The sequence below is a fragment of the Streptomyces sp. NPDC006140 genome (assembly GCF_040628815.1).
In the GTDB taxonomy this organism is placed as follows: domain Bacteria; phylum Actinomycetota; class Actinomycetes; order Streptomycetales; family Streptomycetaceae; genus Streptomyces.
Map to the genome: position 1 here is coordinate 1 of NZ_JBEXTS010000024.1, position 56740 is coordinate 56740.

Consider the following 56740-nt stretch of genomic DNA (forward strand, 5'->3'; position numbering starts at 1 on the left):
CCCCGGGGGGGCGGCCCCCACGCCGGGGCCGGTCGCCCGGCCGCGGATCCGGCCGGGCGACCGCGCTAACGGCGGACCACGGGCGCCTCGCTGCGCGAGACGGGGGGCTCGCTTCCGTCCGCAGCCCCGTCGGACGCGGCTGCGGGCGAGTCACCCGGGGTCCCTTCCGTCAGCTCGAGCCTGGGAAGAGAACGGTCGAGCCAGGCGGGCATCCACCAGTTGTAGTGCCCCAGCAGGCGCATCAGCGCCGGCACCAGGACGACGCGGACGAGGGTGGCGTCGAGGAGCACCGCGACGGCGAGAGCGAAGCCCATCTGCTTCACTTCGGAGACCTTCGTCAGCATGAACGCGGCGAAGATCACGACCATGATGGCCGCGGCAGCGGTGATCACCTTGGCGGTGTGCGCCACCCCTTCGATGACGGCTCTGCTGTTGTCCTGGGTGCGGCCCCACTCCTCCTTCATCCGTGAGATGAGGAACACCTCGTAGTCCATGGACAGGCCGAAGAGGATGACGAAGGTGAGCAGGGGCAGGTACGCCTGGATGAAGCCGGTGCTGCTCACGTCGAACAGTGAGCCTCCGATTCCCTCCTGGAACACCAGGGTCAGCAGCCCGAACGCGGCACCCACCGACAAGAGGTTCATCACGATGGCGCTGAGCGGAAGCAGGACGCTGCGGAAGGCCAGCAGCAGCAGGACGAAGGACAGACCGAGAACGACGAGCAGGACGAGCGGCGTCGAGCGTTCCACCTCCTCGGAGATGTCCACCGTCTGCCCGCTCAGCCCGCCCACGTAGGCGGAGAGGCCCGGCGCTGCACCGATCGTCTCCGGCACGGCAGTCTGCCTGATCCAGTGCACGAGCGAGACGGACTCCTCGCTGTCGGCAGCGGAGCGGGACATCACCAGCATGGCTGTCGTCCGCGTGTCGGGACTCACCAGCCGTTCCAGCGCGCCGTCGGAGTCGGCTGCCACGGCCGCTCGCAGCGTGGCGGCGTCCGCGGTGCCGCCCTGGTCGCGAAGCACATCGCTCAGCGAGACGACGTCGGAGACCTCAGGATGGTTCCGGAGCCGTTCGGAGAACCGCTCCAGGGCGTCGAGTTCACGGTCGCCCAGCCGGCCTTCCGGCGTATGGACGACGATCTGCAGCGGAGTGGCGGCACCGGGGACGAACTTGTCGTCGACGAGTTCATAGCCCTTGCCGGCCGGAGCGTCGGAGACGGCTGACGCCCCCACGTCGAACCCGAGCTTCAGCTGGGAGACCGGGACGATCGCGAGTACCAGCACCACACTGGTCAGGCCACCGATGAGGACGGGACGCCGCATGACCACGCCCGTCCAGCGCGCCCACATCGAGCGGCTGGTGTCCGTCCGCTCCAGCGCCCGCTTCAGGCCCGGGACCGCGAACCGGTTGATGCGTGTGCCCAGCAGGCCGAGCACGGCGGGCAGCAGGGTGACGGCGACGACGAGCATCACCGCCACAGCGATCATCACGCCGAGGGCCATGGTCCGGAACACCGGTGCGCGCACGACCATGAGGCCCGCCACCGAGATGACGACCGTGCACCCGGAGAAGAGCACCGCCTTGCCCGCGGTGGCCATGGTCGCGCCCACCGATGCCGGGACATCGCCGTTCCGGGCCGCCAGTTCCTCACGTTGCCGGGTCACGGCGAACAGGCAGTAGTCGATGCCGAGCGCCAGACCCAGCATGGTCACGACCGCCTGGACGAACACGTCGAAGCCGACCAGACCGCTGAGGGCACCCAGCACACCGAACGTGGTGAGCAGCGCGACCACGCCCAGCACGAGGGGCAGGCCGGCCGCCAGCACGGTGCCGAAGGCGAGGAGCAGCACCACCAGGGCGATGGGCAGGCCGATGGACTCCGCCTGCGCGATGTCCTTGTCCTGTTGCTCGACCACCGCCGCGTTGAGCGCGCTGGGTCCGGTGAGGTAGGCGCGTACCGGGGCGTCGGCGGTCAGGTCGTCGAGCGTGTCCTGCAGCACGGGGACCGTGTCCTGCCGGTCCCGCTCGTCGCCGCCGAGTCCGATGGGGGCCGCCACCGTCCGGCGGTCGGACGAGTACAGGGCGGGGTTCTCGGCCGTGTAGGGGTTTTCCACCTCCACGACGCCGTCCTGCCTCTGTAACGCGCCGAGGGTCTCGGTGACCGCCTGCCGGTACGCCCCGGAGTCCGCTCGCAGCGTCGACGAGTCGAAGACGACGAGGGCGTCCTCGGTGACGGGTGTGTCGAACTGTTCGGTCAGGAGAGCCTCGACCCTGGCAGAGTCCGACCCTTCCACCTTGAGAGACGAACCGGTGAGGCTGTCGGTGAACCGCGGCAGCAACAACCCGGCTCCCACGAGGACGATCACCCAGGCCACGACGACTTTCCACGCGTGGCGCGCACACCACGCGCCCCAGCGGTAAAGCACTGGCCGGTCGACGCCCGGGGCTCCTTCCGATGCCATGAGAACTCCCTAGACTGACTGGTCGGTCGAGTCAGCATAACCATCGACCGACCAACCGGTCTAGAGTTGACCGCGAGCACGCAGGCACCACGGGACGAGCCGAGGAGATCACCATGGGCACGGCACAGGGGCGGGAGACCCCCACCGGGAGCGAAGAGCGCAACGCCGCGCGCCTCAGCGCCAGGCGCACGCAGATCCTGGACGCCGCGACGTCCGTCTTCGCCGGCCTCGGCTATCACGGCTCCCGTATGGACGACATCGTCCGGGCCTCCGGCCTGAGCAAAGGCGCCATCTACTGGTACTTCAAGAGCAAGGAGGAGATCGCCGTCGAACTCGTCCGACAACTCCTCCACGGGGAAGAAGAAGCCCTGACGAGCGCAGAGCCTGCGGAACGGGATCCCGGCGCACGGCTCAGCGCCATGGCGGACGACTTCGCCCGGAGCCTGCGCGAAAACCCGGCCCGGGCTCCGCTGGCCCTCGAACTCCTCTCGCTGGGCCAGCGCATCCCCGCGATCAAGCAGCACTTCACCGACTATCACGCGACCTATGTCGGCGTACTGAGCGACCTGTTGCGCGCCGCGTCCGGAGGCAACGCCCCGGAGCGCGAGATCACGGCCGGCGCGCTCGCCCTGGCGGCGATGGTCGACGGCTGGGCGCTGCACGAGGCCCTCATCACCTCACCCCCCGCCCACCGTGAGGGCTTGGGCGAGGCGGTCGCCGTCCTCGTGAACGGCCTGCGGCGCGAGCGCTGAGTCCAGCCCCGAAACTCACCTTTGACCGACTGGTCGGTCGAGCTTAGGATGCCTTCGGCGGCAACGCCATAACGGGGTATCGGGGGACGGTGTGTGCCATCGCGTTGTCTACCGGCGGATCTTATACAGCCGGCTATCGGTTACCAGTCAGTACGCCCAAGGCTGCGCTCCACGGACACATCCGGAACAGCGAAGACGTCTGGCACCGATGGCCCCGGACAATCCGGGCGGGCCCTGCGGACATACACACCCCGTCCCGCTCGGCCGGGTGTGCTGAATGTGGTCCACACGTAGGCTCTGCATGCGGCTGAGCATCGTGGTCCTCGCCTTCATGACGGCGTGGAAGACACTGATCACACACTCGGCGATCCCTCATCCGGTCGGCGTCACGGTGTCTGCGAAAACGGCGGTTCACTCGGCAGAACCGGCAGTGACCGCGGTGGGGGATGACGAGAGGGCTCACGTGGGTGGCGATCAGCCCACCCCCACGCTTTCCATTCCCCACCACTTGGAAGACCTGCGGGTCCTTCGCAAGAATGCTCACCCTTCCGGCCGATTCAACGGCCTACCCGATACGGGCGCATCCGACAAGTGCGCCGCCTTCACTGCGACAGCGCTGAACTTCGATCCGCACGAGCCGTTCTCCGCCGGACCGCCGGCGACCGGGCCGCCGCCCTTGATCCTGTCTGCTCTGCTCCGTGCCCGCCTTCAAAGCTGGCGTATTTAGCTGCCTCGTGTCTCGCGCTCGCGCAGACCGGGGATCAGCCGATCCGAGGCCTGCCAATCGTCGAACACAACGACCGAGGGGGCAGTGCAGTATGAGGAACACCACGGGGCATCCAGAGGCAAGGCGCACCAACACGAGGCAGCAGCACGTCCGCGGCAGGAACTCGAGAAAGGCACTGTTCATCACGTGCACCGAAGCCGCTTTCTCACCGGTGACACTGACCCGCATCGGCCCGGACAGGCTCTTCGAACTCCGCAACCTTGGAAACATCGTCCCCAAGAGCGGAGCCAACATCATCTCCAGCGACGTGGCCGCCATCCAGTACGCACTCCGGGACCCCGGCCTGAGGGACGTCATCATCTGTGGCCATTCCGGGTGCACGGCCGTGTCCTTTCTCATCGACCGCCGCAATACCTCTCTCCCCTCAGCGGTCAAACGCTGGCTGACGACCGCGAATTCACGGACGGCGTGTGAAGATGCGGCAGGGACGGGTTCCCGAGGCGCCCCGAGCCGAATGCAGATCGACACCGCAGCACGCGCCCACCTCGCGGTGCAAATGGCCAACCTGCTGGAGTACCCGACCATGGCGGAACGACGGGCCACCCACGCATTACGCCTGCACGCCTGGTTCTACAACGAGGCAGGGCAGGTCGAATCGCTGCCCCCGCAGGACTACCTCAGCTCCATCGCGTAGGAAGCCGGGGTCGACACCGCCGGTGCCGTGGTCGGCCCGTGTACGGCACGGGCCGACCAGCTGTCGGACGTACCTAGCGCTTCGTCAAGTCCTTCCGGCCGCAGGCGATCCCGTCCCCGTTCCGGTCCAGGCGCAGTGGGTCGTCCCTGCCGTTGACCTTCAGGCGGCCGTAGTCGTTCGCCTTGAGCCACTCGCAGCGGGCCGCCGTCGTCTTCTTCACCTCCGCGGGGAAGTCCGTCGGCACGCAGACGTTGATCGAGCCGTAGTGGCGGTCGCAGCCGGAGATGGTCGGGCTGACCTTCTGCGACACCCGCTTCTTGCCGGGCTTGGCCACCTTGCCCGTGGGCTCGTCCGCGAAGTCGTGGACGTGGGCCGAGGCGTCCGTCGCCTTGAGGGCCTGCGGGCCCTGGAGGTGCACCCACTTGGCCACCGACGGGACCCCGTTGGCGTCGACCGCGAAGAGCATGTACCAGCCGGGCGGCGCCAGGTTGGGGTTGCTCGTGACGTTCAGGTCGACGTTGTTGCCGTCGACCGACAGCGGCAGGTCCACGAACCGCTGGTTCGGGTCGGAGGAGTGGGTGACGGCGGCCGGGCGGATCAGCTCGGCCTTGGCGATGGGCCGGTCGACGGTGATCCGCTGGGTGTCGCCGTAGGTCCACTCGGTGTCGATCAGCGAGGTGATCGTCGGGCGGGGGCCCTTGAACAGGTAGGGCGGGCTGTAGACCGACACGTCGTGGTTCCAGGAGCCGTTGCCCGGGTTGTCGCCGGTCGTCATCACACGGCCGTCGGGCAGCAGGAACGCCGAGGAGTGGTAGCCGCGGGCCTCGGGGTCGACGGCCACCGGGTCGAACGTCTCCGACTCGGGGTCGAAGATCGACGTCTCGTAGACCGGGTTGGCGCGGTTGTGCAGGGCGCCGCCCGTCTCCAGCACCTTGCCGTCGGGCAGGAGCACGGCGGAGACGTACATCTTGCCCTGGTTCCCGGTCTGCGGGACCGGGCCGTTGCCGAGGTCGACCGTGCCCTGCGGGATCGGCGGTCCGGCCACGTAGGAGGGGTTGGGCTGCTTGAGGTCGATGATGTCGGTCAGGCGGTTCGCCTCCGGGTTGGAGTCGATGTTGCCGCCGCCGAGGGTGAGGACCTTCTGGTCCTGCGCCGGGGGCAGCAGCACGCTGGCCGACTGGTCGCGCTCGTCCTTGTTCCGCAGGCCGGGCACCTGGGTGGTGGTGTTGGCGTCGTAGTCGTAGATCGCCGAACCCGTGCCGGGGATGTTGTTGCCGAAGACGTGGCTGCCCGAGTAGAAGAGGCGGCCGTCCTGCATGAGGATCATCGACGGGTACAGGCCCCAGTACGACCAGGTCTGGTTGACCTTCCACAGCGGCTGCCACTGCTGCTCGGCCTCGGAGAACAGCTCGGCGGCGACCGAGCCGGTGGAGTCCTCGCGCAGGCCGCCGAAGGAGATGACGTCGCCGTTGCCGAGGATCGTGGCCGACGGGTACCAGTGGCCGTCGTTCATGTCGTTGGTCCTGGTGTAGGTCTCGGTCTCCGGGTCGAAGATGTACGAGTCCTTGTAGCCCTGGTAGCCGATCCGGCCGTCGGCGGAGGGGTAGCCCTTGTTGCCGCTCATCACCAGCACCCGGCCGTCCTGGAGCTGGACGTGCCCGGCGCAGAACATGTCCTTCGGCGTGGGGATGACCTTGTAGGAGCCGTTCGCCGGGTCGTAGACGGCCGAGGTGAAGGTGCCCGCCTCGAACATCGACTCGTCGTTGCCGGAGCCCGCGATCAGCAGCACCTTGCCGTTGTGCAGGACGACCGAGTGCATGGAGCGGACCGGGTTCTGCGTGGGGAGGACGTCCCACTTGCCGTTGGCGCACTGCTCGGCGGTGCCCGTGCACTGCGGCGGCAGGACCGGGTCGGGGACCTGGTCCATCGTGTAGTCGTCGGTGGTGGCGGAGCCGGTGCCGTAGACCGAGACGCCCCAGGAGATGCGGTCGGTGCCGGCCGGGACCTCGGGGGTGCGGACCGTCGCCTCGGTCCAACTACCCGCCAGGTCCAGTGTCTTGAGGTCGGTCCAGTACTGCCAGCCGGCCGTGGTGTCGTGCCGGAACAGCGTGATCGCCGCGTCGGGGGTCGTCGTCTTGTACCAGAGGCCCAGGTCGTACTGCTTGCCCGGCGCCACCACCGGGGCGCAGTCGGCGGACTCGGTGATCAGCGCCTTGCGGTCGCCCTCGACGCGGCGGGTCAGCTCGACCTTCATGGCGTTGGAGCCGGTGTGCGCGTCGGCCGTGGTGGTGAAGGTGAAGTCGTTGTCGCCCCAGCCGGACTTCTCCCAGCAGTACGGCATGTCGCCGGTGCCCGCGGTCTCGAAGCCGGGGTTCTTGATGAGGTTGGCGGCGGAGGCGGACTGGGGTGCGGTCAGCAGGAGGCCGGCCGTGAGCGCGCCCACGCCGGCGAGTGCGGTTCTTCTCCGGTACTTGTTCACACGGCTCTCCTCGCGGTGCGGCCGTCGCGCACGGGCTTCTCACCGGCCCGGCGCGGCAGGTAGACCAGCGCTTCGGTCGCCACGAAGCGCAGGACGAACGTCGTCACCAGCGCGAGCGCGGTGGCGGACAGCACGCCCAGGTGCAGCTGGTGCACGAACACGGCGATCAGCGGGATGCGCAGCACCAGATCGGCGTTGGCGAGCAGCGCGAACCGCCCGGCCCGGTCCCACCAGCGCCGGTGCCGGCGCCGCTCGCGGAACAGCAGGTGCTCGATGAGCACGAAGTTCCAGGCGACGCCGAGCTGGTTGGCGAGGATCTCCGCCGGTACGTAGTGCATGCCGGCGGCGGTCAGCGCCCACAGACCGAGCAGGTTCGGGACGAAGCCGGTCAGCCCGATCAGGCCGAAGCCGATCATCCGCGCGACCGGCGAGGCGGCGCGCAGCCCGGCCAGGTGCCGCAGGAAGCGCAGGCCCTCCTGCGCGGTCGACTTGGACTCCCCCGCGAAACGGTCCTGGAAGACGAACGGCACCTCGGTGACCGTGCGCGGGCGGCTGCGCACGGCCAGTTCCAGGAGGATCTTGTAGCCGAGCGGCTGGAGCACCTCGGCGGTGACCGCGCTGCGGCGGATCGCGAAGAAGCCGCTCATCGGGTCGCTGATGCCGTGCAGCCGGCGTGGGAAGAGCGCCTTGGTCAGCCAGGTCGCCCCGCGTGAGACGGCCACGCGGTAGCTGCCCGCGAGTCCGGCCCGGCTGCCGCCCTTGATGTACCGGGAGGCGACGACCAGCCCGGCGTTGGCCCGCTCGCCGGTGGCGACCAGGTCGGGCACGAGGGACGGCGGGTGCTGGCAGTCGCCGTCCATGACGACGATCCAGTCGGAGGTGGCCGCCTTCAGGCCCTCGACGACCGCGCCGCCGAGCCCGCCCACCGGCTCCTCGCGGTGCAGCACGGTCACAGGGAACGGGCAGTCCTGCGCCGCCTTCTCGATGACCTCGGGCGTGTCGTCGGTGGAGTCGTCGACGAACAGGACCTCGCAGGGCAGCCGGGCCGGGACGGCCTCGGTGATCTGGCGCAGCAACTGCCGTACGTTCGCCGACTCGTTGAACGTCGGTACGACGATGGTGACGGCGCCCGGTTCGGGAATCTCGGCGGTCTCGACGACCTCGCCGGGGACGGTGGACTCCTGGCTCATCGCGCGCCTCCGGCGGACGTCTGTATCTGGCGGATCTCGATGCGGTCCGGGCCGGTGCCGAAGGTGGCGACCGGTTCCGAGTGCTCCATGGCGGCCTTGACGTTGGGCAGGTCGGCCGCGTCCCGCCGCACGGTCGGGGAGGCGACGACGTAGTCCAGGTCCTTCCAGCCGCGCGGCATCGTCTTCGTCACCGCCGGGTCCAGGTCGGCTTTGTAGAACCAGATGACGCCGAGTCCGGGCTCGTAGCCCTGGTGCACGAGGTCCAGCCAGAGGGCGTCGTCGACCAGCACGCGGGTGCGCTCCGGGTTCTCCACCTCCGTGGCGAGCCACTTCGAGGCGGCCTTGTAGGGGGCGTTGGCGTCGGTGGTGACGGCCGTGCGGGCGCCGTCGTACCAGTGCGGGACGACGTAGGCGCCGGCGGCCAGGGCGAGGACCGTGGCGAGCGCGTACCGGCCCACGCTGACGTACCGTTTCTCCGCCTCGGAGCGCCAGCGGCTCAGCACCGCGTGGGCGACGGAGGCGGTGCCTCCGGCGAGGACGAGGGCGAGGAACGGCAGGGCCTGGATGACGTACATCGCGGGCAGGTAGCCGTTCGGGCGCAGCGCCAGCGCGGCGAGGATCGCGACGGCCAGGGCGGGTCCGGCCAGGGCGCGGGCGGTGACCGACCAGCGCCAGGTGGCGAGCAGCAGCAGGGCGCCCGCGAGGCCGCCGAGGGGCAGGATCTTGTCGTAGTACAGCCACGACTGGAGCACGCCCCAGGAGCCGGAGCCCTGGTCCAGGATGAAGCCCGAACCGGGCCGGGTCATCTGGTACTTGACGCCGTCCCAGAGGGAGACGTGCCCGCTGCCCGGCAGCAGCTCGCCCTTGAGCAGGGCGAACAGGGGGTAGGAGAAGCCGATCAGGGCGCAGGCCGTGACGGCGCCGGTGAGGGCGAACTTGCGGGTGTCCTTGTGGCTGTGCCGCCACATGGTGAGGAACAGGGCGGGCAGGACGACGAGCATCGTCTCCTTGGTGAGGACGGCCGTCGCGGCCGCGATGCCCGCGCCGAAGTGGTGCCAGAGGTGGCGGCTCGGGGAGGCGGCCAGCGTGAAGGCCAGCAGCGTCCACATCACCGCGAGGTTGTCGAGGAAGATCTCCCGCTGGAGGACGACCGCGAGCGGCGAGAGGCCGAAGAAGACCATGCCGAGCGCGGCGGCCCAGCGGGGCAGGGCGAGACGCCGGCCCAGCACGTAGACGAGGACCGCGCTGATGCCGCTGATCACCAGCATCGCGGCGCGCATGGTGCCCACGGTCATCGACTCGGGGCTGATCAGCGCGGGGATCCAGGTCAGTACGGCGATCTGGATCCAGCCGAGCGGCGGGTGGTCGTACCAGTAGGTGTAGTGGGCCAGGCCGTTGCCCTGCTGGACCGACCAGGCCTGGGCGAGGTAGGTGCCCTCGTCGTCGCTGAGGGCCGGGTAGTCGGCGATGTTCCAGCCCTGCACGACGAGGATCGCCACGAGGAGGACACCGCACAGGAGCAGGTCGGAGCGGGAGGAGCGCAGCCGGCTGGGCGGCTCGACGCGTCGGTGCGCACCGGTGCGGGGCGCGGGCCCGCGCTGCGCGGGGATCTTCGGGGTGGTCGCCGCGGGAAGGGTGGAGGTCACGCGGGAACGTCCTCTCGGGTCTCACGGCTGGCTTCGGCCCGGGTGAGGTGCGCGCCGACGTGCGTGGTCAGCTCCCAGTCGTTGCGGCCGCGCTGCTCGCGCCAGACGGCACGGACGGCCGCCCCGGCGAGCAGGACCTGGTAGAAGGGGCCGCCCAGGATCAGCTTCAGGTAGTGCGCGAAGCGGACGCGCAGGCCGTACTGCTTGCCGAAGTCGTGCAGTCCCACGATCTCGAAGACGAAGGTGACCAGGGCGGTGACGGCCGGCAGGAAGGTGATGAAGGCGATGCCGACGGGCACGTCCAGGAAGAGCGCGATCGCCACGTTGAGCGGGATGATCAGGCCGGTGAAGGCCTGCATGAACGGCGTCATCAGGGTGTAGCGGGCGAGGAGGCGCTGCCCGAGGGTGGGCAGTTGCTTCCAGTCCTTCTTCCGGTACACCTGGAGGAACCCCTGGTTCCAGCGGGTGCGCTGCTTCAGCAGGGACATCAGCGAGCCCGGGGTCTCTTCCCGGGTCACCATGTCGGAGTCGTAGGCGACGACGACCTTCTTGCCGACGCTGGACAGGCGGACGCCCAGGTCGCAGTCCTCGGCGAGGCAGTTCGGGTCCCAGCCGCCGGCTTCCCGCAGGACGCCGGTGCGGACGAAGACGGTGTTGCCGCCCAGCGGAATGAAACCTTTCTGCGCGTGCAGGTGGAGCCGCGAGCGGAACCAGAAGAAGTACTCCAGGCAGTTGCGCAGGCTGTACCAGCTGGAGTGGAAATTGATCAGCTGCACCCCGCCCTGGACGACGTCGGCGCCGGTGGTGCGGAAGGCGTGGTCGACGTGCGCGAGCAGCTCGGGGTGGACCTGGTCCTCCGCGTCGAACACGCCGACGACGTCACCGCGGCAGTGCGGCAGGGCCGTGTTCATGGCCTTCGGCTTGTTCTTCTTCTCGTGCGTGTCGACGACGACGCGGACCCGCCGGTCACGCGCGGCGGCCACCTCGGCCACGGCGGTGGTCTCCGGGTCGTCGTGCCCGACGATCACGATGATCTCGAAGTCGGTGTGGCTCGACTCCAGCAGGCGCTGGATCGTGTGGTCCAGCACCGCCTGTTCGTGCCGGGCGGGCAGCAGCAGCGAGAAGGAGACGTGCTCGTCCCCGTCCGGACTGCTGAACCGGGTGGAGGCGAGCACTTCCGGCGTGCGCCAGGCGTGCATCTGCCACCACAGGGTGAACGCCGCCATCCAGAACAGGGCCAGTGAAACGGCAGCGATGAAGACAGACGTCAGCAAACAGATCCCCCCAGATCCAAGAACCCCCTGTCGCGACCGTCCCATCCGTCGCGGCACTGTGCAGAGATTAAGGGGGAACTGTGAAGTCTGGGGGCTGTTCCGATAAAGAGCGTGTTTCCGTTGATTCGCGACTTCAGTCGCTCAAGACCGCACGCAACCGGTCAGCTTCGGTCGTCGGGGCGTCGCATGTGAAGTTACGGCAGACGTACGCGGCCGGTTCACCGCCGACCAGCGGACGGTCCGCGAGCAGCGGGAACTCGTCGCTCTCCGGGGCGCCGACGGCGACGACCGCGCCCGGCGCCGTGCCCAGGAGCGCCGTGCGGTGCAGGACCCTCGTGCCCTCGTGACCGAGGGACGGCCCGACGATCGCGACCTCGCGCGGCCCGTCCAGCACGGCCTCGGCGACGGCGAGCCCCCAGCCGATGAAGCGGGGCACGCGCGGCCCGAGCGCCTTGACGACGCCGAGGGCCTTCTCGGCGGCCGTGCGGTGGGGCACGGAGCCGGTGTGCGCGGCGTAGCTCAGCAGGGCGCCGGCCGCCGCGGTCCAGCCCGAGGGGGCGGCGTTGTCGGTCGGGTCCTGCGGGCGGCGGATCAGCCGCTCGGCATCCGCCGCAGTGTCGAACATCACGCCCGACTCCGGGTCGGTGAAGCGGGCCAGGACGTGGTCGAGCAGGAACCCGGCGAACTCCAGCCAGACACCCTCGCCGGTGACCGAGGCGAGCGCGAGGAAGCCCTCCGCCACGTCGGCGTAGTCCTCCAGGACACCCGCGTTGGCGCCCGCGTGCCCGTCCTTGCTGGTGCGGGTGAGGCGGGCCTGCTCGTCCAGGTGCAGCCGGACCAGGAGGTCGGCGGCGGCCACGGCGGCCTCGACGAGGTCGGGCCGGTCGAAGTAGGCGCCGGTCTCGGCGAGCGCGGCGATCGCCAGGCCGTTCCAGGCGGCGACGACCTTGTCGTCCCGGCCGGGCGCGGGCCGCTCGGCCCGCTGCGCGAGCAGGCGCTCCCGGATCGAGGCGACCTTCTCGGCATCGAACAGCTCCTCCTGCTGCGGCAGTTGGAGGACGGACTGCCCGTGCTCGAAGGTGCCCTCCTCGGTCACGCCGAAGTACCGGGCGGCGAATTCGCCGTCCTGCTCGCCGAGCGCCTCGCGCAGTTGCTCCGGCGTCCACACGTAGTAGGCGCCCTCGACGTGCTTGCCGGTGCCGTCGTCGCTGTCGGCGTCGAGCGCGGAGGCGAACCCGCCCTCGTTCGTGCGCAGTTCGCGCACCATGAAGTCGGCCGTCTCCAGCGCCACCCGGCGGGCCAGTTCCGAGCCGGTGGCGCGCCAGAGGTGGGCGTAGACCCGGCACAGCAGGGCGTTGTCGTACAGCATCTTCTCGAAGTGCGGCACGATCCAGTCGCGGTCGACGGAGTAGCGGGCGAAGCCGCCGCCGAGCTGGTCGTAGATGCCGCCGCGGGCCATGCGCTCGCAGGTGTCGCCCGCCATCTGCAGGGCGCCCTCGGCGCCGGTGCGGGCGTGGTGGCGCAGCAGGAACTCCAGCACCATGGACGGCGGGAACTTCGGCGCCCCGCCGAACCCGCCGCGCTGCGGGTCGTACTCCCGGGTCAGCCCGAGCAGCGCCTGCGCGAGTTCCTGCTCGCCGGGGGTCTGCGCGTCGCCGTAGGAGATCTCGCGGCCCGCCAGGTCGCGGACGATCTTCCCGGCGACCTCGGTGACCTCCTCCCGCCGCTCCGCCCAGGCCTGGTGCACGCCCTGGAGCACCTGGCGGAAGGACGGCATGCCCTGGCGGGGGGCGGGCGGGAAGTACGTGCCGAAGTAGAAGGGTTCGCCGTCGGGGGTGAGGAAGACGGTCATGGGCCAGCCGCCCTGCCCGGTCGCCGCCTGCACGGCCTCCATGTAGACGGCGTCGACGTCGGGCCGCTCCTCGCGGTCGACCTTCACGCTCACGTAGTGCGCGTTGAGGTAGTCGGCGGTCTCCTGGTCCTCGAAGGACTCGTGGGCCATGACGTGACACCAGTGGCAGGCGCTGTAGCCCACGCTCAGGAAGACGGGGACATCGCGTCGGCGGGCTTCTTCGAACGCGTCCGCCTCCCACGGCCACCAGTCGACGGGGTTGTCCGCGTGCTGGAGGAGGTACGGGGACGTGGCTCGGGCGAGTCGATTGGGCATGCCTCCATCCTTACGCACCCGCCCGCGCCCCGCCCACGCGCCACGGGACGGCCCACGGGCTGGTTTGCCGTCCGCCGCGGGGCCGCCGTAGGTTGCTCGGTGGTCGGCATGGGCTCGAAGACGCGTCGTGATGTGGCCTCGTAATGGGTTCTGCAAACAGGGGGACGCGTGTTCGGATCAGTGAGGCGCTTCGACTTCGTCACCCACCGTGATGTTCCGGTCGCCGTACCGTGACCGTGCGTTGGTGGCTGGCTGATGTGAAGTTCGTGAACGTGCTGGCGGTCGTCACGCTGCTCGGGGGCACGGCGTGGACGCTTCCACCGCTGATCCGGCAGCGCTTCCGGGCGCCCCTGCGGCTGCACCTGTGCCTGTCGCTCCTCCTGCTGGGCACCGGGAACGTGCTGAGCCAGCTGTGGGACACGGCACTGCTGGACGGCCTGCTCTTCACCGGGGCCACGAAGCTCGCGTACAACCTGGCGTTCTTCACCGGGCTCTGCCTCATGGTCGGCTTCCTGCGCGAGCGTCCGCTGCAGCGCCGGACGCTGTGGACGAGGCCGGAGGTGGTGATGTGCCTGTCCTGCTTCACGGCGATGGTCCTCGTGACCGCGCTGATGCCGCCGCGCCTGCGCGACCACACCTTCACGCTGCCCTACCTGGACGACTGGCGGGTGCGCGCCTTCTACGACATCGGCGGTGTCTATCTGGTCTTCGGGTACGCCGCGTGCGGGGTGCTCGCCGCGTGGCACGCCCGGCGCGGCCGGCTGATGCGGCAGGTGTCCCTGAGCATCGTCTCCGTCGGCCTGCTCGCGCTCTCCCTCAGCTGCGTCCTGCGGATCCTGTGGGTCAACTGCCGTGCCTGCCGCGGGTACGGGCACCACTTCACCTATGCCAACATCTTCCTCCTCGGCCAGGTGGCCACCATCGCGGTGTGCGCCGGGCTGAGCATCCCGTGCTTCGCGAGCGCCGCCCAGTTCCTGCGGGAGCGCGCCGTCCACCGGAGCCGGTTCCGCGAGCTGGCCGAGCTGTGGCAGCGGCTCGTCGCCTTCTACCCCGAGCTGGTCCTGGACCAGCCCCGGGGCCGCCGGTGGCTGCCGCCGCTGGACTACACCTCGGCCGTGTACCGCAGATACGTGGAGTGCCGGGACGGCCTCACCCGGCTCAGCCCCTATCTGCACCTCGCCTCCGAGGAGGCGGCGTCGCGCGGGGCGGCCGGGGAGAACGCCGGGGCGGCGACCGGGCCGGACCTCGTGCGGCTGGTGGACCGGGCCCTGCGACTGCGCGGTGAGGCGGACCGTGCCGGTACCGCGGCGCCGGCGACCCCGGCGTTCCTCGCCCCGGGAGCGGGCCACGACACCGACTACGAGAGCGATCTGGCCGGCCTCATGGCGCTCTCCCGCGGGCTGCGGGAACTGCGTTCCGCTTCAGGGGCGGACGCCTCCCACGGCGTCCCCTCCTGAGCACCGCCCGCCCCGTCAGGCCGTGGGCACCGGCTCCGTCCCGCCGTCCTCGGCCGGCGTACGAGCGGCTCCGGGGCGTACCTGCGCTGGTGCGACGACCACCGCTTCGGCCGGCCCCCGGGGCGTGCGCTCGCGGGGCCGGGCCCAGCGGCGCATGACGGGACGTTCGACGCACACCATCAGCAGCCAGCCCAGCGCCAGCGTGACGAGCAGCAGGACGAGCAGTTCGAGCACGCCGCCGACCAGCCCGTAGGTCCGGTCGTGCAGCACGTAGGTGCGGCCGTAGTAGAGGACGACGTACTGGGCGAGGTAGAAGCCGAAGGACACCTCCCCCAGCCACCGCATCACGCGGCCGCTCAGCAGGGTGCGCTCGCCGCGGATGTCGGCCGTGGCCACCGCGCACACCAGCACACCGACCGGGACGATGGTGGCCACGGTGAACCCGTACAGGAACGGCACGTTCAGCGCCAGCGCGTAGCCGCCCACGGCCAGCGCGAGCGCGCCGGCGAGGGGAACGCGCGGGAACCGGCCCGCCAGGACCAGCCGGGCCAGCAGCATGCCGAGGACGAACTCGAAGAGGCGGCCCGGGGGGAAGTTGTAGCCGAGCCAGAACTGGAGCGAGGAGATGGGGAATCCCTCGGGGGTGCGCGGCTGGGCCGGCACCAGCAGGTCGACGGCGATCTCCAGGGCGACCATGCCGGCCACCATGGCAGCGGCCCACACCCACAGCCGCTCCGTCCGGATGCGCCGCACCGGCCCGATGAGGAACGGGAAGAGCAGGTAGAACAGCAGCTCGCTGCAGAGCGACCAGCTCGGTGCGTTGACGCTGATGTAGATGTCGTGCTGCGGGAACCAGGAGTGGACCAGGAACAGGTTCGGCAGCCACGCGGTGAGCGGGGTCGCCGCCCCGGCGAAGAGCAGCATCGCCAGGGCCCACATGGCGATGTGGTTGGGGAAGATCTTGAGGAGCCGGCGGCGCCAGAACCCGGTGACCGTGTCGTCCCGTCGGCTCGACCAGGTCAGGACGAAGCCGCTCAGCACGAAGAAGAAGGAGACCCCCATCCAGCCCGCCTTGCTGAACAGCCACTGGAATCCCTCGGCCAGGCCGCGGTCCGCGAAGGGGTTCGTCAGCGGCTCGAAGAAGGAGGAGTGGAAGAAGAAGACCAGGACGGCCGCGATGAAGCGCAGGCCCGTCAGCGACGGCAGGGGTGCCGGGCGTCTGACCGGGTCCTCAAGGGGGGCACGGCCGGGACGGGGGCCGGGCGGGGCGTGGAGTGGTGCGGTCACGGCAACTCATTTCTCGGCGGTGCGGACGGCGAGCGGGCGGTCGTTCGCGGGAAGGACGGCCGGGGCGCGGCGGGCCGCGCGGCGCAGGGCGAGCACGAGCAGGGCGCCCGAGGCGGTGAGCGCGGCGGCCCCGAGGGGCACGGCACGGGTGCCGAGGCCGGAGTCGGTGAGGAGACCACCGATCCACGACCCGAGTGCGGCACCCAGCCCGAAGGCGGACATGTTGGCGGTGAGCGACAGCGTCGGCGCGTCGGCCGCCTCGGCGAGCACCTTGGTCTGGAGGCCGGGGATCAGGGCGAAGGTGGCGAGCGAGAACAGCACGAGGGCGAGGGCACCGCCCGCCGCGTGGGGCGCGAGGAGCCAGCAGAGCAGGCAGGCGGCCACCAGGATCCACGAGATCCGCCCCACCGCCCGGTCGACTCCGCGGTCCGCGTACCGCCCGCCGAGCAGATTGCCCACGATGGAGCCCGCCCCGTAGGCGAGGAGCACGGCCGGGACCCAGTGCCGCGGCAGGTGGCCGACGCCGGTCAGCAGCGGCACCATGTAGGTGATCAGGGTGAACATGCCGCCGGAGCACAGGACCGTGGCTCCGACGGTGCCCCAGACGGCCGGGCGGCGGAACACCCGCGCCTCATGGGCCGCCGTGACCGTCGGGGCGGGAGTGCCGGGGACCCAGGCGAGGATCAGGACGATGGCCACCGCGGCCAGCGCCGCGACGAGGGCGAACGGGGCCCGCCAGTCGTAGTGCTGGGCGAGGAAGGAGCCCATGGGGACACCGAGCACGGTGGCGAGGTTGATCCCGAGCTGAGTGGCCGCGACGGCGGCGCCCCCCTTGCCCTCGCCGGCCATGTCACCGGCGGTCACGACACACACCGCCATGAAGGTGCCGTGCACGACCGCGGTCAGCACCCGGCCCGCCATCAGCATGCCGAAACCCGACGCCAGGGCGCAGACGACGTTGCCCAGGACGAAGGCGGTCAGCAAGCCCACCAGCAACAGCTTGCGGGGGACGCGGGTGGTGAGCGCGGTGACCAGCGGGCCACCGACCACCATCGTCAACGCGTACGCGGTCACCAGCAGGCCGGCCGAGGCCAGGCTCACGCTGAGGTCGGTGGAGAGGTCGTCCAGCATCCCGCTGGGCGAGAGCTCCGCGGTGCCGACGCAGAAGATCGCGAGGATCAGCGCGGCGAGTCGGAACGGCATGGGGGCACCTTCGAATCGTGCGGGGTGTCGGTCACCACGCCCGGGCGGCGGGCGCGGGGGGCGGGGTCACGGCATCGGGTGGTCGCCGGATCAGGCGGCCACGGCGGCGGGGGCCTTGGCCCGCGAGCGGGACCAGCGGCGGACCAGCGGCTTTTCCACCCAGGCGTACATCGCCCAGGACAGCAGGACCGAGACGGCGCATTCGGCGACGACGAACGCGGCCACGGCCCAGCCGGACTCCAGTCCGGCGCCGAGCAGTTCCCGCGCCTCGGAGAGCACGATGAAATGCAGCAGGTAGAAGGCGAAGGAGACTTCGCCGGGCCAGGTCATCGCGCGGTTCGCGAACGGGGTCGGCCGGCCCGAGGCGTCGGCCAGCGCTCCGGCCGCGATCAGCAGCACGCACGGCACGAGACAGACCGCGCGCTGGGCGAGGAGGTAGGGCACGCCGGGGAGTTCGGCGACCACGTAGCCGGCCACCATCAGCAGGCCGGACCAGACGAGGCCGATGTTGCGCCAGCGGCCCAGCATGACAGCCCGGGCGACCAGGATGCCGAGCAGGAAGTCGAGCAGCCGGGACGGCGGGAAGACGTAGGCGAACCAGAGGTGCAGTCCGGAGACGCCGGGCTCGTTCGACATGTAGACGTCGCCCGCCGGAATGAAGGTGGTGGCCAGCCAGGGGGTGGCGAACACCCCGGCGATGACGCCCCCGATCCAGAACTTCAGCCGCTGCGGGGTGATCCGCCGGACCCCGGCGTGCAGCAGCGGGAAGCACAGGTAGAAGAAGACCTCCGTGGACAGCGACCAGCCCGGGGAGTTCACGGCGAAGTTGGTGGTGTAGTCCGGGACCCAGGACTGGAGCATGAAGAAGGTGGCCGCCGACCGCCACCAGGCGGTGCCGGACGCGATCAGCAGCATCGCGAGCGCCCAGGCGACGACGTAGTTGGGCACGATCTTGACGTACCGGCGGCGCCAGAACGACGTCCGCGGGTCGCCCTCGCGGGCGGACCAGGCGAGGACGAAGCCGCTGAGGACGAAGAAGAAGGTGACGCCGACGCCACCGGCCTGCTCGGTGAGGCGGGCGAAGAGGGTGGTGTTGGCGTCGCCGGCCATGAGCCAGTGGGCCGGCAGGGAGACGTGGAACAGGAAGACGAGCAGCGCCGCCGGGAACCGCATACCCGTCAGAGAGGGCAGCCGGACGGCCGGACCGCCGATCCTCGGTGCGTCGGTGCTCGGTGCGTCGGCGCCGGTGGGGACACCGGTGCTCGGTGCGTCGGCGCCGGCCGGGACACCGGTGCTCGGCGCGTCGGCGCCGGTCGGGAGCGTGTCGGCGGGTGTTGCGGGGCCGGGGGCCGTGTCCGCCGGCGGTATGAGTTCGGGCGGGGTGATCTGGGGCGTGGCCATGGGCGGGCGTTGTTCCTTCAGCTCGGATGGACGCGGCGGGCGGAGCGCGGTGGCGCGGCCCGGGCCGTACCGGGGCGGTGGCGGCCCGGGTGGGTTCGCCGCGGTGGGGTGCGGGCGGGCGCCGGGGTTGTCGCGGCCCGGGTGGGGCCGCCGCGGCGGGACGCGGGCGGGCCGGCGTGGTAGCGGCCCGAGTGGGTCCGCCGCAGCGCGACGCGGACGGGCCGGGGTGGCCGCGGCCTAAGCAAGTCCGCTGCAGCGGGACGCGGACGGGACGGGGCGGTCGCAGCCCGAGTGGGTCCGCCGCAGCGGGACGCGGACGGGGTGGCGGGCGGTGGGTGACGCTGCCGGGCCGCCCGCCCCGGGGCCCGCGCCGCCGGTGTCAGGCGAGGAAGTTCCGGATGGCGTCGACGAGTTCGTCCGGTGCCTCGGCCGGCACCAGGTGGCCGCTCTCGATCTCCAGGTAGGTGCTGCGGGGGATCGCCTCGTGCAGTTCCCGGGAATGGTCGACGGGGACGAGCTGGTCGTGGCGGCAGCCGACGACCAGGGTGGGGACGCCGATCGCGGGCAGCAGCTCCCGGATGTCGGCGTCCAGGCCGAGCTCGATCTGCCGTAGCGTCCCCTCGTTGACCTCGGCACCGCCCACGGCCGCGTCGAACGTCTCCGCGTCGAGGTCCGCCAGGAAGCCCGGGGTGAAGAGCAGCAGGCTGATGTAGTGCGAGTACAGCTCCGGGTCGAGGTCGGCCAGCCGGCGCCAGAGGGTGAACCCGAGACGCTTGCGCAGGTCGTCGTTGCGGGCCCAGCCGGCCACCAGCACGAGCCGGCGGACCCGCTCGGGGCGCCGGGCCGCGGCCATGACGGCGACGAGCGCGCCGAGCGAGAAGCCCACGACGTCGACGGGCTCGTCGGTCGCCTCGTCGGCGGCCCCGAGGACCTGGTCCGCGAGCTGCTCCAGCGTCAGCGGGCTGCCGTCGTCGACGGTGTCCCCGCTGCCCGCGTAGTCGGGAAGGATCACGGTGTGCCGGTCAGCGAACTCCTTGACCAGGTGACCGTAGTTGGTCTCGCCGGTGGCGCCGGTGCCGTGCACCAGGAGCAGACCGGGGCCCTGCCCCTCGGTGCGGTAGTGGACGGTCGTGCCGTCGACGGTGGTGCGGGGCATCTCATTGCCTTTCTCGGGTGGAGTGGCGGGGCCAGGGGCGCCGTCGGGCCGCCTCCCTCGCGCCAAGCATGCGCTCTATAAAAGCATGGCTGCCACTATATTAGCAACGCGCCTTCTTGAGACGCTTCAGTGCTCCTGTGAGCACAGTTCCGGGTGCCGGTCCCCGGGTTCCTGCGCCGCCGGCACGGGCCGCCGCACCAGGACCACCGCCAGCACCAGCGCCACGAGCGCGGTGGAGGTGACCGGCAGCCACAGCGACGAGTGGGCCAGCAAGGCGGCGCCCAGGGCCGAACCACCGGCGATCCCGATCTGGAAGCCGGTGACGTAGACCGAGGAGGCCCGGTCGGCGTCCTCGCCGGCCAGGCGCATCACACCCGTCTGGAAGACGGGCCCGGCCGCGGCGAACGCGCCGCCCCACAGGGCGACGGCGACCGCGGCCGCCGCGCCACGCGTGGTGGTGCCGTCCAGGGCCGAGGCGAGCGCCAGCAGCCCGATGCCCACCGCGAAGACCGCGATGGTCACGGCCGCCGTCCGCTGCGGGGCCGTGTCGTTGTGCCGGCCCACCAGGAAGGTGCCCACCGCCCCCGCGGCCCCGAAGACCGCGAGCAGCACGACCACCGCGGCGGAGGTGCCGGTGAGGTCGGCGACGAGCACGGCGAAGTAGGTGTAGCTCAGGAAGTGCGCGGTGATGAGCACGACCGCGACGGCGCACAGGGTCAGCACACGCGGCCAGGGCACCGCCGGCCGGCCGGGCTCCGGGACGGCCGGCCCCCGCGGTTCCCCGGCCACGGGCGGCCGGGGGTCGCGTCGCAGCCCGAGAGCCCAGACCAGCCCGAGCGTCACGGCGACGGTGGCCGCCGCGAGGACCAGTGCCGTGGCGCGCCAGCCGATCAGCTCGCCGATGAACGTGGTCCCCGGGCTGCCGAGGATCGCGGCCAGCGTGGAGCCGCCGAACACCGCCGCGGTGGCGGTGCCCACGCGCTCGCGCGGCACCAGCGTGGCCGCGGCCGGGGCGATCAGCGACCACAGCACCCCGTGCGTCAGGGCCGCGGCGACCCGGCTGACCACCATCATCGAGAAGCTGGTCGCGGCCGCCGCGAGCAGCTCGGCGACGACGAGGACGAGGAGGGAGACCACCAGGGCGGTGCCCCGGGAGACGCGGGAGGCCAGCGCGACCGTCGGCACCGTGACGACGGCGGCGACCACGGCGTAGCCGCTGATCAGCAGGCCCACCCGGCCGGCCGAGACATCGAGGTCGCGGGCGATGTCCTGGATGAGCCCGACCGGGAAGACCTCGAAGGTGACGTAGACGAAGGTGGCGCTCGCCAGGACGGCCAGCCGCGCGGCGGTCGGCGCGTCGATCCGTTCCCGGGCCACTGCGGTGCCGCTCATGCCGCGCCGGGTTCCGCGAGCGCCGGGTCGATCCGGACGAGGACCTTGGGACGGTTCCGGCTCCCGTCGGCGAGCCGGGCGAAGGCGGCGTCCAGTTCGTCCAGCGGGAAGACCCGGTCGACGAGGGCGTCCAGGTTCACCGCGCCCGACTCGACGAGCCCGACGAGCCGGTCCCAGTAGCCGATCCCGGACAGCACGCCGTGCAGCGTCACGTCCCGGATCACCAGACCGGCCGCGTCGAAGCCGTCCACGGCGTGGTGGGGGGTGCCCAGTTGGGCGATGCGCCCGCCCGCGGCGACCAGGCGGACGGCGGAGCGGACCGCCGCCTCGCTGCCCGACGCCTCGATCACGGCGTCGTAGGCCTCCTCGTCCGCCGCGGCCGGGCCGGCCTGGGCGCGCAGGCCCAGCTCGGCGGCCAGCGCGCGGGCGGCCGGGTTCGGATCGAGGACGACGGTGTCCGCGCCGATCGCCCGGGCCGTCTGGGCCGCCGCGACCCCGAGCGTGCCCGCGCCGAGCACCGCGACGCGGTCCGACGCCGTCACGCCGAGCCGGTCCACGGCGTGCACCGCGGCGGCGGTCGGCTCCAGCAGGGCGCCGGCCGCGTCGGACAGGGCGTCGGGGATCCGGGTGAGGGTGTCCTGCGGCGCGGTGATCAGCTGCGCGCCGGCGCCCGGGCGGGGACCGAGCACGCCGATCTCGCTGCGGTCCGGGCAGGAGCGGATGCGCCCGGCGTGGCAGTGCGCGCACCGGCCGCAGACGCGGAAGTTGTGGCCCGACACCCGCCGGCCGAGCAGGTCCGGGTCGGTGCCGGGGCCGGTCCCGACGACGGTGCCGATCCACTCGTGGCCCGGGACGAAGGGGTAGCTCTTCAGGCCGTCGCGCAGGTAGTTGCTGCTGCCGTCGAAGAAGCCGAGGTCGGTGCCGCACAGGCCGAGCAGGCTCACCCGGACGAGGACCTCGCCGGGGCCGGGTTCGGGCGGTGCGGTCTCGGTGACGGTCAGCGTGCGGGGGGCGGTGAGCTGGATGGTTCTCATGGTGCGTCCTCGGGGTGGCGGGGGTCTTCGGCCGCGCGGCGGCAGAGCGCGATGTCCTCGCGCAGGCGGCCCGGGGTCTTCCGGTAGTCGTTCTCCACGAGCACCGAGCGGGCGCGGGAGCACCGCAGCAGGGCCGGGAGGTCGTCGGCGGAGGGGGCCGTCGTACGGGAGCCGTCCTTGACGTGCAGGTCCGGCAGCAGGAGCCCGGCGGCCCCGACCTGTTCGGCGAAGGCGAGCGGCCGCAGGCCCGCGTCGGCCAGGTTGCCGGTGTCCAGGACCAGCCGCAGGGCCGGGTGGTCCACCGCCCGGGCCAGTGCGAGGGAGTCGTGCGGGCCGAGCGGCGACTCGTAGGCGACCAGCAGGTCCGTCCCGGCGAGCCGCGCGCACAGGCCGCGCAGCGCCTCGGCCGTTCCGACGCGCAGTCCGTCGGTGTTCGGCAGGCTTCGCCGGAAGCCGGGCACGTGGAGCACGGCGGCACCCAGGTGCAGGGCGCAGTCCAGGGCCCGCAGCAGGAGCTCGACGGCCGCCGGGTTCGCGGTGCCCTGCTCGTGTGCCAGGCCGATGTCGTTGAGGTGGTTGACGGCGAGCACGGGTACCGGGAGCTCCCCGGTGACCGCCTCGGCCGCTCGCAGGGCGGCGCGGTCGCTCAGCGGCGGGCCGCGGTGGGCACCGCCGTAGTCGAGGTGCAGCTGATCGGCCCCCGCCGCGAGGGCGGCGCGGGCGGCCGCCCGGCGGTCGGTGTCGATCCGCCACTGCGGCGCGGCGACGGCGAGCGCGGTCGGAGCCGGGCCGGCCGGGGGCAGGGCCGTGGCGGCCGGTGCGGTCATGGCCGGCTCCCGACACGGATCGCGGTCTTGAGTACGCGGCGGTCGTCGGCGCGGCGCCTGGACGTGGTCAGCACGGTGTTGACGAGGTCGGCGGCCTCCTCCAGTCCGACCTCGTGGGTGAGCACCTGCTCCCCGAGCCGCGGGGTGGTCCGCAGCAGCTCGACGGCGTCCCGCAGCTGGTCGCCGGAGACGCCGCGGTGGCCGCAGAGCAGGAGCCTGCCGTGCGGACGGGCGAACTCCTCGCCCCGCGGGGGCCAGGGGGCTCCACCGCAGTTCGCCGTACGGAGCGCGGCGACGTCGATGTCGCCCGCGGTCAGCGGGACCGGCCCCGAGGGCAGCCCGGCGTGCACGTCGACCAGGAGCGTGCCCGGCACGTACCGGTCCAGGGTGGTCAGCGCCTCGCGCGTCCCGGTGCGGGGCGTGCAGATGACGGCGGCGACCGGTGAGGGCAGACCGGCCAGCAGCCGGGGGAGGTCGGCGTCGTGCGGGTCGACGGCGTCGTCGCCGTGCCCCACGAGAAGGGTGCGCGGCCCGGGCTCCTCCGTGCGCCACAACTCGCGCGCGAGGCGCCCCACGATGCCGTCGCCCCACACGACCAGCGCCGCCGGGCGCAGCGTGTGGCGCACGATCCGCGCGCCGTACCGGGCGGCGGCGAGCGGTTCCGCGAGCGCGGCCACCCGTGGCCGTGCGGCGTCGGCGGGCACCGGGACGACCAGTCCGGCGCGTACGGCCGCGGCGGGGATGCGGGTGCGCTCCGCCCACAGCCCGGGAAGGTTGTGGCCGAGCAGGAAGGACGGGTCCTCGGGATGCGTGGGGTTCACGGTGACCGGCGTGCCCGCCGCCAGCCCGGAGTCCCCGGGTTCGACCACGTGGGCGACGCCCTCGTGGCCGAGGACGGGGCTGGGGTCGTCGCGCAGGCCGCGCAGGATCTGCCAGTCGGTGCCGCAGATGCCCACGACCGCCGGCGCGAGCAGGACGTCGCCGGGGTCGAGCCGGGGGGTGCGCACCTCGGCCACCTCGACCAGAGTGCGGCCGGAGCTGTCGGCGGGCCGGCGGACCAGGGCCCGGTGGGTCGCGGCGCTCACGGGGTGACCCCCGGGAGCCAGTCGCCGATGCGCAGGACCCCGCGCAGCGGGTCCACCTGTCCCGGGCCGCAGAACACGAGCCGGTCGCCGAGCCAGGCGTCGTCGCGCCCCCGGTCGGCGTAGGAGGTGGCGGTGGCGAGGCGGCGGCGGATCTCGGCCGCGTAGTGGCCGGCCAGCCCTTCGGTCACGCCCCCGCCGATCCCGATCAGGTCGAGGTGCGGGTCGAGGCACCACAGGGTGCGCAGCAGGTGGGCGACCGGGGCGACGCACAGCTCCAGCAGCCGCCTCGCGCCGGGGTCGTTCGCGTCGAGAGCGCCCGGGAGCCAGTCGGCGACCTGCGGGGCCCGGGGTATCCCGAGCCGCCGGGCCGCGCGGACGAGGCCCGGCCCGGAGGCGAGCGAGGCCAGGTGGTCCGTCGCGCCGCACTCACAGGGCAGTCCCGCCAGCACGTCCGCGCCGGGGTCGGTGAGCGGGACCGGCAGGTGGCCGACCTCGCCCTGCAGCCCCCAGGTGTCGACCGGGATCCTGGTCCGCTCCAGATCCGCGATCCGCAGGGCGATGCCGCTGCTGACGGTCAGATAGGCGACCCGGCGGGTGCCGGGCCGGGCGTGCACGGCGGCGAAGTCCAGCAGTGCCGCGGTGACGTCGTTGACGAGGTGCCAGGTGACGTCGGGCCGGCTCCGCCGCAGGTCGGCGGCGAGGTCGTACGGGGTGTCCGCGGCCCCCCACAGCGGAGCCGATCCGTAGACGGTGCCGGTGAGATGGTCGATCGCCGCGCCGAAGGAGAGGGCGGCGCGGGCGCCCGTGGGGACCCGGTCGCTGAGCAGCTCGACCATGTCGGCCCGCAGCCGGGCGGTGGAGCGGTCCGGGTGGCGCAGGTGGCTGGGCGAGGGCACCCGTTCCACCGGCGCGCCCGGTCCGCCGGTGCTCATCCGCACCCAGGTGCCGCCGATGTCCGCCGCGAAGGTCGCCGCCGGCGCGGTCCGACGGTCCTCGATCGGGTCCTGGGAGGCGGCGACGGTGCTCATCGCCGGACCACCGGTCCCGCGGCGACCGGCTCGGGCACGTCGAGGGTCACCCCGGCCCGGCCCGGCTGCCGGTCGGTGACCCGGAACCCGCGGAAGTCGGCCCAGCGCGGGGCCACGTCGTCGTAGGCGTCGAGGCTGCCGATGACCACGGTGCGTCCGCAGCCGGCGAGTCCGGCCTGCACTCCGGCGCTGGAGTCCTCGACGACGACGGCGTCCTCCGGCGGGCAGCCGAGCGCGGCGGCGGCCCGCAGATAGCCCTCGGGTTCCGGCTTGCCGCGCGTCACGTCGTCCGCGCTCACCAGGATCGCGGGCAGCGGGAGCCCCGCCGCCGCCATCCGCACCTCCGCCAGCCGGCGGCTCGCGGAGGTGACCACGGCCCAGGCGTCCGGCGGCAGTTCGGCCAGCAGCGCCCGGGCGCCGGGGACCTCCGTGATGCCGGTGGTCTCCGACTCCTCGTGCGCGACGAGGCGCCGGGTCTCCGCCGCCGCCTGCTCGGGGTCGGGGAGGAAGCGGCACACGGTCTCCCGGGTGGGGCGCCCGTGGGCGAAGGCCAGCACCTCCGCGAGGTCGAGCTGGTGCCGCTCGCAGAAGCCGGCCCAGGTGGACTCGACCAGCGCGGTGGAGTCCACGAGGGTGCCGTCCATGTCGAACAGCAGTGCAGCCGCGTGCAGTTGAGGCAAGGGATGCTCCTGGGAAAGGGTCCGCGGACGGACCGGTGACGTACGGATGACCGGCCACGGCCGGGTGGCCGGCTACGGCCGGGCGCCGGCGAGCGGGCGCGACTGGGACACGGGGAGGTCGTCCGCGACGGACGTCCAGCTGGTGTCCTCGTGCACGACGAGCGCTTCCCCGGCGTGCGGCACCCCGCGGGTGCGGGCGAGTTCGACGGCCAGCGGTGCGAAGGCGGCCGGGGACATGTAGCCGCTGTAGTCGAAGTCCGCGGACCGGCGGGCCCGGATGCCGGGGCTGTCGACCATGCCGGCGGGCAGGGCCTGCACGAACGTCGTCTCGGCCGGGTCGATCTCCTGCGACACCGAGCGGATCAGGGAGTCGGCGGCGGCCTTGGTGGCGGCGTAGCCCGAGCGGTTCGGCCCGGCGTTGTAGACGACCTCGGACGAGATGTGCAGGAACATCCCGGGGGCGGCCGCGCGCAGCTTGGGCAGCGCCGCACGCAGCGTCCACGCCAGACCGTGCACGTTGACCGCGAACTGGTCCAGCCAGTCGGCCTCGCTCACCTGCGTGAACGGCTCACGCCGGGAGGTGAAGTAGACGGCGGAGTAGCAGGCCAGGTCCGTCCGCTCCGGGATGCCGGCCCGCAGCGCCTCCTCGGCCTGCTCCGGGTCGCGGAAGTCGAGCCGGTGCCAGAGCAGCCGGTCACTGCCCTGGCCGGCGGGCCGGCTGCGGCTGAAGACGTGGGTCTCGATGCCGGCGGCGGCCCAGGCGTCGGCGACGCCCCGCCCGATCCCGGTCGAGCCGCCGATGACCACCGCACGCTCGGGCATGCGCTCCGGGGCGGCACTCATGCGCTCACCAGGGCCTGGGCCGGGGCGTCCTGCGTCATGTCCTCGGCGCGGCGGCGCAGCAGCTGTGCCGCCGCGCGCAGTTCGGCGGGTTCGACGTCGTTGACGAAGCGGTGGCGCCCGATGCCGACCGGCAACGGCAGCCGCTGCCGGCCGTCGCGGTGGCGCACGGTGTCGCGCAGCGCCGCCTCCAGCAGGCTCGGGTCGTCCAGCACGTCGTTCCACAGCGGCAGTCCGAGCGCGCGGATGACGGAGAAGATCCGGTCGGCCTGCTCCTGGCCGACGTCGCCGCGCAGGAGACCCAGCGCCGTGGTGAGCGCCATGTCGATCACGACGGCCTCGCCGTGCAGCAGCTCCGGGAGGGCGTGCATCTCGATGGTGGGGCTGAAGGTGTGCCCGTAGTCCACGCAGCGCTCCAGCGCGGACTCCCACAGGTTGGGCTGCAGCTCTTCGAGCATGAGGTGGATGGACTCGGCGACGATCGCGTCGGCGGCCCGGGCGAGTTCGCCGGTGGAGCCCTGGAAGCGGTCCGCGCGCACCTCGGGGCCGGACCTCTCCAGCAGTTCGAACAGTTCCTCGGAGCGGATCAGCGCCATCTTCAGGATCTCGGCCAGGCCGTTGCTGATGTGCCGCAGGTCCAGGCTGCGCAGGAACGAGCGGTCGAGGAAGGTGGCCGTGGCGGCCGCGTAGGTCCCCAGCCGGTTCTTCCCGGTGTCGTAGTTGACGCCGGTCTTGACGCCGACTCCCGCGTCGACGAGGCCGATCAGCGTCGTGGGGATGCGGATGTACGGGGTTCCGCGCCGGTAGAGGCTCGCCGCGAATCCGACGATGTCGGTGAGCACCCCGCCGCCGATGGCGATGACCGGCTCGCGGCGGCGGTCGATGCCGAAGTCGTTCATGGCGTCGACGACCCGGGAGACGGCGTCGAACTGCTTCACGGTCTCGTCGGCGCGCAGGGCGAGCACCGTGACCGCGATGTCGTGGTGGTCGAAGAACGCGCGGATCCGCGCGCCGTAGAGCGCGTCCACGTTCTCGTCGATGACGACGAGCCGCCGCTCTCCGGCCCGCAGCGGGGCGTCCGGGCAGCCCGTCAGCAGCGTGGTGTTGTCCGGCGAGAAGAGGTGGTCGGAGCTGACGACGTGGTACCGCACCTGGCGCACGGCCTCGACCGTCCAGGCCGGGCCGTTGTCCATGGCCAGGCGGAGCCCCTGGGTGAACTGAGTACCGCTATGCATGTCCCCTCCAAAATCGATGCCACATCACTGCACGGGTGACCTCTTGAGCAGCGTTGTGTCGAATATAGTAGCAGCAGAACCGCCACATGTAACATTCGTGCTAAGCTGATGGGCACGGAGACGACGCTGTCGACGCACGGGGGACAAACGCAGCGCGCATCCGCCGGGCTGAGCCGCACCGCGCCTCACCGCCGCCACCCTGAGTCGCCGGAACCCCCCTGGAAGGTCGACCGCATGGCCACGCTGGCAGAACGCCTGAATGCCTGGTTCGCGGATGCCGCCACGGCTGATGCCGTGGGCCGGCTGCGTGAACCGACAACCTCCGAAGTCGCCCAGGCGATCTCGCAGGACCCGAGCCACGACGTCACGATCTCCCGGAGCTATCTGACGGCGTTGCGCAACGGCTCGCAGACCAACCCGACGGTCAGCGTGCTCTCGGCGATCGTGCGGTATTTCCAGTCCCGGGAGATGACGCTGCCGGTGTCGGTGAGCGCGCTCATCTCGGAGGACCCGCCCGCCCCCGTCCAGGAGGAGAAGGACGAGTGGGCCGAAGCGCTCTCCGACCGGCAGGTGCGCTCCATCGCCATGCGCGCCGGCCAGCTCACCCCGGCCATGCGCGAGCAACTGCTGTCGATCATGGACGTGCTGGACGACCCGAAGAAGTCCGCGAAGTCCTCCCCCGAGGCGAAGTCCCCTGAGGAGGGAGACGCGTGAAGGCCGTCCGCCTCACCCGGACCGGCGGACCCGAGGTCCTGGAAGTCCAGGAGGTGCCCGACCCGGAGCCCGCGGAAAACCTGGTGATCAGGACAGCCGCCGCGGCCGTCAACCCGGTGGACCTGGCGACCCGTTCGGGCCTGATCCCCACCTCACTGCCCGCCGTGCTCGGCTGGGACCTGGCGGGCACCGTCGCGCACGCCCCGGCGGGCTCCGGCTTCCGCGCCGGTGACCGCGTCCTGGCGATGACCGCGCAACTGGGCACCGGCGTGGGCAGCATGGCCGAGTACGTGTCCTTCGACCCGAAGTACGTGGCGCGGGTGCCGCAGGGCATGGCCCTCACGGACGCCGCCGCCCTGCCGCTCGCGGGTGTGACCGCGGTGCAGTTGCTGCGCCGGACCCCGGACCGCCGAGGCAAGCGGATCCTGCTGATCGGCGCCCAGGGGGCGTCGGCGCGCACCTCGCGGCCCGCCTGCTCGACGAGGCGTCGGCCCGCACCGACCTGCTCGTCCGACCCGCCGACCGCTCCGCATGGCAGGAGCGGCGGGCCGGGTGCCCGGCCGACGGCGCGGTGCTCACCGACCCCGCGCAGGTGGAGGCCGGGGCCTACGACATCGTCATCGACGCCGGCGGCGCGCCCGGCCTGTTCGAGGCCGTGCGCCCGCGGGGCGCCTTCCTCACCATCACCCCGTTCAGCGCCCCGGACCCGGCCGTGCGGCCCGACGTGGCGTACACCCTCATCGGCGTGGAACTGGACGGGGACGACCTGGCCGACGTGGCCGAGACCGCGGCCCGGGGGGACGGCCCGCGCCAGGAGACCACCGTGCTCCCCTTCGAGGAGGCGGCCGAGGCCCACCGGCGCCTGGAGCGCGGCGGTTTCCGCGGCAAGCTGGTGTTGGTCCCCTAGACCTCCGGCTCCTCAGGCCTCCGGCTCCCTGGGCCTCCGGCTCCCTGGGCCTTCTGGTCCCCCAGGGGGCCGCCGCCTTGTCCTTCGGCCGGCCGCCCGGCCGCGAAGCACCGGGCGGCGGCCCGGAGTTCACGTGAGCCCGTTCTCGAAGACGAGGCTGCCGTAGACGGAGGGCCGCCACGGCTCGTCGAGCCCGTGGCGCCGCGCCTGCCGCTGCGCCGCCATCGCCTGGTGCATGAGCGTGGACGCGACGATCTCCGCGTCCCTCTCGTCCCGGTCGGAGTAGCAGTTGCGCAACTGCGGCTGCTCCGGCCGCTCCCCCGCCAGGTCGTAGGCGACGATGTGCCCGACCTCGTGCAGGATGATGTGCTCCTGATGCGCCTTGGTGGTCTTCGCCTGGTAGACGATGACGTCCTCGTCCTGGCGGGAGAGCAGGACGCCGAAGGGGCCGTCGGCCGGCAGGTCCCACTCCAGCAGTCTGATCGGCGTACCGCGCTGCTCGGCCAGCAACTCGCACAGCTTGGTGACGCCCAGCGGCAGCGGAGGCGCGAGTTCCCGTATCAGCCGGCGGCTGTGCGATCTCAGCTCCGCGTCCCGTCGCCGATCGTCGCCCAGGCCCGGGAACCTTCCCCCACCGCGCCGGAATAATGTGCTGAACACCTGTACCCCTGTGTGTCATGACATCTACTCACGGACCGCACACGACACACCGTTGAGCCAGAGCCGGCCGGCCCCAATCTACCGTGCTCCCCCTCGCCACCCGAAGGGCGCGGGCCCGGCAGCACGGTGAGACGCGGTGCGAGGACCCCTCGCGGGACGCACGTCCGCCGCGCGCGCCGCAGACCGACCCGCCCTCCTCTTCACACAATCGGTCCGGGCACGCCCCCTCGCCCCGATGCGCCGTCCGCAGCACACTTGACCAGAACACGACCGAGACAACGAGCGAGGGACGACCGAGGGACCACCGAGGATCGCCGTTGCCGCCGGAGGGGGACGTGACATGCGGGACAGTCATCGGGCGGAGGCCGAGCGGCTGTTGGTACGGGCCGTGGAGGAGGAGGTGCGCCGCTCGGGCGGGCGCAGCGACGGGAAGGTGCTTCTCGCGCGGGCGCGCGGGGCGCTCGACTCGATGGCGCAGAGCGCGGCCGAGGAGTACGAGGCCTACACGCGCGCCCTGGACGAGGCGGCGGCCGGGCAGCTCACCTTCGGGCAGCGCTACGCCCGGGAGGGCGCCGGGACACCGCTGCTGGTGGCGGGGGTCGCGGCCGTCGCTGCCGTCGTCGCCGACATGGCCCTCGGCACGGACACCGGCACGGCGCTCGGCGCGGGCGTGGCCGTCGGTGTCGTGGGCGCCGCCGCGACGGTCGTGAAGGTGGTCGGCTCCCATCTGCCGGCCGCGCACCACCGCGCCGGGGCCGTGAGCCAGCCGGGCGGACCGGAGCAGCTGCGGCTGCAGTGGCTGACGGCACTGGAGGTGCGGGGCATCCGTCCGTTCCTGGACCAGCAGCGGCTGCTCGCCGCGTCCACCGCTCCGAAGAAGACCGGGCCGCGGCTGCGGGGCGCCGACAAGAGCGCGGCGGCGCGCGGACGCAACGTGCTGGAGCAGTCCTTCGCGCAACTGCCGGAACCGGCGCGGCCGTTCGCCGGGCGGCGGCAGGAGCTGGCGCAGATCCGGCAGTGGGTGCAGGCGGCCCGGGCGAGCACGGAGACCCAGCCGACCGTGGTCGTGCTGCACGGCACGCCCGGCAGCGGCCGCACCACCCTCGCGGTGCACGCCACGCACGATCTGAAGGACTACTTCCGCGGCGCCTGCGTCGTCGACCTGCGCGCCGAGGGCCCGGCCGGGAACCCGCTGTCCACCCGCGACGCCCTGCTGCACCTGCTCAACCGGCTCGGCGCGCCCCGCGAGCAACTGCTGTTCCGCGAGCGCTCCTCCCCCGACCAGCAGGTCAAACGGCTCAGCGAGCTGTACCACCAGCATCTGACCGGCCTGCCGGTCACGGTCGTCCTCGACGACGCCTCGGACGCCGGCCAGATCCGCGCCCTGGTCCCGGAGCGCTCCGACAGCCTGGTGCTGGTGACCGCGCGGGGGCCGCTGGACCTGGGCGGCCTGCCCGCGCGGGTGCACCAGCTGGCGGTGGAGCCGCTGGACGCGGCCGGTGCGGAGGAGCTGCTGGGCGCGGCGGCGCAGGACCGTTCCGGGCCGTACGACGCCGAGTCCGCCGACCAGGTGCGGGAGCTGTGCGGCGGGCTGCCGCTGGCGCTGCGCATCGCCGGCTCCTGTCTCGGGCCGCGCTCCCCGCGCGCCCTGGCCACGGACCTCGGCGCGTACGGCCCGGTCGAGCCGGTCGAGCGCGCCCTGTGGCTGCGCTACACCGACCAGTCGGAGACCGTACGGCGGCTGCTGCGCCGGCTGGCCCTGGCCGGCCGGGCCTCGCTGGGCGTCGCCGCGGCCGCCGCGCTGCTGGCCACCGACGAGGCGGAGGCGACCCGCCACCTGGAGGCGCTGACCCGCGCCGGGCTGATCGACCACGTCCGGGGCAACCGCTACCGGCTGCACGACCTGGTCCGTGCCTTCGCCCAGGCCCGCCTCCTCGACGAGGAGGAACCGGCCGAGCGCACGGCGGCACAGGAGCGGCTGATCGTGAACTACGCCGAGCTGGCCGACTCCGTGCTGCGCATGGTCGACGGCAACATGTCGACCCGCACCAACCGCTTCAGCCCGTACGGCTTCACCTCCCTGGACGAGGCGCTGCGCTGGCTGGACGACGAGTCGAGCTTCATCACGGCGGCGCTGCGGCACGCCGAGGGCGTGAACCAGGCGGCGGTGCTGAACCTGCTGGGCGCCCTGTGCGACTACTGCCTGCTGCGCGGCGACCTCTACCGCCTGGGCGAGATCAGCGAACTCGCCCAGGCGGTGGACGAGGGGCTGCTGGTCCGGTCGGTGCAGTGGCGCACCGGCATCGCGGCCCGGCAGCTCGGCGAACTCGACAAGGCCCGGACGACCCTCGCCTCGGTCGTCGACCTCTACCGGGAGGCCCATCACGACGCGGGTGCCGCCCGCGCCCTGTGCTCCCTCGGCATCACCCTGCACCACCAGGGCAACCTGACGGAGGCGTCGGCGAAGCTCCGCGAGGCCCTGGCCTTGCAGTCCTCGCCCGCGCTGACCACGGACCGGGCGTGGACGATGCACGCCCTCGCGGCGGTGGAACGCGACCGGGCCCGGCTGGCGGAGGCGCTGGACCTGCTGACCGAGTCGCTGGTCCTGCACCGCGCGGGCGAGTCCGTGCACGGCCAGGCCTGGGCGCACTTCCAGCTCGGCCAGCTCGGTCTGCGCATGGGCGACGTCCCGCGTGCCGAGTCCGAGCTGCGCGCGGCCCTCGACCTGTACGGCCGCACCCGCGACGCCCGCGGCGAGGCCTGGGCCCTGACCCAGCTGGCCCGGGCCCGGCTGGTCGCCGGCGACGCGTCCCCGGCCGTGGAGGAGCTGCGCGGCGCGGCGGCCCGGCACCGCGACAACGAGGACGCGCGCGGCGAGGCGTGGACCCTCTACTACCTCGGTCAGGCCCTGGAGGAGACGGGCACCCTGGACCAGGCGGTCCGCGAACTGGAACGCTCGCGCACGATGTTCTCGCGCATGCGGGACGTCTACGGCCTGGCCTGCGCCCGCCACCACTCGGCCCGCGTGACCCGCGACCAGCGGGCGGCCCAGACGGGCTCGCTGCGCAACTCCGGCTTCGCTCGCCAGCTCCTGGTCGACGCCCGCGCCGACTTCCAGCGCATCGGCGTCGCCCACGGCGAGGCCTGGACCTGCCTGGAACTGGCGGTCGTGGACGCGGGCAACGCGCGCGCCCAGCAGGCCCTGGCCCTGTGCGACGAGGCCGCCGCCCTCTTCACGTCCTACGGCGACCGCCGGGGCGAGGACTGGGCCCGCTTCCTGCGCTGCACCCTCCTGCCCTACGCGGCCCCGGGCGGCGTGGAGGTCGGCACGGCCGTGGCCCAGGAGGAACTGGCCCAGCTGTCCCGCGCCGGCCACCCCCTGCGCGACGACAAACTCGACGAGTACGCCGACGCCTGGGCCCTGCTGCTGGAACGCGGCGTGAGCCTGGAGGCGGGCTGGCAGGCCTGGCGACTGGGCATGACGCCGAGCCGGCACGCACGGGAGGTGATGGGGGTGGCGGTGGAGCCGAAGGAGCAGGTCTGAGGCAGCCCTGAGGCACAGGGGGCACCCCGTCGGCGGCGGACGGGCCACCGACGGGTGTCACACCCGGGGCAGGGGCGGTCAGCCCTGCTTCTCGCCTTGGCCGGAGGACGCCCCCGCGTCCTGCTTCTCGCCCTGGCCGGAAGCCTTGGCGTCCGCGGGTTCCGCCTCCGCCCGCTCGGCCTCCGGGTCCGGGGCCTGGGTGAAGTCGACCCTGCTCATGTGCCGGCTCATGGACTTCATCAGGGCCCACACCGCCAGGGCCATCGCCGCGAAGACGATGAAGCCGAGGACGCCGGGGGTGACCTTGTCCTCGTCGACCTCCTTGGCGAAGGAGACGAGGTGCGTCATTGCCAGGCTTGCGCTTGCGCTCATGTCAGGCATTGTCGCGGACGCCCGCGAAGAGGTCGTCCTCGGGGAGGGAGGTATCGACGAGGGACTTCGCCAGCTCGTACTCCTCCGTCGGCCAGACCTCCTTCTGGATGTCCATCGGGACCTTGAACCAGCCGCCGTCGGGGTCGATCTGCGTGGCGTGCGCGATCAGCGCCTTGTCGCGGATCTCGTAGAAGTCGCCGCAGGGGACGTGCGTGGTGAGCGTGCGCTCCTTCATCCCGAACTCGTCCCAGCGCTTGAGCCACTCCCCGTAGGGGGACTCCAGGCCGCGGTCGAGCATCGCCTGGTGCAGGGCCTCGGTGCGCGGGCGGTTGAAGCCCTGGTTGTAGTAGAGCTTCTGCGGCTGGTAGGCGGGGCCGTACTCGGCCTCGGGGTACTTCTCGGTGTCCGCCGCCCCCTCGAACGCCACCATCGAGATCTTGTGGGTCATGATGTGGTCGGGGTGCGGGTAGCCGCCGTTCTCGTCGTAGGTGGTGATCACCTGGGGACGGAAGGAGCGGATCTTCCGCACCAGCTCACCGGCGGCGTGGTCGACGTCCTCCAGGGCGAAGCAGCCCTCCGGCAGCGGCGGCAGCGGGTCGCCCTCGGGCAGGCCCGAGTCGACGAAGCCGAGCCACTCCTGCTTGACCCCGAGGATCTCGCGGGCCTCGTCCATCTCCTTCTTGCGTACCTCGTGGATGTGCTCCTCGATGTACTTGTCGCCCTGCAGCTTCGGGTTGAGGATGGAGCCGCGCTCCCCGCCCGTGCAGGTCACGACCAGCACGTCCACCCCCTCGGACACGTACTTCGCCATGGTCGCCGCGCCCTTGCTCGACTCGTCGTCGGGGTGGGCGTGCACGGCCATCAGTCGCAACTGGTCAGTCAAGACTCAATCCTCAGTAAGTCGGCGCCCTGTGTGCCTCGGCGCAATCAGCGGCTTCTATAGTGACCGAATCGGGGGGCGAATAATTCCGGGACCACGTCCCGGGGCCCCTGCCGGGACGTCCGTCCCGGCCCTGTCTGGAGGACGATCATGAGTACGGCGAGCACGCGACTGCCCGAGGGCCGCTACGGCCGTTCCTCGGACGAGCGCGCCGACCGCAAGCTCAAGGCCGTCGGCGCCGTCCTCGCGGTGGCCCTGCTGGGGCTCCTCGGCTGGTTCGGCTACCACTACGTCGCCCAGAGCAAGATCAGCGCCGAGGTGATCAGCTTCGAGCCCGGCAAGGACTCAGTGCGGGTGCACCTGGAGGTCCGCAAGGACTCCGGCACCGACGGCTACTGCACCGTGCGCTCCCAGGCCGAGGACGGCGCCGAGGTGGGCCGGGCCGACTTCCGCTTCACCGGGGACGCCACCCGCATCGACAAGGTCGTCACGCTCCGCACCACCTCCGAGGGCACCACGGCCGAGCTGCTGGGCTGCCACGCCGACTGACGACAACCGGACGTCACCTGGAATACGTAGCGCCTGACCTGCGTTGACGTGAATCTGGTGGCTTATGTCCTCCCCCTTGGGCCCCTGAATTGTTAGGCTCGTGGTTTCGCCCATCCGTGAAGGAACATTCTTCTGGGTAGGGCGATGCTTTGTATTCCCAGTACCTACGAGGAGCACCTGTGACCCAGACCAGCGAGAACGTCACCTGGCTGACCCAGGAGGCGTACAACAAGCTCAAGGCTGAGCTTGAGTACCTTACTGGTCCCGCGCGGGCGGAGATCTCCGCGAAGATCGCCGCGGCGCGCGAGGAGGGCGACCTGCGTGAGAACGGCGGGTACCACGCGGCCAAGGAGGAGCAGGGCAAGCAGGAGCTCCGTGTGCGCCAGCTCACCCAGCTCCTCGAGAACGCCAAGGTCGGCGAGGCGCCCGCGGCGGACGGTGCCGTCGCGCCGGGCATGGTCGTCACGATCGCGTTCGACGGTGACGAGGACGACACGCTGACGTTCCTGCTCGCCTCGCGCGAGTACGCGAGCGCCGACATCGAGACCTACTCGCCGCAGTCCCCGCTGGGCACCGGCGTGATCGGCCACAAGGTCGGCGAGGACGCGGAGTACGAGCTGCCCAACGGCAAGAAGGCCACGGTGAAGATCCTGAAGGCCGAGCCGTACGAGGGCTGAGCCCCTCCCATCCGGACCTCGACGTGCCCCCGGCACCGCTGCGGCGCCGGGGGCATCGTCATGCCGTCGCGGACCGTCCCGGCTCCCGGTGCCGTCAGCCGGTCGCCCGGCGGTACTTGCGGACCGCCAGCGTCCGGAAGACCGCGATGATCACGACCGACCAGATCAGCGAAGCCCACACGGGGTGCTGCATGGGCCAGGCGTCAGGTGTCTTGAAGCCCGGCGGAAGGTTGCCGAACAGCTCACGGCACGCCTGCACGACCGCGCTGAACGGGTTCCACTCCGCGATGTGCCGCAGGAACGACGGCATCAGGTTCGCGTCCACGAACGCGTTCGAGATGAAGGTCAGCGGAAAGAGCCAGATCAGGCCGCCCGAGGTCGCCGCTTCCGGGGTGCGCACGGACAGGCCGATGAGCGCGCCGATCCAGGAGAACGCGTACCCGAAGAGCAGGAGCAGGGCGAAGCCGGCGAGGACCTTGCCGAGGTTCTCGTGCGTGCGCCAGCCGACGATCACCGCGACGACCGCCAGGACGACGAGGGTGAGCGCCGTCTGCACCAGGTCGGCGATGGTCCGGCCGGTCAGCACCGCGCCACGCGCCATCGGCAGCGAGCGGAACCGGTCGATGAGGCCCTTGTGCATGTCGTCGGCGATGCCCGCACCCGCGCCCGCGGTGGCGAACGTGACGGTCTGGGCGAAGATGCCGGCCATCAGGAACTCGCGGTAGGCCTGGGTCGAGTTGGACGAGCCGACCTGGATCGAGCCGCCGAACACGTAGGTGAACAGCACCACGAACATGATCGGCTGGAACAGCCCGAAGATGATCATCTCGGGGATCCGGCCCATACGGATCAGGTTTCTGCGCGCGATGACCGCGGAATCGCTGATGGCGCTCACTGGACGGCCCCCTTGCCGTTCTCCTCGTCCTTGACCTCGGCCACGTGTCCCGTCAGGGACAGGAAGACGTCGTCGAGGGTCGGCCGGCGCAGGCCGATGTCGTCGATCTCGATGCCCCGGGCGTCCAGCTCGCGGATGACCTCGGCGAGGAGCTTGGCGCCGCCGGCGACGGGTGTGGTGAGCTTGCGCATGTGCTCCTCGACCGTGGTCTCGCCCTTGCCGAAGCCGGCGAGCACCTCGACGGCGGCCCGGATGTGCTCGCGCTCGTGCACCACGACCTCGACGCGCTCGCCGCCGGTGCGGGCCTTGAGCTGGTCGGAGGTGCCCTGGGCGATGACCTTGCCGTGGTCGACCACCGCGATGTCGTGCGCCAGGTGGTCGGCCTCCTCCAGGTACTGGGTGGTCAGCAGCAGTGTCGTGCCGCCGGAGACCAGTTGCTTGATGACCTCCCACAGCTGCTGGCGGTTGCGCGGATCGAGGCCGGTCGTCGGCTCGTCCATGAACATCACGGGCGGCGAGACGACGAGGGCCGCCGCGAGGTCGAGGCGGCGGCGCATGCCGCCCGAGTAGGTCTTGGTGGGGCGGTCGGCGGCGTCCGTGAGGTGGAACTGCTCCAGCAGCTCGGCCGCGCGCTCCTTCGCCGCCTTGGCCTTCATCTGGTAGAGCTGGCCGACCATCTGCAGGTTCTCGCGGCCGGTCAGGTACTCGTCGACCGCTGCGAACTGGCCGGACAGGCCGATGGAGCGGCGGACCGCGTCGGGCTGCTTGAGCACGTCGATGCCCGCGACGACCGCCCGGCCGCTGTCGGGCCGCAGCAGGGTGGTCAGGCAGCGGACGGTCGTCGTCTTGCCCGCGCCGTTCGGCCCGAGCAGGCCGAGGACCGTGCCCTCGGGCACGTCGAGGTCGACGCCGTCCAAGGCCCTTACGTCACCGAAGGTCTTGACCAGACCTTCGGCATAAATGGCGCCTGGCATAAAAGTCTCCACGTCTTCGGGGATGGCCGGACAGGTGCCCGGTGAGCCTTCTCACAGACACACCATAACGCGATGTATCGCGTCTCTCAACGAGTTTCTCCGGGTGCGGTACGAGGGACGAAGGCGATCTTGACGGGCTGCCGGACTGCGCGGGAGCCGGGTCAGCCCATGACCGTGTAACCCGCCTCGCGCAGCGCCTGGCCCACCTCGGCGCAGTGCGCCGGGCCCTTCGTCTCCAGGTGCAGCTCGACCTCCGCCTCCGTGAGTCCGAGCCGTGGGTCGGTCCGCACGTGGCTCACATCCAGGACGTTAGCGTCGACCACTGACAACACACCCAGAAGTGTGGCGAGAGCACCGGGCCGGTCGGTGAGCCGGAGGCGAACGGCCAGGTAGCGGCCCTGCGCGGCCATGCCGTGCCGCAGGACCCGCTGCATCAGCACCGGGTCGACGTTGCCGCCGGACAGCACCGCGACGACCGGGCCCTCGAAGGCGCCGGGCGCGCTCAGCAGCGCCGCGACCGGGCTCGCCCCGGCCGGTTCGACGACCAGCTTGGCCCGCTCCAGGCAGAGCAGCAGCGCCGCGGACAGCTCGTCCTCGCTGACCGTGCGCACCTCGTCGACCAGGTCGCCGATGATCCCGAAGGGCACGTCGCCGGGCCGGCCCACCTTGATGCCGTCGGCCATCGTCGCCGGGTTCTCCACCGTCACCGGCCGCCCCGCCGCCAGCGAGGGCGGGTAGGCCGCCGCCCCGGTCGCCTGGACGCCGACGATCCTGAGGTCGGGCCGCAGGGCCTTCACCGCCACCGCGATCCCGGCGGCCAGCCCGCCGCCGCCGATGCCGACCACGATCGTGCGCACCTCGGGGCACTGCTCCAGGATCTCCAGACCCACCGTGCCCTGCCCGGCGATGATGTCGGGGTGGTCGAAGGGGTGGATGAACACCGCGCCCGTCTCGGCCGCGTACTCCTGGGCGGCGGCCAGAGTCTCGTCGACGACCTGGCCGTGCAGCCGCACCTCGGCCCCGTAGTCACGGGTGGCACTGACCTTGGGCAGCGGGGCCCCCTTCGGCATGAACACCGTGGAACGCACGCCGAGCAGCGACGACGCCAGGGCGACACCCTGCGCGTGGTTGCCGGCGCTGGCGGCGACGACACCGGCGGCCCGCTCCTCGGGCAGCAGACCCGCGATGCGGACATAGGCGCCGCGCAGCTTGAACGAGCCCGTCCGCTGGAGGTTCTCGCACTTGAGGTGCACCGGCGCCCCGACCAGCTGGGACAGGTGCCTGCTGCTCTCCATCGCGGTCACCCGCGCCACGCCCGAGAGCATCTTCTGGGCGCCGCGCACGTCGTCCAGGGTGACAGGGCGCAAGGAGTCAGCCGTGCTGTAGCTCATGACTCAAGCATCGCAGTTCACGGGTGGGAACGGCCGTTGTGACCAACCTCCGAGACCCGCTTTGCGCAGCGCCGGTACGACCTGCCGTCCGGCCGCGTACCCTGTCCCCCAATCAGCCAGCCCTCCACGAAGTGAGCCCCCGGCCATGCCCACAACACCTGAAATGTCGATGGACATGACGACCGTCGGTGACACCGGTCTTCTCGACACGCTGCAGCACGAGGTGGCGCTGTTCGCCCGCCGTGCCGAACAGACCCGGCTCGGCGGGGTCGGGCAGGTGCGCAACTCCATGGACCGCGCCGCGTACCTGCTGCTCAACCGGCTCGACAAAGAAGGTCCGATGGGCGTCAAGGCGCTCGCCGCGAGCATGGGCATCGACTCGTCGACGGTCACCCGGCAGGTGGCTCCGCTCGTCGACACCGGCCTGGTCAAGCGGACCTCGCACCCCGAGGACGGGCGTGCCGTGGTGCTCCAGCTGTCCCCGCGCGGGCAGTCGCGGCTGGAGGAAGTGCGCTCGTCCCGCCGCCAGTTGATGGCCGAGCTGACCCACGACTGGGAGCCGGAGGAGCGCGAGGCGTTCTGCTCGCTCCTCACCCGCTTCAACACCGCGCTGTCCTCCCGGATGGCGGCGCAGGGAGTACCGGGACCGGAGGCCCAGTCGCCGTCCTGACCGCCTCACGAGCGACGGGGTGATCGTGGCGAGGCGGTCCGGCCGTGCGCGGCTCTTGACCCCGGGGCCGCCCCTGGCCTGATATGAGACCGGGTCCCGTCGTACACGGCCGGGCCCGCATCCTCAGGGTCGCCCTCACGCGGGAGGCGCGGTGCGAGAACGGCAGGCGTCCCGGGCAAGCCGTCGGGCCCGGGAGTTCGAGGCGTTCGTCGCGGGCGCGGCCGGGCGGCTGCTGCACGCCGCGACCCTGCTCACCGCGGAGGCCCCGGGCGACAACCCCCGCGCGCGGCGGCTGCTGACACTGTCGCTGGCTCACACGTACGCGTACTGGGACCGGCTGCGCGGCGAGGATCCCTACGACCGCGCCCGGCAGTACCTGGCCACCCGCTTCGCGCGCGGCGCGTGGCACCACTACGGCGGTCCCGGCCGCTCGCGCCCCCACCCCGCCGCTCCGCTGGCCCCGCTCACCCCGCAGGAGCGGCTGATCCTGGTGCTCAGGCTGTACGAGGGCGTCGCCGAGGAGCAGACGGCGGCCCTGCTCGGCCTGTCCCCGGAGCGCGTACGGGCGATCTGCCACCGGGCGACGACGACCCTGCTGCACCGGCGCCGGGGCCCGGCCCCGGCGGTGACGGCCGCGAAGGCGGTGCCCTCATGAGCCACCCGGCGAACGCCCCGCTGACGGGCCGGGGACGGACCACCAAAGCCCCCGCTGACAAGGGGAGACGGGCATGAGCGGCAACGACCGTGAGGCGGCCGTGCGGCGACTGCTGGAGCAGGTGCCGCGGTCCGTGCCGCCCGAGATCCACGCGGAGGCGGTGCGCGTCGGCGGCCGCATGCTGCGCCGCCGGACGCTCGCCCGCCGCGCCCTGTGGCTGCTGCTGTTCGCGGCGGCCGTGGCGTTCGCCGTGTGGGCGCTGACCGCCCGCCCCTGGGTGGAGCCGCCGTCCCACACGACCCCACCCCTCACCGGCTGGTGACCCGGCCGGGGCCCGGCTAGCCGAGGGCCTGCAGCAGGTCCTCCAGCAGGTCGTCGGCATTCTCGATGCCGACGGACAGGCGCACCAGGTCGGCGGGGACCTCCAGGGCCGAGCCGGCCACGGAGGCGTGGGTCATGCGGCCCGGGTGCTCGATCAGCGACTCGACACCGCCGAGGGACTCGCCGAGCGTGAACACCTTGGCCCGGTTGCAGACCTCGACGGCCGCCGCCTCGCCGCCCTGCACACGGAACGAGACCATGCCGCCGAACGCCCTCATCTGCTTGGCGGCGACCTCGTGGCCGGGGTGCTCCGGCAGGCCCGGGTACAGCACGCTCGTCACGCGCGCGTGCCGGGTGAGCATGTCGGCCACCTTGGTGGCGTTCTCGCTGTGCCGGTCCATGCGCACGGAGAGGGTCTTGGTGCCGCGCAGCACCAGCCAGGAGTCGAAGGGCCCGGCGACCGCGCCCATCGCGTTCTGGTGGAAGGCCAGTTCCTCGCCCAGGTCGGCGTCGTCGGTGATCAGGGCGCCGCCGACGACGTCCGAGTGGCCGCCCATGTACTTCGTCAGCGAGTGCACGACGACGTCCGCGCCGAGCGAGAGCGGCTGCTGGAGGTAGGGCGTGGCGAAGGTGTTGTCGACGACGAGGCGGGCGCCCGCGTCCCGGGCGACCTGGGCGACGGCGGCGATGTCGGTGATGCCGAGCAGCGGGTTGGACGGGGTCTCCACCCACACGACCTTGGTCTTCGGGGTGAGGGCGGCCCGTACGGCGGCGGGGTCGCTGGTGTCGGCGACCGACCACTCCACGCCCCAGCGGGCGACGACCTTGGCGAACAGCCGGAACGTCCCGCCGTAGGCGTCGTTGGGGATGACCACGTGGTCGCCGGGGGTGAGCAGCGTGCGCAGCAGGCAGTCCTCGGCCGCCAGCCCGGACGCGAACGCGAGGCCGCGGCGGCCGCCCTCCAGGGCGGCGAGGTTCTCCTCCAGCGCGGTCCTGGTCGGATTGGCGCTGCGGCTGTACTCGTAGCCGCCGCGCAGGCCGCCGACGCCGTCCTGCTTGTAGGTCGAGACCTGGTAGATGGGCGGGACGACCGCGCCCGTCAGGGGGTCGGCGGTGTTGCCCGCGTGGATCGCGAGCGTCTCGAAGTGCTGACTGATGTGCCTGTCGCTCATGGGCACCGAGGGTAGTGCGCCGACGCGAAGAGTGCCGGAGTACGAGGTGAGCGGGGCTCCGAGACGGGTTTTCCACAGCCGGGCCGGAGCCCTGCGGCCGGGTTTTCCACAGGTTCGCGGATCAGGTTGGCCAATTGTCGGCGCGGTCTGGTTCGCTTGATGCATGGAGATTCTCTGGGTCCTGATCGCACTGGTCATGCTGGGCTTCGTGCTGCTCCCCTTCCTGCGGCGCAGGCGCGGTGCGATCGGGCTGGTCTCGCCCGACCACCCGGACGCCGCGGACCCGGCGAACTACGGCTTCGTCCGCGAGGAGGAGCTCGACATCCGCATGCCCGGCCCGGACCAGGACCTGCTGGACGTCCTGGACGTGGTGCAGCGCACGCAGGACTACCGCGCGGCGCAGCAGCTCCTCGCGGGTACGGAGTCGGAGGGCGAGCGGCGCTGGCAGCGCGTGCAGGCCTTCGCGGGCGCGGCCTCGCTGGAGCTCGCGCGGCGGCCCGGCGGGGTGAGCGAGGCGCCGGGCGGGCAGTGGCTGCGGGTGTGGCGGGCCGAGGCGCCCAAGGACGCGGGCGGCGCGGCGGTGCACGCCGAGTTCCTGGTGCAGCAGGCGTGGCGGACGGCGACGCCCGGCACGGACGAGTTCCGGATCATCATGGAGGAGGCGAAGGCGGCGTGCGGCGACGCGGCGCTGCTGGCCCCCGGCGATCCGATCCCGTACATCGTGGAGCTGTCGGTGGCCCGCGGGCTCGGCTACTCCCAGAAGGAATTCGAGCAGCTCTGGCTGAAGATCCTGGACCGCGCCCCGAACCACATGGGGGCACACCTGGCCGCGCTGCACTACTGGTGCGAGAAGTGGCACGGCTCGCGTGAGCAGGCGTACTCGTTCGCGGAGGCCGCGGCGGCCCGGGCACCGCAGGGTTCCCTGCTGGCGGCGATGCCCCTCTTCGCGGTGTTCGAGCACCTCCCCGAGGTGACCCTGGTCAGCAGCTTCTGGCAGTCGGAGGTCGTCACCAAGGCGGTCCACGGCGCGCTGCACGCGGTGCACTCGGCCCGTCCCGACGACCCGATGCTGGCGCATGTGCGGCACATGCTGGTCTTCTTCCTGGTCCGCGGCGAGCGCTGGGCGGAGGCCATGAACCAACTGGTGCGCATCGACGGCCACGTGGGCGCCCTGCCGTGGACCCTGTCGGCCGACCCGGCGGCGGAGTTCGCGGTGTACCGGGCGCTGGCGGTGGCGGGCTACGAGGCGAACGGCGGCAACCCGGCGAGCCTGCCCCACTGAGCACGGGCGATCCTCAAGGGCTCCCCCCCCCCGGCCGCAAGGACTCCCGCCCCGCCGCAAGGGCTCCCGCCCCGCCGTGCCGGCCCGGCCGGAATTCCCCCCGGCCGCCGCATGTTGCAGGGGCGTCGCCCCGGTGCGGGTGTCACGCCGATTGGAGACGCATGTTCCTGCACAGCCGTACGCCCCAGCTGCCGACCCCCGAGCAGGCGCTGCCCGGCCGCCCGGAGCCGGCGTTCACGGTCCCCGGCCGCCACACCGTCCTCGGCAACCCGCTGCTCGGCCCCTACCCCGAGGGCCTGGAGATCGCCGACTTCGGCCTGGGCTGCTTCTGGGGCGCCGAGCGCCGGTTCTGGCAGCTCCCGGCCGGTGTGTGGACGACCCTCGTCGGCTACCAGGGCGGTCACACGGAGCACCCGACGTACGAGGAGGTCTGCTCGGGCCTGACCGGCCACACCGAGGTCGTGCGCGTCGTCCACGACCCGCGGCGGATCTCGTACGACCGCCTTCTGAAGACGTTCTGGGAGTCGCACGATCCCACCCAGGGCTTCCGCCAGGGCAACGACGTGGGCACGCAGTACCGCTCGGCGGTCTACACCCACTCCCCCGAGCAGGAAGCCGCCGCCCGGGCCTCCCGCGCGTCGTACCAGAAGGTCCTCACGTCGTCCGGCTACGGCACCATCACCACGGAGATCGTCCCGGCGGAGGGCCGCCCCTTCTACCCGGCGGAGGGCTACCACCAGCAGTACCTGGACAAGAACCCGGCGGGCTACTGCGGCATCGGCGGCACGGGCGTGTCCTGCCCGGTCGGTGTGGCCCGGGCCGAGGGCTGACGACCGTCGGCGTGCCCGGGGATCCGGTAGGCCCCGTGCCCGCGGGGACCCACTAGGGTGCCCCCGTGACTGCGCCCCTGAGTACCTCCCGATCCCGTGCCGCGTTGCGGATATCCGCGCGGGTCTCCGCCGAGTTGCTGCTGGTGTTCGCCGGACTGGCCTTGGCGCTGTGGCTGTTGGGCCGGATGTGGTCAGTGGTGTGGCCGCTCGTCGTCGGGCTGCTGCTGACCACGCTGACCTGGCCCGTGGCCCGGTTCCTGCGGCGGCGCGGGTGGCCGCCCGCGCTCGCCGCGTCGGCCGTGACCGTGCTGTTCCTGCTGGTCGCCACGGGCGTCGTGGCGCTGATCGCGGTACCGGTGGCGTCCCAGTCGGGTGAGCTGACCGACGGTGTGGTGGAGGGCATCCAGCGGCTGCGCGAGTGGGCCGCCGGGCCGCCGCTGAACATCGGGGACGCGCAGATCAACCAGGCCTTCGACAGCGCGGTCGCCCGGGCCCAGGAGGGTCTGGGCAGCATGGTGGGCGCTGTCGTCACGGGCGTGAGCACGGTGGTGAACGGCGTCGTCACCGCCGTCCTGGCCCTGTTCCTGATGTTCTTCTTCCTCAAGGACGGTCCGCGGTTCCTGCCCTGGCTCGCCCGTCAGCTGCCCGGCCGGCTCGCCACGGACGTCCCGGCAGTGTTCGCGCGCGGCTGGGCCACGCTGGGGTCCTTCGTGCGTTCCCAGGCGGCCGTCGGCCTGCTGGACGCCGTCCTGATCGGGCTGGGCCTGTGGATCCTGGGCATCCCGCTGGTGCTCCCCCTGGCGGTGCTGACCTTCGTCTCCGCGTTCGTGCCGATCATCGGCGCGCTGTTCGCCGGCTTCGTCGCGGTTCTCATCGCGCTGGTCTCCAACGGCCTCACGGACGCGCTGATCGTGCTGGCGATCATCGTCGTGGTGCAGCAGCTCGAGGGGAACGTCTTCCAGCCCATGATCCAGAGCCGGGGGCTCGGTCTCCACGCGGCCGTCGTGCTGCTGGCGGTGACGCTGGGCGGCAGCCTGGCCGGCATCGTCGGCAGTCTGCTCGCCGTACCCGTCGCCGCGCTGATCGCCGTGGTCTGGAACTACGTGCGCGAGCAGCTCGTCGAGACGGCGGAGGCACCGGACCCCGGCGATCCCGGCCCGGACGAACCGGACACCGCCGCCGCTGCTCCGTCGTAGGCGGCCGGGGCGCGCGAACGGCCCCGCCCGGATCGCGGGGCCTCTCCCCGCCTGCGATTCTGCAGGCGAAAGGAGTGCCGCCGCATGAATTCTGCCGTCGCTTCGCCCGTGCGTCTGGAGGCGTCCGTCGATTCCCGGCTGTCCCGGTGGATGTGGCTGGTGAAGTGGCTGCTCGCCGTTCCGCACTACGTCGTGCTGCTGTTCCTGTGGATCGCGTTCGCCGTCGTGACCGTGATCGCCTTCTTCGCCATCCTGTTCACCGGCCGGTACCCGCGGTCCCTCTTCGACTTCAGCGTCGGCGTGCTGCGCTGGAACTGGCGGGTCGGCTACTACGCGCACACCGCGCTCGGCACCGACCGGTACCCGCCGTTCACCCTCGCCGACGTGCCCGACTACCCGGCGCGCTTCGACGTCGCCTACCCGGAGCGGCTGTCCCGCGGGCTGGTGCTGGTGAAGTGGTGGCTGCTGGCGATCCCGCAGTACATCGTCGTCGGGTTGTTCGTCGGGGGCGGCTGGGGCTGGGACGGGAGGGACGGCTGGCGCGGCGGCGGGGTGGTGCCCTTCCTCTCCCTCGTCGCGGTGGTCGTCCTGCTGTTCACCGCCCGCTACCCGCGGCACCTCTTCGACTTCCTGATCGGCCTCGCCCGCTGGACGGCCCGCGTGACGGCCTACGCCGCGCTGCTGACCGACCAGTACCCGCCGTTCCGGCTGGACCTGGGCGGGCAGGAGCCCCCGCCCGCGCCCGCGCCGGGACCCCCGCTGACGAAGACCTGAGCTCCCGGAATGTCCGCTTCGGCGGCGGAATCCTCTCCTCCCGCCTTACGCTCCTTCGCATGGTTCTCAGACGAGCGTTACAGGTGATCATGGTCGTGGCCCTGGCCCTCGCGGGGGCGGTCCAGGGCACGGCGCACGCCGAGGAGGGCACGCCGGCGGCCGGACAGCAGTCGCTGTTCTACAACCACGCCTACGGCGTGCTCGACCGTGCGACCGCCGACGCCATCGAGCACTCCTCCTACCTGCGGGAGTTCGCCCACTTCCAGGTCCGCACGACGACCGGATCCGGCGGGCAGACCTGGACCGGCCGCTATCTGATGGGCCGCGAGACCTACCTGGAGCTGTTCGGCGTGGGCGATCTGCCCGGCAAGGACGGCACCCTCGGCGCCGCCGGCCTGGCCGTGTCGACCGAGCGGGCCGGGGACCTGCCCACGGTGATCGAGCGGCTGCGGAAGCAGGGCGTCACCGACCCGATCGAGTTCCGGCAGACACGCGACTTCGGGGACGGCGTGCCCGTGCCGTGGTTCGACGCCGTGTTCACCACCGACCAGTACGACCTGTTCGGCGCCTGGGGCATGGAGTACCGGCCGGAGTACTTCGCCGACCCGCGCGGCAACACCGAGCCCGCCGCACACCCCGGTGACGTGGGCCGGGAGCGCTACCTGCCCGACACCTACCGCGACCGTCTGATGCGGGACGTGACCGGCATCCGGCTCGCGGTGACCGCGCGGGACCTCGCCGCCACGGTGCCGCTGCTGGAGGCCGGCGGGTTCGCCGTCCGGTCGCTGCCGGGCGGGGGCGCCGTCGCGAAGGGCGGCGGCACCACCATCCGCTTCGACGTCGTGCCCCTCGACCAGGCGGGCCTGCGGCAGGTCGAGATGTCGCTGAACCGGCCGGTGCCGTACCGGCACGAGGAGCGGATCGGCCACTCGGCCCTCGTCGTCGGCCCGGGCGCCCGCGCCGTGTGGACGTTCGAGGAACAGGACCGGCCGAGCGCTACCGGGTAGCGCCCAGCCTCTCCCAGGTCCGCTTCTCGGCGGCGGCACGATGTGCCCGGGTCAGCCGGCGCTGCCGTAGGGCCTCGTGATGATCTCCAGGCGGTGGCCGTCGGGGTCGTCGAAGTACGCTCCGCGGCCGCCGTCGTTGTGGTTGATCTCGCCGGGGCGGCTGTGGAAGGGGTCCGCCCAGTACGTCAGACCGGCCTGCTGGATGCGGGCGAAGATCTCGTCGAACTCCTCCTCCGAGACGAGGAAGGCGTAGTGCTGCGGCGTGATGGCGCCGGGGCTGTCCATGAAGTCGAGCGTCACGCCGTTGGGGATCTCGACCGGGAGGAACGGTCCGTAGGGCGGGCTCACGTCGAGCCCGAGGATGTCGGCGAGGAACCGGGCCGAGGCGCGCTTGTCGTGGGAGACGACGATGGTGTGGTTGAGCTGCACGGTCATGGTGGGCCTCCCCTGGCGGACCCCCCTGGGGCACTCTCGTCGTGTACCCCGCTCCACCGCCCTCGTGCACCGGAAGCTCCACCGCCCTCGTGCACCGGAAGCTCCACCGCCCTCGTGCACCGGAAAATCCCGGGCGCGCGCGAGGGCCCCGGCGCGCTGCCGGGGCCCTCGACGCATGGTTCTCGGCCGGTCAGATGGTGGCCGTGTCGATCACGAACCGGTAGCGCACATCGCTGTCCAGCACGCGCTCGTACGCCTCGTTGATCTGGTCGCCGCGGATCAGCTCGATCTCGGCGCCCAGACCGTGCTCGGCGCAGAAGTCCAGCATCTCCTGCGTCTCGGCGATACCGCCGATCATGGAACCGGCGAGGGACTTGCCTCCGCCGATCACCGAGAAGAGGTTCAGGGAGATGGGCTCCTCGGGAGCGCCGACGTTGGCCAGCGTGCCCTCGGTCTTCAGCAGCGACAGGTAGGCGCCGAAGTCCAGCGGGGCCGACACCGTGGAGACGATCAGGTCGAAGGTGCCGGCCAGTTCCTCGAAGGTCTTCGGGTCGCTGGTGGCGTAGTAGTGGTCCGCGCCCAGCTTCAGGCCGTCCTCCCGCTTGCGCAGGGACTGCGACAGCACGGTCACCTCGGCGCCGAGCGCGTGCGCGATCTTCACGCCCATGTGGCCAAGGCCGCCGAGGCCGACGATCGCGACCTTCTTGCCGGGGCCGGCGCCGAACCGCTTCAGCGGCGAGTAGAGGGTGATGCCGGCGCACAGCAGCGGCGCGGCGACGTCCAGGGACAGGCCGTCGGGGATGCGGACGACGAAGTTCTCGTCGACGACGACCTTCTGCGAGTAGCCGCCGTAGGTGGGCTCGCCGTCCTTGCCTATGCCGTTGTACGTCGGGACGTTGCCCTGGACGCAGTACTGCTCACGGCCGGCCTCGCAGTTCTCGCACTCGCGGCAGGAGTCGACCATGCAGCCGACGCCCACGCGGTCGCCGACGGCGAACTTCGTCACACCGGGGCCGACCTCGGCGACGACACCGGCGATCTCGTGGCCGGGGACCATCGGGAAGATCGCCTCGCCCCAGCCCTCGCGGGCCTGGTGGATGTCCGAGTGGCAGATGCCGGCGAACTTGATGTCGATCAGGACGTCGAACTCGCCGACCTGGCGGCGTTCGATGGTGGTGCGCTCCAGCGGAGCCTTGGGAGCGGGGGCGGCGTACGCAGCAACAGTGGTCATGCCGGGGTTTCTCCTAGCAAAGTGTCTGTGCCCGGCTGCCTTCTGAATCTTCTTCCGGGCACGATCACCAGCGTGCCCGAGCCGCGCGCCTTCACCCAGACCACGGTTTTGCGTACGCACAGCGTGCGTACCACTGGCGGGGTCAGGCTGCCGTGCGTACGACCATGAATACTGGGACGCATGGACGAACAGCCCGAACCCGCGCAGACGGCCGGTGGCGGCCTGGACCGGCGTGCCGAGCTCAGCGAGTTCCTGCGCACCCGGCGTGCCCGGCTGAAGCCGGAGGACGTGGGGCTGCCCGACTTCGGGCGGCGGCGGGTGCCGGGGCTGCGCCGCGAGGAGCTGGCGCAGCTGGCCGGGGTGTCCGTGGCGTACTACACGCGGCTGGAGCAGGGCAACGGGCGCAACGTCTCGGCGGAGGTGCTGGACGCGATCGCGCGCGCCCTGCGGCTGAGCGACGCCGAGCACTCACACCTGACGCACCTGGCGAAGCCGAAGCAGCACAAGAAGAAGCCGGCGGCGCGCAGCCGGCAGGTGCGGCCGGCGCTGCGGCACCTGCTGGACTCGATCGACAGCGTCCCGGCCTACATCGTCGGGCGCCGCTCGGAGATCCTGGCCTGGAACCGGATGGCCGCGGCCCTCTTCGGCGACTGGGCGGAGCTGCCGGCGCCGGAGCGGAACTGGGCGCGGCTGGTGTTCCTCAGGCCCGACTACCGCGAGCTGTTCGTCGAGTGGGACCGGAAGGCGGCCGACATCGTCGGCTATCTGCGCATGGACGCGGGCTGCCACCCGGACGACCCGCAGCTGTCCGCCCTGGTGGGCGAGCTGTCGGTGAAGAGCGAGGAGTTCCGCCGCCTCTGGGCCGCCCACGACGTCAAGGAGAAGAGCTACGGCGTCAAGCGCATGCGCCACCCCCTGGTCGGCGACCTGACCCTGTCCTTCGAGACGTTCCGCCTGGTCGACGACGCCGAGCAGTCCCTGATCACGTACCACGCGGAGCCGGACTCCGCCTCGGCTCAGGCCCTGCGGCTGCTGGCGAGCTGGGGGGCGGACGCGGTGCGCTCGGGCACCGGGGCGTCGTCCGCCCCGCCGGCCTGACGCAGCACGTCCGCCCGCCCCTCACCCCTGGTACGGCGGAGCCGCTCCCCACGTCCAGGAGGGCACCGGCTGCTCCTCCGGGGGCTTCGCGCCCGGGCTCGAGAAGTGGACGGCGAGCCGGGTCCCCCACTCCACGTAGGCCACGAACGCCGAGCGGAACTCCGCGTCGGCCGGCAGGCCCGCCTTGTCGGCGGCGTCCTGGATGAAAGGGCGACGTGCTGGGCGTTTTCGGGGGCCAGCCCCGCGAACACCGGGGCCAAGAGGTCGTCCTTCAGCACCTTGCCGTAGAAGACCTCGGTGAGGCGCGAGAGGGCCTCGGCGCCGCCCGCCCAGTCGTACAGCGTGGGGACGGCGGAGCCGGTGCCGCGCACGGCGGTCGGCTCGTAGTGGCGCATCTCCTCGATGTTCTCGACGTACGGGCGGATCTCGGCGAAGAAGCCGGGGAACTGTTCGGCCCTGCGGAAGCCTTCGAGGTGGGCCGCGGCGCGGCCGTAGGCGGCCAGGAACTCGCCGAACGCTGCTCGGGGACGCGGTACCGGACGTACTCGACGGTGTGGGCCGTCATGGCGCCACGGAAACACGAACCGCCCGCCGGACGCTTCTCTTCCGGCGGGCGGTTCGCTAACAGGCGCTACGGATCACTTGCCGTAGTACGCGTTGTAGATCGAGATCGTCGACTTGTTGCCCTTCTTGTCGGCGATCTTGGCGTGGAAGGAGATGGCCTTCCCCTTCTCGGGGTTCTTGACGGTGATCTTGCCGTTCTTGACGTCGAGCTTCTTCCAGGTCTTGCCGTAGTCGTACGACACGTACACCGACAGCGACTTCAGGTTGCTGCCCTTGGCCGCGCCCTCGACGGTGACCGGGACGCTGGCCGTCTTGCCGGCCGGGACCTTGCTGTCCAGGCCGGTCTTGGCCTGGAAGCGGACCGTGGAGACGGGCAGCTTCACGCGCGCGTCACCGGACGGCTTCTTGGAGCGGAAGGTGAAGGCGGCGTCGATCCGGGTGGAGGCCGCCGCGACCTTGACGCTGCGCTTGACCGACGTCGTCAGCTTGTACTCGGCGTCACCGGACGGGACCTTGAACTCCTCGCCGAACAGCGGGTCGGTGTTGGAGCCGACCTTGGTGCCGTTGCGGTAGAGGTTCGTGGCGACCGATGTGAACTCGGACGAGCCCGCGTGCCCGGAGCCGTCGGCGAACAGCGGCAGCGAGCCGTAGAGGGCGTTGCCCTTGCGGAAGACACCGAACTCGGCGTTCAGACGCGGGCCGAAGACCGCCGTGTTGAAGGTCTTCGTGTACTTCTGGCCGGCCTTGAACGTCTGCGGGTCACCGAGCGTGTAGCCGGCCTCGGGGACCCAGTTGCCGTCCGCGTCCTTGCCCTTGTACTGCGTGAAGTCGAACGCCCACTGGACCTTGTCCGACGTCGAGAGGTACATCGTGCGGGTGCTCGGCAGCTTCTGCTGCACGGGGACGCCGAACGTCACGGTCTCGGGGAGCATGCCGGCGGTGAACATGTCGCCGGTCTTACCGGCCGCGGCCGCACCCATCTCGTGCTTCACGGTGGCGAGTTCGCCGGCCTTGAAGTGCCGGACCTTGTCACCCTGGATCTTCTTGACCTTGGCGCTGGTGACCACGTTGTACTCGGCGGTGTCGCCCTTGGTCCACTGCCCGCTCCAGGTCTGGCTCAGCCCGGAGACCTCCGGACCCAGGTGGGCCATGCGCAGATCCGCGAACGAGTCGAGGCCGATACCGAAGCCGGCCGCCGGGGCGTAGCCGTACTCGATCATCGCGGACAGCGGCTTGGCCTGTGCGTCCGGCACCCTGATGTCGGCCGCCTTCGTCTTACGGGCGTCGATCGTCAAGGTGGTGTTCTTGGTGAGCGCCAGCTTCGGCTGGACCGACCAGTCGATGCCGCCCTCGGCGGTATCCGTGTCCTGGAAGACCAAGCTGTTCAGCAGATAGGTGCCCTTGGGCAGGCGCAGGGTCGCCGTGCCGGAAGGGGCGACCGGCGTCTGGTAGAAGCGGTCCTTGGCCAGGCCCTCGTAGCCCATGAGCTGGGTGTCGTAGCCGTCCGTCGGCTGCCCGTCCCTGCCGATGTGCTTGACGGTGACGTCGTACGACTCCATCTCGCGCTGCACCGCCGCCGCCGTGCGCACCGTCTGGCCGCCGCCCGTCGCCGTCACGTACGCCGAGTACGCGCCGTCGAGCGTGCCGCCCAGCTTGGTGTTGACGGTGAACGGGACAGAGGCCTTGCCGCCCGCCGGGACGGTCACCGTGGTGGCGCCGAGCTTGAAGAAGCCGGCCGGGGCGGCCTGGCCCTTCGGGTTGGTGGCGGTCGACGCCAGCTTCAGCGTGACGTCCTTCGTACCGAGGTTGCGGTACGTCAGCTCCTTGGTGACCGGCTTGTCGTCGGTGTGCGGCCACTGCTGGACGCCGAAGCTCACGGACGACGGGTCGGCGATCACGGACTGCTTGATGGCCTGGTCGACCTGGATGCGGCCCGAACCCTGCTGGAACGGCGTGTACTTGCCGCCCTTGGTGGAGCCCGTGAGGGCGCCCTTCAGCTCGGTGTACTTCCACTCGGGGTGCTGCTGCTTCAGGATCGCCGCCGCGCCCGCGACGTGCGGCGTCGCCATCGACGTACCGGAGATGGTCATGTAGCCGGCCGGCTTCTCGCCGACCTCCTGGGCTATCTGGTTGCCCGGGGCGGAGGCCGCGGTGATGTCCACGCCGGGCGCGGTCACGTCGGGCTTGAGGGCGCCGTCCATGCCGGGGCCGCGGCTGGAGAAGTCGGCGAGCTTGTCCTTGTCGTCGACCGCGCCGACGGTGAGGGCCGCGGCGGCGCTGCCCGGGGAGCCGATGGTCTGCTCGCCGAAGTCGCCCTCGTTGCCGGCGGCGATGGCGAACAGGACGCCCTTCTCCGCGGAGAGCTTGTTCACCCCCGCTTCCAGCGCGTCGATCGCGGGGGAGTCCATGCCGCCGAGGCTCATGTTGATGACGTCGGCGCCCTCGGCCGCGGCCCACTCCATGCCGGCGAGGATCTCGGAGTCGCTGCCGAATCCGCCGTCGTCGAGGACCTTGCCGTTGAGGATCTTCGCGCCGGGCGCGACGCCCTTGTACTTGCCGCCGGACTTCTTGCCGGTGCCGGCCGCGATGGAGGCGACGTGCGTGCCGTGGCCGACCTTGTCGGTGGCGTCGGGCGAGGTGGTGAAGTTCTTGGCGCCGACGACCTGGCCCTTGAGGTCGTCGTGGGTGGCGTCGACACCGGTGTCCAGGACGGCGATCTTGACGCCCTTGCCGTCGTAGCCGGCCGACCACGCCTTGGGGGCGCCGATCTGCGGGACGGACTTGTCGAGGCTGGCCTTGCGGACGCCGTCGAGCCAGACGTGCGCGATGCCGGAGGCGGTCTTGTCGCCGTTGGTGACGGCGTCCCACAGCTCGGGCGCGTCCTGCTGCGGCGTCTGCACGGCGTCCGCGTTCAGGGACTTCAGCGAGTGGCTCAGCGTGCCCGCGTCGCGGACGTCGGCCTTGGTGGCGGCGGCGCTGCCCTGGTAGCCGACGATGACCTTCAGGCCCTTCTTCTGGGCCTTGCGGGTCGCGGACTTGTTCAGCTCGGTGACGTCGAAGAGCCGCTGGTCGAGCTTGCCGGTGGCGACCAGGCGGGCCGCGTCGGCCGGGATCACGAGGGTGTGGCCGTCGAGCTTGCGGACCTGGACGGGAATGCCCTCACGGCCCTTGGCCCGCTCCAGGCCGACGACGCGGCCCTTGGCGTCGAGGGCGACCCGGTCGCCGGTGATCAGCGTGATGTGGTGCTTGGCGGTGAGCGAGGCCGGCTTGGACGCCGCGGCCGTCCGCTCGCCGTCGGCCGACGCCGGGCTGGTCATACCCGCCGCCAGGGCCACGGCTGCCGCTGTGGCGACCGAGGCCGCGTACGCCCTTTTCACTTGTCTGCGCAAGTTTCCCCCTTGCAGAAGTACCGGGCGAATTCCCCGTTCACCCGGCCGGGGGTGGTCTCGCACGCATACGCGTACACCCCCCGGAATAGGCAGTATGCCGAGGGGTGATCAGGTGCTCAATAGATGAGAAGAAGCTGAGAATTTCGTCGGCCGACTGTTACACGGCTGCCGGAACGCCGTTACAGGGTTGGGCAATTACGCACGCGCGTTCTCCTTGACAGGGCGGATGCCCGGCACACGCCCGACGAACGACGATGCCGCCGCCCGCCCGGTGAAGGGCGAACGGCGGCATCGGGTCGTGGATCGGGGAAGCCGTCAGACGGCCGAACCCGCCTTCCACTGCGTCCAGTTCATGTTCCAGCCGTTGAGGCCGTTGTCCGGGGCGATGGTCTTGTCGCCGGTGTTCTCGACGACGACCACGTCACCGATGATCGAGTTGTTGTAGAACCAGGCACCCGGGGTGTTCGGGTCGTTCGCGCCCTTGGCGTCCTGGAGTCCCACACAGCCGTGGCTGGTGTTCACGCTGCCGAAGATGGACTTCGCGCCCCAGTAGTTGCCGTGGATGAACGTGCCGGAGCTGGAGAGGCGGATGGCGTGCGGCACGTCCTTGATGTCGTACTCGCCCTTGCCGTCGTCGTCCGTGAAGCCCACGGTCGCGCCGTTCATGCGCGTCTCCTTGAACTTCTCGGACATCACCATGATGCCCTGGTAGGTCTTGTTCTCCGGCGAGCCGGCGGAGATCGGGATGGTCCGCACGACCTTGCCGTCCTGCGTGACCTTCATCTGCTTGGTCTTCGCGTCGACGTAGGAGATCTGGTTGCGGCCGATCTTGAAGGTGACCGTCTTCTGCTGGACGCCGTAGACGCCCTCGGCGCCCTCGACACCGTCGAGCGCGAGCTTCAGCGTGACGGTGGAGCCTTCCTTCCAGTAGTCCTGGGGCCGGCAGTCCATGCGGTTGGCGTTGAACCAGTGGCAGGCGACCTCCTGGCCGCTGGTCGTGCTGACCTTGATGCCCTTCTGGACGGCCGCCTTGTTGGTGATCGCCTTGTCGAAGTTGATCGAGACCGGCATGCCGACGCCGACGGTGGTGCCGTCGTCCGGGGTGAAGTTGCCGATGAAGCTGTTGGCCGGGGAGACCGTGGTGAACGAGGCGTTCTCGTGGGCGACGCGACCGTCGGAGTCCTTCGCCTCCGCCGACAGCTTGTAGGTGGTGGAGCGCTCCAGCTGCGTACTGGGCTTCCAGCTGGTCTTGTCGGCGGATATCTGGCCGCTCACCTCCGTGCCGTCGGAGGTGGTCATCTTCACGTTCGTGAGCGTGCCCTTGCTCACCGTGACGGCCGCGGAGTTGTTGATCGAGGCGTTGTCCGATCCATCCTTGGGCGTGATCTTGATCTGGGCCTCGGAGGTCTTCTTGGCCGCGGCCTCGTCGACCTTCGACTGGGAGCTGTCGCCGCCGTCGCCACCCGAGGCGTTGTCGTCGCCGCCGGAACACGCCGAGAGCACCAGCACTCCGCCGAGCAGTGCGGACGCGACCGTCAGGCCCTTGCGCCGCTTACTGACCGTCATCACACGCTTCTCCATCGTTGCCGATTTCCCCAAAACCCCGAGTGTCCCCGTCAAGAATCCAAGTGCCCCCGTCAGGACTCACGAGTCCTCGTCGAGAACCTTCAACGCTACGACCGGTTCGTCCGGTTCCGCAGGTGACCCAGGTGTGGGGATCACCACGTCCGCGGCGGACGGTGCCGGACGATGCGGCTGCGGTCGATGCGCCCCGTGAGACGCGAAGACCCCGGACGGCGGTTGCCGCCCGGGGTCACCAGTTTCCCCAACAGCCTCAGCGGTCGCCGTCCTCGTCGTCCACCACATCATCCTCGTCGAGGTCCCAGTCCGGCGAATCGGGGTCGTAGTCGATCCGTTCGCTGCTCCAGGAGGCCTGCTGGAGCTCCACCCCCGGCACCTGGCTGACCAGGTCGAACGGGTCGACGAGGTACGCGAGGGCCTCCGCGGTGTCTTCCGTCACAGCGCTCTCGGCATGGGTCCGTTCCGCCGCGGGCATCCCGGCGTCGTCGGCGAGACGGCGCAGGGCGGACTTGATGACGGCGTCGGCGTCCTCGACTTCGAGAACGACCTCCACGCGAACCCGGACAAACCGTGATGTCTCTGGAGTGCTCATGGCGGGAGCGTACGGCCAAGAGCTCCTGTGACTTTCCCGTGACCCGCGCCTTTCACTAACATCGCCCCACACGGCCAATTCGCCGACGCCACAAGGGGATCGATATTCCGTGTCATCCGCTCGCCGTCCGTTGCTGACCGCCACCGCCGCGGCGACCCTGCTGGGTGCCCTGTGGTTCGTCCCGTCCGCCAACGCGACGTCGGACACCCCGGTGAGAGACGCGGTCGCGACGAGCCCGTCGCCGCTGGTCACGGAGCAGGCGCGGATCGCCGCCACGACCGCCGACAGCTCCGTCACCGGCACCCGGCTGGCCGACACCGGCAGCTTCGACAGCACGCCGTACGTGATCGGCGGGACGGTCTGC

The 56740-nt window shown here is 71.7% G+C and carries 49 protein-coding genes and 2 pseudogenes (1 of these 51 cut by a window edge); 20 read left to right on the forward strand and 31 right to left on the reverse strand.

The annotated features are described in order from the left end of the window. Positions 1–65: 65 nt before the first annotated feature. Positions 66–2462 carry an MMPL family transporter gene (locus ABZ386_RS38685; RefSeq protein ID WP_351347124.1) on the reverse strand — a complete coding sequence of 799 codons (2397 nt, stop codon included), beginning with the start codon at positions 2460–2462 and terminating at the stop codon, positions 66–68. Between the two features lie 113 nt (positions 2463–2575). Here ABZ386_RS38685 and ABZ386_RS38690 point away from each other — a divergent pair, with 113 nt between their 5' ends. The 3 genes from ABZ386_RS38690 (at position 2576) to ABZ386_RS38700 (ending at position 4635) form a co-directional block, all read left to right on the forward strand. Next, complete coding sequence (locus tag ABZ386_RS38690) at positions 2576–3214, forward strand: TetR/AcrR family transcriptional regulator (RefSeq protein ID WP_351347126.1); 639 nt, start codon at positions 2576–2578, stop codon at positions 3212–3214. A 301-nt stretch (positions 3215–3515) separates the two neighbouring features. After that, positions 3516–3941 (forward strand): hypothetical protein, encoded by a 426-nt coding sequence (locus tag ABZ386_RS38695; RefSeq protein WP_356501597.1) that lies wholly within the window; start codon positions 3516–3518, stop codon positions 3939–3941. Between the two features lie 91 nt (positions 3942–4032). Continuing rightward, complete coding sequence (locus tag ABZ386_RS38700; protein ID WP_356501595.1) at positions 4033–4635, forward strand: carbonic anhydrase; 603 nt, start codon at positions 4033–4035, stop codon at positions 4633–4635. Positions 4636–4708: 73 nt separating this feature from the next. Here the strand turns inward: ABZ386_RS38700 and ABZ386_RS38705 are convergent, their stop codons facing one another. The 5 genes from ABZ386_RS38705 to ABZ386_RS38725 form a co-directional block, all read right to left on the reverse strand. Further along, positions 4709–7114, reverse strand: coding sequence for a galactose oxidase-like domain-containing protein (locus ABZ386_RS38705; RefSeq protein ID WP_358968219.1), 2406 nt, complete (start codon positions 7112–7114; stop codon positions 4709–4711). Further along, positions 7111–8304: a glycosyltransferase family 2 protein gene (locus ABZ386_RS38710; protein ID WP_351347134.1), complete on the reverse strand. Its 1194-nt coding sequence runs from the start codon at positions 8302–8304 to the stop codon at positions 7111–7113. Before ABZ386_RS38710 ends, ABZ386_RS38705 begins: the two co-directional genes overlap by 4 nt. Continuing rightward, the gene (locus tag ABZ386_RS38715; RefSeq protein ID WP_356618431.1) at positions 8301–9950 is read right to left on the reverse strand and encodes a phospholipid carrier-dependent glycosyltransferase; all 1650 of its coding nucleotides are present in this window, start codon (positions 9948–9950) and stop codon (positions 8301–8303) included. Before ABZ386_RS38715 ends, ABZ386_RS38710 begins: the two co-directional genes overlap by 4 nt. Continuing rightward, complete coding sequence (locus tag ABZ386_RS38720; RefSeq protein ID WP_351347138.1) at positions 9947–11224, reverse strand: glycosyltransferase; 1278 nt, start codon at positions 11222–11224, stop codon at positions 9947–9949. Before ABZ386_RS38720 ends, ABZ386_RS38715 begins: the two co-directional genes overlap by 4 nt. Positions 11225–11357: 133 nt before the next feature. Next, the gene (locus ABZ386_RS38725; protein ID WP_358968223.1) at positions 11358–13391 is read right to left on the reverse strand and encodes a thioredoxin domain-containing protein; all 2034 of its coding nucleotides are present in this window, start codon (positions 13389–13391) and stop codon (positions 11358–11360) included. 230 nt (positions 13392–13621) lie between these two features. On the opposite strand from ABZ386_RS38725, the gene ABZ386_RS38730 reads away from it, so the two are divergent. Continuing rightward, entirely contained in the window at positions 13622–14848 is a 1227-nt protein-coding gene (locus ABZ386_RS38730; RefSeq protein WP_358968226.1) for an MAB_1171c family putative transporter, read from the forward strand. Positions 14849–14863: 15 nt separating this feature from the next. Here ABZ386_RS38730 and ABZ386_RS38735 read toward each other — a convergent pair whose 3' ends face one another. From ABZ386_RS38735 to ABZ386_RS38790, 12 genes are all read right to left on the reverse strand, one after another. Further along, on the reverse strand, positions 14864–16135 hold the full coding sequence (locus ABZ386_RS38735; protein ID WP_356670754.1) for an acyltransferase: 1272 nt from the start codon (positions 16133–16135) through the stop codon (positions 14864–14866). Between the two features lie 6 nt (positions 16136–16141). Then, the gene (locus tag ABZ386_RS38740) at positions 16142–17338 is read right to left on the reverse strand and encodes an MFS transporter (protein WP_358968230.1); all 1197 of its coding nucleotides are present in this window, start codon (positions 17336–17338) and stop codon (positions 16142–16144) included. A 90-nt stretch (positions 17339–17428) separates the two neighbouring features. Then, positions 17429–18739 (reverse strand): acyltransferase family protein, encoded by a 1311-nt coding sequence (locus ABZ386_RS38745; RefSeq protein WP_358968232.1) that lies wholly within the window; start codon positions 18737–18739, stop codon positions 17429–17431. A 379-nt stretch (positions 18740–19118) separates the two neighbouring features. After that, the gene (locus ABZ386_RS38750; RefSeq protein WP_351347151.1) at positions 19119–19895 is read right to left on the reverse strand and encodes an alpha/beta hydrolase; all 777 of its coding nucleotides are present in this window, start codon (positions 19893–19895) and stop codon (positions 19119–19121) included. Between the two features lie 126 nt (positions 19896–20021). Continuing rightward, positions 20022–21287 carry an MFS transporter gene (locus ABZ386_RS38755; protein ID WP_356618439.1) on the reverse strand — a complete coding sequence of 422 codons (1266 nt, stop codon included), beginning with the start codon at positions 21285–21287 and terminating at the stop codon, positions 20022–20024. Then, complete coding sequence (locus ABZ386_RS38760; RefSeq protein ID WP_351347155.1) at positions 21284–22321, reverse strand: alcohol dehydrogenase catalytic domain-containing protein; 1038 nt, start codon at positions 22319–22321, stop codon at positions 21284–21286. Before ABZ386_RS38760 ends, ABZ386_RS38755 begins: the two co-directional genes overlap by 4 nt. Further along, a complete protein-coding gene (locus ABZ386_RS38765) occupies positions 22318–23148 on the reverse strand; it encodes a TIM barrel protein (protein ID WP_358968236.1) in 831 nt (276 codons plus the stop codon). The genes ABZ386_RS38760 and ABZ386_RS38765 overlap by 4 nt, the downstream gene beginning before the upstream one ends. Continuing rightward, positions 23145–24233, reverse strand: a complete 1089-nt coding sequence (locus tag ABZ386_RS38770; RefSeq protein ID WP_358968239.1) for an alcohol dehydrogenase catalytic domain-containing protein — start codon at positions 24231–24233, stop codon at positions 23145–23147. Before ABZ386_RS38770 ends, ABZ386_RS38765 begins: the two co-directional genes overlap by 4 nt. Continuing rightward, complete coding sequence (locus ABZ386_RS38775) at positions 24230–25261, reverse strand: ROK family protein (RefSeq protein WP_358968242.1); 1032 nt, start codon at positions 25259–25261, stop codon at positions 24230–24232. Before ABZ386_RS38775 ends, ABZ386_RS38770 begins: the two co-directional genes overlap by 4 nt. After that, on the reverse strand, positions 25258–25941 hold the full coding sequence (locus ABZ386_RS38780) for an HAD-IA family hydrolase (RefSeq protein ID WP_358968245.1): 684 nt from the start codon (positions 25939–25941) through the stop codon (positions 25258–25260). Before ABZ386_RS38780 ends, ABZ386_RS38775 begins: the two co-directional genes overlap by 4 nt. 72 nt (positions 25942–26013) lie before the next feature. Beyond that, positions 26014–26784 (reverse strand): SDR family oxidoreductase, encoded by a 771-nt coding sequence (locus ABZ386_RS38785; protein WP_356670422.1) that lies wholly within the window; start codon positions 26782–26784, stop codon positions 26014–26016. Continuing rightward, entirely contained in the window at positions 26781–28016 is a 1236-nt protein-coding gene (locus ABZ386_RS38790) for a sedoheptulose 7-phosphate cyclase (RefSeq protein WP_358968247.1), read from the reverse strand. The genes ABZ386_RS38785 and ABZ386_RS38790 overlap by 4 nt, the downstream gene beginning before the upstream one ends. Before the next feature lie 234 nt (positions 28017–28250). Here ABZ386_RS38790 and ABZ386_RS38795 point away from each other — a divergent pair, with 234 nt between their 5' ends. From ABZ386_RS38795 to ABZ386_RS38805, 3 genes and pseudogenes are all read left to right on the forward strand, one after another. Continuing rightward, positions 28251–28730, forward strand: coding sequence for a hypothetical protein (locus ABZ386_RS38795; protein ID WP_351347169.1), 480 nt, complete (start codon positions 28251–28253; stop codon positions 28728–28730). Positions 28731–28813: 83 nt separating this feature from the next. Continuing rightward, positions 28814–28969, forward strand: a pseudogene (locus ABZ386_RS38800) (alcohol dehydrogenase catalytic domain-containing protein); the annotation flags it as partial. Between the two features lie 332 nt (positions 28970–29301). Next, positions 29302–29637, forward strand: coding sequence for a zinc-binding dehydrogenase (locus ABZ386_RS38805; RefSeq protein WP_358968250.1), 336 nt, complete (start codon positions 29302–29304; stop codon positions 29635–29637). A gap of 129 nt (positions 29638–29766) precedes the next feature. On the opposite strand, the gene ABZ386_RS38810 is transcribed toward ABZ386_RS38805, so the two are convergent. Further along, positions 29767–30297: a hypothetical protein gene (locus ABZ386_RS38810; protein ID WP_355726830.1), complete on the reverse strand. Its 531-nt coding sequence runs from the start codon at positions 30295–30297 to the stop codon at positions 29767–29769. Positions 30298–30637: 340 nt separating this feature from the next. Between ABZ386_RS38810 and ABZ386_RS38815 the strand changes: the two genes are divergently transcribed. Continuing rightward, entirely contained in the window at positions 30638–33841 is a 3204-nt protein-coding gene (locus ABZ386_RS38815) for a tetratricopeptide repeat protein (protein ID WP_358968252.1), read from the forward strand. A gap of 78 nt (positions 33842–33919) precedes the next feature. On the opposite strand, the gene ABZ386_RS38820 is transcribed toward ABZ386_RS38815, so the two are convergent. Continuing rightward, positions 33920–34222, reverse strand: coding sequence for a hypothetical protein (locus tag ABZ386_RS38820; protein WP_358968255.1), 303 nt, complete (start codon positions 34220–34222; stop codon positions 33920–33922). Continuing rightward, positions 34215–35096 (reverse strand): mycothiol conjugate amidase Mca, encoded by an 882-nt coding sequence (gene mca / locus ABZ386_RS38825; protein WP_351347179.1) that lies wholly within the window; start codon positions 35094–35096, stop codon positions 34215–34217. Before mca ends, ABZ386_RS38820 begins: the two co-directional genes overlap by 8 nt. 147 nt (positions 35097–35243) lie before the next feature. Here mca and ABZ386_RS38830 point away from each other — a divergent pair, with 147 nt between their 5' ends. Continuing rightward, a complete protein-coding gene (locus ABZ386_RS38830; protein ID WP_114254978.1) occupies positions 35244–35642 on the forward strand; it encodes a DUF4307 domain-containing protein in 399 nt (132 codons plus the stop codon). Between the two features lie 179 nt (positions 35643–35821). Then, positions 35822–36319, forward strand: a complete 498-nt coding sequence (greA, locus tag ABZ386_RS38835; protein ID WP_351347182.1) for a transcription elongation factor GreA — start codon at positions 35822–35824, stop codon at positions 36317–36319. 94 nt (positions 36320–36413) lie between these two features. On the opposite strand, the gene ABZ386_RS38840 is transcribed toward greA, so the two are convergent. The 3 genes from ABZ386_RS38840 to ilvA all read right to left on the reverse strand — a co-directional run bounded on the left by ABZ386_RS38840 (position 36414) and on the right by ilvA (position 39579). Beyond that, positions 36414–37163: an ABC transporter permease gene (locus ABZ386_RS38840; RefSeq protein ID WP_232840783.1), complete on the reverse strand. Its 750-nt coding sequence runs from the start codon at positions 37161–37163 to the stop codon at positions 36414–36416. A gap of 47 nt (positions 37164–37210) precedes the next feature. Then, positions 37211–38188 (reverse strand): ATP-binding cassette domain-containing protein, encoded by a 978-nt coding sequence (locus tag ABZ386_RS38845; RefSeq protein ID WP_355720860.1) that lies wholly within the window; start codon positions 38186–38188, stop codon positions 37211–37213. 161 nt (positions 38189–38349) lie between these two features. Beyond that, entirely contained in the window at positions 38350–39579 is a 1230-nt protein-coding gene (ilvA, locus tag ABZ386_RS38850) for a threonine ammonia-lyase (protein ID WP_114254974.1), read from the reverse strand. Between the two features lie 163 nt (positions 39580–39742). Between ilvA and ABZ386_RS38855 the strand changes: the two genes are divergently transcribed. From ABZ386_RS38855 to ABZ386_RS38865, 3 genes are all read left to right on the forward strand, one after another. Then, positions 39743–40249, forward strand: a complete 507-nt coding sequence (locus ABZ386_RS38855; protein WP_114254973.1) for a MarR family transcriptional regulator — start codon at positions 39743–39745, stop codon at positions 40247–40249. 151 nt (positions 40250–40400) lie between these two features. Next, positions 40401–40904, forward strand: a complete 504-nt coding sequence (locus ABZ386_RS38860) for a sigma factor-like helix-turn-helix DNA-binding protein (protein ID WP_358968258.1) — start codon at positions 40401–40403, stop codon at positions 40902–40904. A 73-nt stretch (positions 40905–40977) separates the two neighbouring features. Next, on the forward strand, positions 40978–41226 hold the full coding sequence (locus tag ABZ386_RS38865; RefSeq protein ID WP_351347189.1) for a hypothetical protein: 249 nt from the start codon (positions 40978–40980) through the stop codon (positions 41224–41226). Between the two features lie 16 nt (positions 41227–41242). Here the strand turns inward: ABZ386_RS38865 and ABZ386_RS38870 are convergent, their stop codons facing one another. Beyond that, positions 41243–42397, reverse strand: coding sequence for a cystathionine gamma-synthase (locus ABZ386_RS38870; RefSeq protein WP_358968261.1), 1155 nt, complete (start codon positions 42395–42397; stop codon positions 41243–41245). Between the two features lie 163 nt (positions 42398–42560). Here ABZ386_RS38870 and ABZ386_RS38875 point away from each other — a divergent pair, with 163 nt between their 5' ends. The 5 genes from ABZ386_RS38875 (at position 42561) to ABZ386_RS38895 (ending at position 47486) form a co-directional block, all read left to right on the forward strand. Then, positions 42561–43679 (forward strand): hypothetical protein, encoded by a 1119-nt coding sequence (locus ABZ386_RS38875; protein ID WP_351347193.1) that lies wholly within the window; start codon positions 42561–42563, stop codon positions 43677–43679. A 161-nt stretch (positions 43680–43840) separates the two neighbouring features. After that, positions 43841–44509 (forward strand): peptide-methionine (S)-S-oxide reductase MsrA, encoded by a 669-nt coding sequence (msrA, locus tag ABZ386_RS38880; RefSeq protein ID WP_351347195.1) that lies wholly within the window; start codon positions 43841–43843, stop codon positions 44507–44509. A 65-nt stretch (positions 44510–44574) separates the two neighbouring features. After that, positions 44575–45705, forward strand: a complete 1131-nt coding sequence (locus ABZ386_RS38885) for an AI-2E family transporter (protein WP_356618462.1) — start codon at positions 44575–44577, stop codon at positions 45703–45705. A gap of 84 nt (positions 45706–45789) precedes the next feature. Next, positions 45790–46479, forward strand: a complete 690-nt coding sequence (locus tag ABZ386_RS38890; protein WP_358968264.1) for a DUF4389 domain-containing protein — start codon at positions 45790–45792, stop codon at positions 46477–46479. Between the two features lie 83 nt (positions 46480–46562). Then, positions 46563–47486 carry a DUF5829 family protein gene (locus ABZ386_RS38895; RefSeq protein ID WP_358968289.1) on the forward strand — a complete coding sequence of 308 codons (924 nt, stop codon included), beginning with the start codon at positions 46563–46565 and terminating at the stop codon, positions 47484–47486. Positions 47487–47537: 51 nt separating this feature from the next. On the opposite strand, the gene ABZ386_RS38900 is transcribed toward ABZ386_RS38895, so the two are convergent. Together ABZ386_RS38900 and ABZ386_RS38905 are read right to left on the reverse strand one after the other, a co-directional pair. Then, a complete protein-coding gene (locus ABZ386_RS38900; protein WP_355718864.1) occupies positions 47538–47921 on the reverse strand; it encodes a VOC family protein in 384 nt (127 codons plus the stop codon). A gap of 190 nt (positions 47922–48111) precedes the next feature. Beyond that, a complete protein-coding gene (locus ABZ386_RS38905) occupies positions 48112–49152 on the reverse strand; it encodes an NAD(P)-dependent alcohol dehydrogenase (protein ID WP_358968267.1) in 1041 nt (346 codons plus the stop codon). A 180-nt stretch (positions 49153–49332) separates the two neighbouring features. Here ABZ386_RS38905 and ABZ386_RS38910 point away from each other — a divergent pair, with 180 nt between their 5' ends. Then, a complete protein-coding gene (locus ABZ386_RS38910; RefSeq protein ID WP_351347205.1) occupies positions 49333–50250 on the forward strand; it encodes a helix-turn-helix transcriptional regulator in 918 nt (305 codons plus the stop codon). A 21-nt stretch (positions 50251–50271) separates the two neighbouring features. Here ABZ386_RS38910 and ABZ386_RS38915 read toward each other — a convergent pair. From ABZ386_RS38915 to ABZ386_RS38930, 4 genes and pseudogenes are all read right to left on the reverse strand, one after another. Then, positions 50272–50815 (reverse strand): annotated as a pseudogene (locus ABZ386_RS38915) (antibiotic biosynthesis monooxygenase). A gap of 73 nt (positions 50816–50888) precedes the next feature. Continuing rightward, positions 50889–54203 (reverse strand): S8 family serine peptidase, encoded by a 3315-nt coding sequence (locus ABZ386_RS38920; RefSeq protein ID WP_358968270.1) that lies wholly within the window; start codon positions 54201–54203, stop codon positions 50889–50891. A gap of 315 nt (positions 54204–54518) precedes the next feature. Then, the gene (locus ABZ386_RS38925) at positions 54519–55769 is read right to left on the reverse strand and encodes an Ig-like domain-containing protein (RefSeq protein WP_356501543.1); all 1251 of its coding nucleotides are present in this window, start codon (positions 55767–55769) and stop codon (positions 54519–54521) included. A gap of 268 nt (positions 55770–56037) precedes the next feature. Then, a complete protein-coding gene (locus tag ABZ386_RS38930; RefSeq protein ID WP_351347210.1) occupies positions 56038–56376 on the reverse strand; it encodes a hypothetical protein in 339 nt (112 codons plus the stop codon). Between the two features lie 109 nt (positions 56377–56485). Between ABZ386_RS38930 and ABZ386_RS38935 the strand changes: the two genes are divergently transcribed. Next, positions 56486–56740: the 5' portion of a hypothetical protein gene (locus tag ABZ386_RS38935; RefSeq protein WP_351347212.1), read on the forward strand. The gene runs 60 nt beyond the window's last position; the window shows 255 of its 315 coding nt (coding positions 1–255); the start codon lies at positions 56486–56488; its stop codon lies off the right edge, out of view.

Excerpts from the sequence above, each read along its gene's own strand:
- ABZ386_RS38685 (WP_351347124.1), bottom strand. The coding sequence starts at position 2,462 with ATGGCATCGGAAGGAGCCCCGGGCGTCGACCGGCCAGTGCTTTACCGC.
- ABZ386_RS38690 (WP_351347126.1), top strand. The coding sequence starts at position 2,576 with ATGGGCACGGCACAGGGGCGGGAGACCCCCACCGGGAGCGAAGAGCGC.
- ABZ386_RS38695 (WP_356501597.1), top strand. The coding sequence starts at position 3,516 with ATGCGGCTGAGCATCGTGGTCCTCGCCTTCATGACGGCGTGGAAGACA.
- ABZ386_RS38700 (WP_356501595.1), top strand. The coding sequence starts at position 4,033 with ATGAGGAACACCACGGGGCATCCAGAGGCAAGGCGCACCAACACGAGG.
- ABZ386_RS38710 (WP_351347134.1), bottom strand. The coding sequence starts at position 8,304 with ATGAGCCAGGAGTCCACCGTCCCCGGCGAGGTCGTCGAGACCGCCGAG.
- ABZ386_RS38725 (WP_358968223.1), bottom strand. The coding sequence starts at position 13,391 with ATGCCCAATCGACTCGCCCGAGCCACGTCCCCGTACCTCCTCCAGCAC.
- ABZ386_RS38740 (WP_358968230.1), bottom strand. The coding sequence starts at position 17,338 with ATGCCGTTCCGACTCGCCGCGCTGATCCTCGCGATCTTCTGCGTCGGC.
- ABZ386_RS38745 (WP_358968232.1), bottom strand. The coding sequence starts at position 18,739 with ATGGCCACGCCCCAGATCACCCCGCCCGAACTCATACCGCCGGCGGAC.
- ABZ386_RS38750 (WP_351347151.1), bottom strand. The coding sequence starts at position 19,895 with ATGCCCCGCACCACCGTCGACGGCACGACCGTCCACTACCGCACCGAG.
- ABZ386_RS38755 (WP_356618439.1), bottom strand. The coding sequence starts at position 21,287 with ATGAGCGGCACCGCAGTGGCCCGGGAACGGATCGACGCGCCGACCGCC.
- ABZ386_RS38760 (WP_351347155.1), bottom strand. The coding sequence starts at position 22,321 with ATGAGAACCATCCAGCTCACCGCCCCCCGCACGCTGACCGTCACCGAG.
- ABZ386_RS38765 (WP_358968236.1), bottom strand. The coding sequence starts at position 23,148 with ATGACCGCACCGGCCGCCACGGCCCTGCCCCCGGCCGGCCCGGCTCCG.
- ABZ386_RS38775 (WP_358968242.1), bottom strand. The coding sequence starts at position 25,261 with ATGAGCACCGTCGCCGCCTCCCAGGACCCGATCGAGGACCGTCGGACC.
- ABZ386_RS38785 (WP_356670422.1), bottom strand. The coding sequence starts at position 26,784 with ATGAGTGCCGCCCCGGAGCGCATGCCCGAGCGTGCGGTGGTCATCGGC.
- ABZ386_RS38790 (WP_358968247.1), bottom strand. The coding sequence starts at position 28,016 with ATGCATAGCGGTACTCAGTTCACCCAGGGGCTCCGCCTGGCCATGGAC.
- ABZ386_RS38795 (WP_351347169.1), top strand. The coding sequence starts at position 28,251 with ATGGCCACGCTGGCAGAACGCCTGAATGCCTGGTTCGCGGATGCCGCC.
- ABZ386_RS38815 (WP_358968252.1), top strand. The coding sequence starts at position 30,638 with ATGCGGGACAGTCATCGGGCGGAGGCCGAGCGGCTGTTGGTACGGGCC.
- ABZ386_RS38820 (WP_358968255.1), bottom strand. The coding sequence starts at position 34,222 with ATGCCTGACATGAGCGCAAGCGCAAGCCTGGCAATGACGCACCTCGTC.
- ABZ386_RS38830 (WP_114254978.1), top strand. The coding sequence starts at position 35,244 with ATGAGTACGGCGAGCACGCGACTGCCCGAGGGCCGCTACGGCCGTTCC.
- ABZ386_RS38840 (WP_232840783.1), bottom strand. The coding sequence starts at position 37,163 with ATGGGCCGGATCCCCGAGATGATCATCTTCGGGCTGTTCCAGCCGATC.
- ABZ386_RS38845 (WP_355720860.1), bottom strand. The coding sequence starts at position 38,188 with ATGCCAGGCGCCATTTATGCCGAAGGTCTGGTCAAGACCTTCGGTGAC.
- ilvA (WP_114254974.1), bottom strand. The coding sequence starts at position 39,579 with ATGAGCTACAGCACGGCTGACTCCTTGCGCCCTGTCACCCTGGACGAC.
- ABZ386_RS38855 (WP_114254973.1), top strand. The coding sequence starts at position 39,743 with ATGTCGATGGACATGACGACCGTCGGTGACACCGGTCTTCTCGACACG.
- ABZ386_RS38865 (WP_351347189.1), top strand. The coding sequence starts at position 40,978 with ATGAGCGGCAACGACCGTGAGGCGGCCGTGCGGCGACTGCTGGAGCAG.
- ABZ386_RS38870 (WP_358968261.1), bottom strand. The coding sequence starts at position 42,397 with ATGAGCGACAGGCACATCAGTCAGCACTTCGAGACGCTCGCGATCCAC.
- ABZ386_RS38875 (WP_351347193.1), top strand. The coding sequence starts at position 42,561 with ATGGAGATTCTCTGGGTCCTGATCGCACTGGTCATGCTGGGCTTCGTG.
- msrA (WP_351347195.1), top strand. The coding sequence starts at position 43,841 with ATGTTCCTGCACAGCCGTACGCCCCAGCTGCCGACCCCCGAGCAGGCG.
- ABZ386_RS38890 (WP_358968264.1), top strand. The coding sequence starts at position 45,790 with ATGAATTCTGCCGTCGCTTCGCCCGTGCGTCTGGAGGCGTCCGTCGAT.
- ABZ386_RS38900 (WP_355718864.1), bottom strand. The coding sequence starts at position 47,921 with ATGACCGTGCAGCTCAACCACACCATCGTCGTCTCCCACGACAAGCGC.
- ABZ386_RS38905 (WP_358968267.1), bottom strand. The coding sequence starts at position 49,152 with ATGACCACTGTTGCTGCGTACGCCGCCCCCGCTCCCAAGGCTCCGCTG.
- ABZ386_RS38910 (WP_351347205.1), top strand. The coding sequence starts at position 49,333 with ATGGACGAACAGCCCGAACCCGCGCAGACGGCCGGTGGCGGCCTGGAC.
- ABZ386_RS38925 (WP_356501543.1), bottom strand. The coding sequence starts at position 55,769 with ATGACGGTCAGTAAGCGGCGCAAGGGCCTGACGGTCGCGTCCGCACTG.
- ABZ386_RS38930 (WP_351347210.1), bottom strand. The coding sequence starts at position 56,376 with ATGAGCACTCCAGAGACATCACGGTTTGTCCGGGTTCGCGTGGAGGTC.